This is a genomic window from Actinomadura craniellae (assembly GCF_003289645.1).
Taxonomy (GTDB): Bacteria; Actinomycetota; Actinomycetes; order Streptosporangiales; family Streptosporangiaceae; genus Actinomadura_D; species Actinomadura_D craniellae.
In genome coordinates this window covers 1-57,671 of record NZ_QLYX01000022.1, presented here as the reverse complement: position 1 = coordinate 57,671, position 57,671 = coordinate 1, and the positions used below count along the sequence as shown (strand labels likewise).

At 73.6% G+C, this 57,671-nt stretch carries 40 protein-coding genes and 1 pseudogene (1 of these 41 running past the window's edge); 18 read left to right on the top strand and 23 right to left on the bottom strand.

Annotation, left to right across the window (positions count from 1 at the left end; all coding sequences use genetic code 11):
* Positions 1-595: the 3' portion of a helix-turn-helix transcriptional regulator gene (locus DPM19_RS32480; RefSeq protein ID WP_111871919.1), read on the top strand. The gene continues 428 nt to the left of window position 1, outside the view; 595 of the gene's 1,023 nt are visible here — the last part of the coding sequence; its start codon lies beyond the left edge, outside the window; the stop codon is at positions 593-595.
* A gap of 110 nt (positions 596-705) precedes the next feature.
* Here the strand turns inward: DPM19_RS32480 and DPM19_RS32475 are convergent, their stop codons facing one another.
* Together DPM19_RS32475 and DPM19_RS32470 are read right to left on the bottom strand one after the other, a co-directional pair.
* Positions 706-1,194, bottom strand: a complete 489-nt coding sequence (locus DPM19_RS32475) for a GNAT family N-acetyltransferase (RefSeq protein WP_199485406.1) — start codon at positions 1,192-1,194, stop codon at positions 706-708.
* Positions 1,195-1,310: 116 nt separating this feature from the next.
* Entirely contained in the window at positions 1,311-2,774 is a 1,464-nt protein-coding gene (locus tag DPM19_RS32470) for an aldehyde dehydrogenase family protein (protein WP_111871917.1), read from the bottom strand.
* 278 nt (positions 2,775-3,052) lie between these two features.
* Here DPM19_RS32470 and DPM19_RS35570 point away from each other — a divergent pair, with 278 nt between their 5' ends.
* The gene (locus DPM19_RS35570) at positions 3,053-7,141 is read left to right on the top strand and encodes an nSTAND1 domain-containing NTPase (protein ID WP_111871916.1); all 4,089 of its coding nucleotides are present in this window, start codon (positions 3,053-3,055) and stop codon (positions 7,139-7,141) included.
* Positions 7,142-7,195: 54 nt separating this feature from the next.
* On the opposite strand, the gene DPM19_RS32460 is transcribed toward DPM19_RS35570, so the two are convergent.
* Both DPM19_RS32460 and DPM19_RS32455 read right to left on the bottom strand, forming a co-directional pair.
* Entirely contained in the window at positions 7,196-8,491 is a 1,296-nt protein-coding gene (locus tag DPM19_RS32460) for an extracellular solute-binding protein (protein WP_158566965.1), read from the bottom strand.
* A 108-nt stretch (positions 8,492-8,599) separates the two neighbouring features.
* Positions 8,600-9,136: a MarR family winged helix-turn-helix transcriptional regulator gene (locus DPM19_RS32455; protein ID WP_407642579.1), complete on the bottom strand. Its 537-nt coding sequence runs from the start codon at positions 9,134-9,136 to the stop codon at positions 8,600-8,602.
* Between the two features lie 107 nt (positions 9,137-9,243).
* Between DPM19_RS32455 and icmF the strand changes: the two genes are divergently transcribed.
* Both icmF and DPM19_RS32445 read left to right on the top strand, forming a co-directional pair.
* A complete protein-coding gene (gene icmF / locus DPM19_RS32450; protein WP_111871913.1) occupies positions 9,244-12,462 on the top strand; it encodes a fused isobutyryl-CoA mutase/GTPase IcmF in 3,219 nt (1,072 codons plus the stop codon).
* The gene (locus DPM19_RS32445; protein WP_199485404.1) at positions 12,455-13,234 is read left to right on the top strand and encodes a helical backbone metal receptor; all 780 of its coding nucleotides are present in this window, start codon (positions 12,455-12,457) and stop codon (positions 13,232-13,234) included. Before icmF ends, DPM19_RS32445 begins: the two co-directional genes overlap by 8 nt.
* 6 nt (positions 13,235-13,240) lie before the next feature.
* Here DPM19_RS32445 and DPM19_RS32440 read toward each other — a convergent pair whose 3' ends face one another.
* Positions 13,241-13,618 (bottom strand): VOC family protein, encoded by a 378-nt coding sequence (locus tag DPM19_RS32440; RefSeq protein ID WP_111871912.1) that lies wholly within the window; start codon positions 13,616-13,618, stop codon positions 13,241-13,243.
* Positions 13,619-13,774: 156 nt separating this feature from the next.
* On the opposite strand from DPM19_RS32440, the gene DPM19_RS32435 reads away from it, so the two are divergent.
* Positions 13,775-14,728: an NADP-dependent oxidoreductase gene (locus DPM19_RS32435; RefSeq protein ID WP_111871911.1), complete on the top strand. Its 954-nt coding sequence runs from the start codon at positions 13,775-13,777 to the stop codon at positions 14,726-14,728.
* Positions 14,729-14,747: 19 nt separating this feature from the next.
* On the opposite strand, the gene DPM19_RS32430 is transcribed toward DPM19_RS32435, so the two are convergent.
* The gene (locus DPM19_RS32430; protein ID WP_158566964.1) at positions 14,748-17,489 is read right to left on the bottom strand and encodes an ATP-binding protein; all 2,742 of its coding nucleotides are present in this window, start codon (positions 17,487-17,489) and stop codon (positions 14,748-14,750) included.
* 282 nt (positions 17,490-17,771) lie between these two features.
* Here DPM19_RS32430 and DPM19_RS32425 point away from each other — a divergent pair, with 282 nt between their 5' ends.
* On the top strand, positions 17,772-18,233 hold the full coding sequence (locus tag DPM19_RS32425; protein ID WP_111871968.1) for an Hsp20/alpha crystallin family protein: 462 nt from the start codon (positions 17,772-17,774) through the stop codon (positions 18,231-18,233).
* A 96-nt stretch (positions 18,234-18,329) separates the two neighbouring features.
* Positions 18,330-19,979 carry an FAD-dependent oxidoreductase gene (locus DPM19_RS32420; protein WP_111871909.1) on the top strand — a complete coding sequence of 550 codons (1,650 nt, stop codon included), beginning with the start codon at positions 18,330-18,332 and terminating at the stop codon, positions 19,977-19,979.
* Between the two features lie 22 nt (positions 19,980-20,001).
* Here the strand turns inward: DPM19_RS32420 and DPM19_RS32415 are convergent, their stop codons facing one another.
* Together DPM19_RS32415 and DPM19_RS32410 are read right to left on the bottom strand one after the other, a co-directional pair.
* Positions 20,002-20,475 carry a general stress protein gene (locus DPM19_RS32415; RefSeq protein ID WP_233511028.1) on the bottom strand — a complete coding sequence of 158 codons (474 nt, stop codon included), beginning with the start codon at positions 20,473-20,475 and terminating at the stop codon, positions 20,002-20,004.
* A 75-nt stretch (positions 20,476-20,550) separates the two neighbouring features.
* Entirely contained in the window at positions 20,551-23,076 is a 2,526-nt protein-coding gene (locus DPM19_RS32410; protein WP_111871907.1) for an ATP-dependent Clp protease ATP-binding subunit, read from the bottom strand.
* Between the two features lie 167 nt (positions 23,077-23,243).
* On the opposite strand from DPM19_RS32410, the gene DPM19_RS32405 reads away from it, so the two are divergent.
* Positions 23,244-24,269, top strand: a complete 1,026-nt coding sequence (locus tag DPM19_RS32405; RefSeq protein WP_111871906.1) for an aromatic ring-hydroxylating dioxygenase subunit alpha — start codon at positions 23,244-23,246, stop codon at positions 24,267-24,269.
* A 222-nt stretch (positions 24,270-24,491) separates the two neighbouring features.
* Entirely contained in the window at positions 24,492-25,109 is a 618-nt protein-coding gene (locus DPM19_RS32400) for a helix-turn-helix transcriptional regulator (RefSeq protein WP_199485403.1), read from the top strand.
* Between the two features lie 121 nt (positions 25,110-25,230).
* Here DPM19_RS32400 and DPM19_RS32395 read toward each other — a convergent pair whose 3' ends face one another.
* Both DPM19_RS32395 and DPM19_RS32390 read right to left on the bottom strand, forming a co-directional pair.
* A complete protein-coding gene (locus DPM19_RS32395; protein WP_111871905.1) occupies positions 25,231-28,161 on the bottom strand; it encodes an AfsR/SARP family transcriptional regulator in 2,931 nt (976 codons plus the stop codon).
* Positions 28,162-28,427: 266 nt separating this feature from the next.
* Positions 28,428-31,706 carry a BTAD domain-containing putative transcriptional regulator gene (locus DPM19_RS32390; RefSeq protein WP_111871966.1) on the bottom strand — a complete coding sequence of 1,093 codons (3,279 nt, stop codon included), beginning with the start codon at positions 31,704-31,706 and terminating at the stop codon, positions 28,428-28,430.
* Between the two features lie 160 nt (positions 31,707-31,866).
* On the opposite strand from DPM19_RS32390, the gene DPM19_RS32385 reads away from it, so the two are divergent.
* The 3 genes from DPM19_RS32385 to DPM19_RS32375 all read left to right on the top strand — a co-directional run bounded on the left by DPM19_RS32385 (position 31,867) and on the right by DPM19_RS32375 (position 35,435).
* Positions 31,867-32,430 (top strand): NADPH-dependent FMN reductase, encoded by a 564-nt coding sequence (locus tag DPM19_RS32385; protein ID WP_325050316.1) that lies wholly within the window; start codon positions 31,867-31,869, stop codon positions 32,428-32,430.
* Between the two features lie 82 nt (positions 32,431-32,512).
* Positions 32,513-34,036, top strand: coding sequence for an NCS2 family permease (locus DPM19_RS32380; protein WP_111871903.1), 1,524 nt, complete (start codon positions 32,513-32,515; stop codon positions 34,034-34,036).
* Positions 34,037-34,178: 142 nt separating this feature from the next.
* On the top strand, positions 34,179-35,435 hold the full coding sequence (locus DPM19_RS32375) for a PucR family transcriptional regulator (RefSeq protein WP_233511055.1): 1,257 nt from the start codon (positions 34,179-34,181) through the stop codon (positions 35,433-35,435).
* Positions 35,436-35,494: 59 nt separating this feature from the next.
* Here the strand turns inward: DPM19_RS32375 and DPM19_RS32370 are convergent, their stop codons facing one another.
* Complete coding sequence (locus tag DPM19_RS32370; RefSeq protein ID WP_111871902.1) at positions 35,495-37,219, bottom strand: S8 family serine peptidase; 1,725 nt, start codon at positions 37,217-37,219, stop codon at positions 35,495-35,497.
* A 313-nt stretch (positions 37,220-37,532) separates the two neighbouring features.
* On the opposite strand from DPM19_RS32370, the gene DPM19_RS32365 reads away from it, so the two are divergent.
* On the top strand, positions 37,533-38,936 hold the full coding sequence (locus tag DPM19_RS32365) for an SPFH domain-containing protein (protein ID WP_111871901.1): 1,404 nt from the start codon (positions 37,533-37,535) through the stop codon (positions 38,934-38,936).
* A gap of 86 nt (positions 38,937-39,022) precedes the next feature.
* Here DPM19_RS32365 and DPM19_RS32360 read toward each other — a convergent pair whose 3' ends face one another.
* Positions 39,023-39,979, bottom strand: a complete 957-nt coding sequence (locus tag DPM19_RS32360; RefSeq protein WP_111871900.1) for an acyl-CoA desaturase — start codon at positions 39,977-39,979, stop codon at positions 39,023-39,025.
* A 253-nt stretch (positions 39,980-40,232) separates the two neighbouring features.
* On the opposite strand from DPM19_RS32360, the gene DPM19_RS32355 reads away from it, so the two are divergent.
* The 4 genes from DPM19_RS32355 to DPM19_RS32340 are packed head-to-tail and all read left to right on the top strand — an operon-like array spanning position 40,233 to position 45,592.
* Entirely contained in the window at positions 40,233-41,546 is a 1,314-nt protein-coding gene (locus tag DPM19_RS32355; protein ID WP_111871899.1) for a cytochrome P450, read from the top strand.
* A gap of 2 nt (positions 41,547-41,548) precedes the next feature.
* Positions 41,549-43,135, top strand: coding sequence for a peroxidase family protein (locus DPM19_RS32350; protein WP_111871898.1), 1,587 nt, complete (start codon positions 41,549-41,551; stop codon positions 43,133-43,135).
* Between the two features lie 17 nt (positions 43,136-43,152).
* Entirely contained in the window at positions 43,153-45,306 is a 2,154-nt protein-coding gene (locus DPM19_RS32345; protein WP_111871897.1) for an alpha/beta hydrolase family protein, read from the top strand.
* Between the two features lie 46 nt (positions 45,307-45,352).
* Positions 45,353-45,592 (top strand): hypothetical protein, encoded by a 240-nt coding sequence (locus DPM19_RS32340; protein WP_111871896.1) that lies wholly within the window; start codon positions 45,353-45,355, stop codon positions 45,590-45,592.
* Positions 45,593-45,712: 120 nt separating this feature from the next.
* On the opposite strand, the gene DPM19_RS32335 is transcribed toward DPM19_RS32340, so the two are convergent.
* Both DPM19_RS32335 and DPM19_RS32330 read right to left on the bottom strand, forming a co-directional pair.
* Positions 45,713-45,916 (bottom strand): DUF397 domain-containing protein, encoded by a 204-nt coding sequence (locus DPM19_RS32335; protein ID WP_111871895.1) that lies wholly within the window; start codon positions 45,914-45,916, stop codon positions 45,713-45,715.
* A gap of 17 nt (positions 45,917-45,933) precedes the next feature.
* Positions 45,934-46,815: a helix-turn-helix domain-containing protein gene (locus tag DPM19_RS32330; protein ID WP_111871894.1), complete on the bottom strand. Its 882-nt coding sequence runs from the start codon at positions 46,813-46,815 to the stop codon at positions 45,934-45,936.
* A gap of 183 nt (positions 46,816-46,998) precedes the next feature.
* Here DPM19_RS32330 and DPM19_RS32325 point away from each other — a divergent pair, with 183 nt between their 5' ends.
* Positions 46,999-47,799, top strand: a complete 801-nt coding sequence (locus DPM19_RS32325) for an ATP-binding protein (RefSeq protein WP_111871893.1) — start codon at positions 46,999-47,001, stop codon at positions 47,797-47,799.
* A 285-nt stretch (positions 47,800-48,084) separates the two neighbouring features.
* On the opposite strand, the gene DPM19_RS32320 is transcribed toward DPM19_RS32325, so the two are convergent.
* The 9 genes and pseudogenes from DPM19_RS32320 to DPM19_RS32280 all read right to left on the bottom strand — a co-directional run.
* Positions 48,085-49,326: an RNA polymerase sigma factor gene (locus tag DPM19_RS32320; RefSeq protein ID WP_111871892.1), complete on the bottom strand. Its 1,242-nt coding sequence runs from the start codon at positions 49,324-49,326 to the stop codon at positions 48,085-48,087.
* 3 nt (positions 49,327-49,329) lie between these two features.
* On the bottom strand, positions 49,330-49,716 hold the full coding sequence (locus tag DPM19_RS32315; RefSeq protein WP_111871964.1) for a YciI family protein: 387 nt from the start codon (positions 49,714-49,716) through the stop codon (positions 49,330-49,332).
* A gap of 127 nt (positions 49,717-49,843) precedes the next feature.
* Entirely contained in the window at positions 49,844-50,317 is a 474-nt protein-coding gene (locus tag DPM19_RS32310) for a hypothetical protein (protein WP_233511024.1), read from the bottom strand.
* A gap of 48 nt (positions 50,318-50,365) precedes the next feature.
* Positions 50,366-51,589, bottom strand: a complete 1,224-nt coding sequence (locus DPM19_RS32305) for a DUF6745 domain-containing protein (protein WP_111871890.1) — start codon at positions 51,587-51,589, stop codon at positions 50,366-50,368.
* Positions 51,590-51,808: 219 nt separating this feature from the next.
* On the bottom strand, positions 51,809-53,647 hold the full coding sequence (locus DPM19_RS32300; RefSeq protein ID WP_111871889.1) for a choline/carnitine O-acyltransferase: 1,839 nt from the start codon (positions 53,645-53,647) through the stop codon (positions 51,809-51,811).
* The gene (locus DPM19_RS32295; protein WP_111871888.1) at positions 53,644-54,528 is read right to left on the bottom strand and encodes a class I SAM-dependent methyltransferase; all 885 of its coding nucleotides are present in this window, start codon (positions 54,526-54,528) and stop codon (positions 53,644-53,646) included. The genes DPM19_RS32300 and DPM19_RS32295 overlap by 4 nt, the downstream gene beginning before the upstream one ends.
* A 57-nt stretch (positions 54,529-54,585) precedes the next feature.
* Complete coding sequence (locus DPM19_RS32290) at positions 54,586-55,455, bottom strand: HalD/BesD family halogenase (RefSeq protein ID WP_111871887.1); 870 nt, start codon at positions 55,453-55,455, stop codon at positions 54,586-54,588.
* A 343-nt stretch (positions 55,456-55,798) separates the two neighbouring features.
* Entirely contained in the window at positions 55,799-56,989 is a 1,191-nt protein-coding gene (locus DPM19_RS32285) for a hypothetical protein (protein ID WP_233511022.1), read from the bottom strand.
* Positions 56,990-57,306: 317 nt separating this feature from the next.
* A pseudogene (locus DPM19_RS32280) lies at positions 57,307-57,671 on the bottom strand (cytochrome ubiquinol oxidase subunit I); the annotation flags it as partial.

The window sequence follows — 57,671 nt, the reverse complement described above, 5'->3', positions numbered from 1 at the left end:
CGACACCGTAGTGACCGAGGTCCGGCGTGCGGTGCTGGCCGGACACAGGCTGCGCATCCACTACAAGGCTGTGGACCAGCCCCCGAAGTGGCGCACGGTGGACCCGATCGGCCTGGTCACCGTACGCGGCCAGGGCTACTTGCTGGCCACCAGGTCCGGCGCGGACCGCACCTACCGGCTGTCGCGGATCCTGGCCGCCGAGGAACTCGCCGAACCCGCACAGCGACCGGACCGGGTCGACCTGGACCGGGTCTGGCAGGAACGCAGCACGCAGTTCCGGGCCGGCGGCGACCAGGTCACCGTGCTGGTACGGGTGAACCCGGCGCGGCGGGAGCACCTGGTGAGCACCGCGCTGGCCGTCCGCGCCGAAGAACCCGACACAGACGGCTGGCTCCGGCTGGAGGTGACCTTCCAAGACTCACGACACGCCGAATGGGCGCTGTGGCAGCTCGCCACGGACGCCGAAGCCCTGGCCCCCCAGTGGTTGCGGACCACCCTGCACGACCGCGCCACCGCGATCGCCACCCGCTACGAAGCCTCATCCGTAGCGCAGGTGGGCGGGCACGGCGCTGACGGTGCCCGCGCGGGGCCATGAACGTGCGACCGCGCACCGACCTGTCAGCACGGAACGCCTGACGACGGTGCGGTGCCCTCCTCGCCGTCACCGAGGCCGGACGCCGGGACCGGCTCCGTGCGCGGGACGGCTCACAGCCGCCGGTACATGATGTGCAGCCCGACGTAGCCGTGCGCCGGGTGGTGGAAGCCGGCCGGGAGGGTGGTCATCACGTCGAGGCCGAGCGACCTCCACAGTGCCACCGCCCGGGTGTTGGTCTCCACGACGGCGTTGAACTGCATCGCTCGGAAGCCGTCCTTGCGTGCTTGTTCCAGGACATGCTCGCCGAGCGCCCGGCCGACGCCCCGGCCGGAGTGGCGCGGATCGACCATGAAGCTCGCGCTGGCGATGTGCGCGGCGCCGCCACCATGGTTGCGGACGCTGTTGGCCGTGCCCAGGACGGTTCCCTCCGCGTTCACGGCGACGAAGGTGCGGCCCGGCGGCTCCGGGAACCACATCCGCCCGGCCTGGGATTCGGTGGTGTCCCGATCCCAGGAGAACGTCTCACCGGCCCGCACGATGCCCTCCATGAACGCCCACATCCCGGGCCAGTCGTGCGGCGTCGCCTCTCGGATCAGCATGGCCGCCAGCATGGGCCGACCAGGCCGGGGCGGCAACCGGGTTTCGGACCGTGCAGGCACCGGGGCCGGACCGCGTGCCGCCCGGCGAACCGATCACGTGATCCGCGGGACGGGCCCTAGAAGGGGTACGCCGGGGGTTCGCCGCGGACGGTGACCCAGCGGGTCTCGGTGAACGCTTCGACGTTGGCGGCGGCGCCGCCGAAGCGGGAGCCGGTGCCGGAGGCGCCGACCCCGCCGAAGGGGGCGTTGGCCTCGTCGCTGACGGTCTGGTCGTTGATGTGGACGATGCCGGTGGGGATGCGGTCGGCGAGGGCCAGGCCCTTCATCACGTCCCGGGTCACGATGCCCAGGGACAGGCCGTACTCGCTGTCGGCCGCCAGGCGGGCCGCCTCGTCGGCGCTCGCCACCCGGGTCACCGAGGCGACCGGGCCGAAGACCTCCTCGCGGAAGGCCGGTGCGGCGGGGGGTGTCTCGGCGAGGACGGTCGCCCGGTAGAAGAGGTCCTCGTACTCGCCACCGGCTGCGACCCGGGCGCCCGCCTCGCGGGAGCCCGTCACCAGGGCGTGGATCTTGTCGCGCTGGCCGGCGTCGATGACCGGGCCGAGCGCGACCTCCCCGGCCGCCGGGTCGCCGACCGGCAGACCCGCGGCCTTGGCGGCCAGCCGCTCGACGAAGTCGTCGTACACCTGCTCGTGGACGATGTGCCGGCCGACCGTCATGCAGATCTGGCCCTGGTGGAAGAAGGCGCCGAAGGCCGCCAGCGACACGGCCTGGTCCACGTCCACGTCGTCCAGCACGACGAGCGCGGAGTTGCCGCCGAGCTCCAGGTGCGCCCGCTTGAGGTGCCTGCCCGCCAGCTCGCCGACCCGGCGGCCGGCGGCGGTGGAGCCGGTGAAGGAGATGACCCGGACCAGCGGGTGGGTGACCAGCGCCTCGCCGACGTCCACCCCGCCGGGCAGCACCTGGAGGACGCCCGGCGGCAGGCCCGCCGCCTCGAAGATCCGGGCGATGGTCACGCCGCCGGTGACGGCGGTGCGGGGGTCGGGCTTGAGGATGACGGCGTTGCCGAGCGCGAGGGCCGGGGCGACCGACCGGATGCCGAGGATGATCGGGACGTTGAACGGCGAGATGACGCCCACCACCCCCGCCGGTACCCGGCGCGCCATGGACAGCCGGGGCTCCTCGCTGGGCAGCAGCTCGCCGTAGGGGCGGCCGGGCAGCGCGGCGGCCTCGTAGCACTCCTGCGCCGCGACGTGGGTGGCGAAGCCGGCCATCGGCGGGATCGCGCCGACCTCCCGGATGTTCCACCCGGAGATCTCCTCGGCGTGCTCGGCCCACAGGTCCCCGGCCTTGCGCAGCACCGCTGCGCGCTGCGGGTAGGGCGTCGCGGCCCACGCGCGCTGCGCCTCGGCGGCGGACTCGGCGGCCCGGGCCAGGTCCTCGGCGGTCGCCACCCCGTACCGGCCGAGTTCGGCGCCGGTCGCGGGCTCCACCACGGGCCGCTCGCCACCGGACCCCGGAGCCCACTCGCCGCCGATGAAGATCTTGCCCGGCCAGTCCGCGCCGTCCAGCAGTCCCATGCCGTTCCCCTCGCCGAAACATGCCCCGATGAGAGGTTCGTCACCGGTGACAGGCCCAGACGGTAGGTCAGCGGCGATCCCCCGTCAACGGCGCCATCCACCGGGCGGAAGGTCAGGGCCTGAAGCGGGCCCACACCCACGTGCCGCCCGCCGGATCGCGCCGGTAACCGCAGTCGGGAAAGGCTCCGGCTGCGCTGTGTCACGGAAGGCGCACTCTCGTGAGCGGGCGGGGGCATCATGGGGGCGGCGCCCCGTTTCCCACCCCCCGGGGAGATCGCATGACGGACGACGACGTTTTCGTGCCGGAGTTCCTGGGCGGGCCGGCCAGGCCGCGGGGCCACTGCCTCCTGCTGGCCATCGACATCACCGGGTACGGCGGGATCCGCACGATCGCCGCGCAGGGGGAGGTGCGGAGCCGCTACTACCGGATGCTGTGCGAGTGCCTCACCGGCGCCGGGGTCAGGCTGGCGGACTGCTACGGCGAGGACCGGGGCGACGGCACGATCATCACGATCCCGGGGCATTACGACCCGCTGCCGCTGCTGTCCACCTTCGTCGAGGATCTGCAGTACTCGCTGCGGCAGCGCAACCGGGAGGCCGGCGCCCGCAGCCGGATCCGGCTGCGCGTCGGCCTGCACGCCGGGGAGGCGCACCACGACGGGAAGGGCCTCGTCGGCGGCGACGTGAACTTCGTGTTCCGCCTGATCGAGCTCGACAACCTGAAGAAGGAGTTCGCCGAGTCAGGCAGTTCCCTGGCGTTCGTCGTCTCCGACCGGATCTACCGGTCCTCCGTGCAGCCGGCGCCCCGTCCGGTGGACCCGGACTCCTTCACGCCCATCCGGGGCCGCAAGAAGGAGACGAGCACCGTCGCGTGGTTCCAGCTCAGGGGGCGGGCCGACCCGCGGGAGCCCGAAGACCGGGAGCACGGCCTGGCGGAACTGTGCCCCTACCCGGGCCTGGCCCCGTTCGAGATGGACAACGTGCGGTGGTTCTTCGGCCGTGAGCGGGTGACGGCGGAACTGCTGCAACGGCTGGACCGCGCGGGGCCGCTGTTCGTCGTGGGGCCGTCGGGGGTGGGGAAGTCGTCGCTGCTGCGGGCGGGGCTGCTGGACGCGCTGCGCACCGGCGGGCTGGGCGTTCCGGGGTCCGGTGACTGGCCGCGGCTGGTGTTCACCCCCACCGCCGACCCCGTCCGCGAGCTCGCAGACCGGCTCGGCGCCGAGCCGGAGCACGAGGCGCTGGTCGCGGGCGCCCGGGCCCGGGCGGCGGAGGCCGGCCGGCTGGTGGTCGTGGTCGACCAGTTCGAGGAGATCTTCACGCTCTGCCCGGACGAGGACCGGCGCCGGTCGTTCATCCGGACGCTGTGCGCGCTGGCGGCCGGGGATTCGCCGCCCGCCCTGGTCGTCCTCGGGCTGCGGGCGGACCACCTCGGGGCCTGCATGGAGTACCCGGAGCTGACGGACGCCCTCCAGGCCGACTTCCTGCCGGTCAAGCCGATGACGTCCGCGGAACTGCGCGAGGTGATCGAGCGGCCCGCCCGCGACGTCGGACTGGAGATCGAACCGGGCCTGGTCGAGGTGCTGCTGCGCGACCTCGACGTCGCGGGGAGCCCGCCGGGGGCGGCCCGGGCCACCGGCGCCCTGCCGCTGCTGGCGCACGCGCTGCGCGCGACCTGGCAGCAGTGCCGGGGCGACGCCCTCACCCTCGACGGCTACCGCGTCATCGGCGGGATCCAGGGCGCGATCGCCGGCACGGCGGAGCAGACCTTCCAGCGGCTGGGCCCGGCCGGGCGGCAGGCCGTCCGCCGACTGCTGCTCCACCTGGTCAAGGTCACCGGGGACGGCCGCTCCCGCCGCCGGGTGGACCGCGCCGAACTGGTCACCGGGGCGCGGGACCCCGCGGCGGCGGCGCGGGCACTGGACGAGCTGGCCGCCGCCCGGCTGGTCACGCTGGACGAGAAGAGCGCCGAGATCGCGCACGACGCCCTGCTGACCGAGTGGCCCCGGCTGTACCGGTGGGTGGACGAGGACCGGGACGGGCTGCTCGTCCGCCAGCGGCTCATGGAGGACGCCGCCACCTGGCTCGACCAGGGCAGGGAACCCTCCGGCCTGTACCGCGGCTCGCGGCTGGCGGCGGCGCACGAGTGGGCCGAGGAGGCCGGTGCCGGGGCCGACCTGACGCAGGACGCCGGGGAGTTCCTCGCCGCGTCCGTCGCGGCCTCGCAGGCCGAGCGGCGGGCGGTCCGCCGCCGGACCCGCATGCTGCAGTGGCTCGCCGCCGGCCTGGCGGTCCTGCTCGTGGTGGCGGTCACCACGACCCTCCTCGCCGTGTCGGGCAGGCAGACGATGGCCCGGGAGCGGAACCTGGCGCTGTCGCGGCAGCTCGCCGGGGAGGCCGCCGCGCTGCGGGACCAGGCGCGGCTGTCCACGCAGCTCAGCGTGCTGGCCTACCGGGTCGAGCCGTCGGACGAGGCGCGCGACGGCCTGCTGAGCGTCCAGGCCCGGTACCAGACCGCCCGGATCGCCACCGAGGGCCCCGCCGGCGGTGTCGCCTTCAGCCCGGACGGCCGCACGGTGGCGGGGGCCGACCAGGACGGGGTCCGGCTGTGGGACGCCGCCTCCCGCCGGCCCGCCGGTACCGTCGCCGACGGCCGCCCCTTCTACGGCGTCGGCTACAGCGGGGACGGCCGCCTGCTCGCCGCCCCGGCCCGGGACGGCACGGTGGTGGTCCGGGACTCCCGCACCGGCGGGGTCGAGGTGCTGACGCAGGGGCCACACAACCGGGGGCCGATCAACGCGGTCGCCTTCGGCCCCGGCGGCCGCCTGCTCGCCGGCGCCGGGCACGACGGCGTCGTCCGGCTGTGGGACGTGCGCGCCCGCCGCGTGGTCGACGAGCTGACCGGGGACCGCGGGCCGGTGGAGTCCGTCGCCTTCGCCCCGGACGGCCGGACGGTCGCGGCGGTCGGCGCCGACCCGGTGGTGACGCTGTGGGACGCCTCCTCCGGGCGCCGGGCCGGCCGGCTGGAGAGCGCCTCCGGCCCGGGCCGCGCGGTGGTGTTCGACCCGGCGGGGAAGGTCCTGGCCTTCGCCGGAAGCGACGGGACGATCGAGGTGTGGGACGTGCGGGCCCGGACCCGGCTGGCACGGCTGAGCGGGCACGCCGGCCCGATCACGGCGCTGGCGTTCAGCCCGGACGGCGGGATCCTCGCGTCCGGCGGCGACGACGCGTCCGTCCGGCTGTGGGACATGGCGACCCACCGCCTGATCACCCCGCTGACCGGCCCGGACGGGCCGATCAGGGGAGTGGCGTTCAGCCCGGACGGCGGTACCGTCGCCGGCGCCGGCGACGACTCCGGCATCGCGTTCTGGCGGCTCGGGACGCTGGCCGCCGGGGAGGCCGAAGCCGTCAGCGCCGTCGCCTTCCGGCCCGACGGGGTCCCCGTCCAGGCCGCGGGCGGGGACCGCGCGATCCGGGTCTGGGACGTGCGCACGGGTGCGCGGGTGGCGGAACTCGGCGGCCACCGGGGCGCCGCCCGCGCGCTGGCCCTGGACCGGGACGGGCGGACGCTCGCCGCCGGCCTCGCCGACGGGCTGGCCGTGTGGAACCTGCCGTCCGGGGCCGGGCCGGTGCGGCTGGGCACCGGCCCGGTGAGCGCGGTGGCGTTCGGCCCGGACGGTCATGTGGCCGCGGCCGCCGTCGGCCGGACGCTCACGCTGTGGGACGTGCGGGCCCGCCGTCAGGTCGTCGAGTTGGTCCCCCACCCCAGCCCGATCACCACGATCGCGTTCAGCGCGGACGGCCGGACCGTGGCGACGGGGAGCGGCGACCGGACCGTGAGCCTGACCCGGCTGTCGGTCTCGCCCGACGGCGCGCGGGTCCAGGCGACCACCGACTGCGGCGGGGGGCACCTCGGGGCGATCCGCGCGCTGGCCTTCAGCTCGCGGGACGACGTGTTCGTCAGCGTCGGGACGGACCGCAAGGTCACGCTCTGGGCGCAGCGCCCGTGCCGGCCGATCCGGACCTTCACCGACCACACCCGGGCCGTCGTCGCGGTGGCGTTCAGCCCGGACGGCGGCCGGTTCGCCAGCGCCGGCCAGGACCACGTCATCAACATCTGGGAGGTTCCGCGGGGGGCGGCCGTCCGGGCCGAGCGGATCGCCTCGCTCACCGGGCAGGCGGACGCCCTGTCGCTGGCGTTCGGCCCGGCGGGCGGTGTCCTGCTCAGCGCGGACGCGCAGGGCCGGCCGGTCCTCTGGGACACCGACCCCGGCCGGGTCGCCGACCGCGTCTGCCGCACCCGGCCGGTGCCGCCGGAAGACGAATGGGCCCGCCACGTGCCGCGGGGCCTGCCGGAGCCGTGCCCGTGAGGCGTCATGGGCCCGCCACGTGCGCGGGCCTTTCGGGGCCGTGCCCGTGCGGCGTTACGGGGCGGTCGCCGGGAGGAGCCGGTCGATCCGCCGCTGCGCCTCGCGCAGGGCCCGCTCCGGCGGCACGGCGCCGGTCAGCGCGCGGTGGATCTCCGTGTAGACGATCTGGCTCACCTGCGGGTACCGCGGGGTGGACGCGGGGCGGCGGACCGGACGGCTCGCGGTGGTCGCGGCGAGCGCGGGGTTGCCCCTGACGATCGCGTCCGCGCGGACCGCGGCGTTGACGGGGATCTTCGAGTACTGGGCGACCGTGTACTGCGCCGGGAAGTCGGTGATCCAGTCGATGAAGGCGCGCACCTCGTCCAAGTGCTCGGTGCGCGGGTTGACGAAGAGGCTCCAGCCGCCCACGACCGACGCCCGGGACTCCGGCCGCCCGTCGAAGGTGGGCAGCGGCGCGACGCCGACCTTGCCGCGGACCGGAAGGTTCAGCTCGGAGATCTCGGGGTTCCAGGTGCGCAGGAAGGCCGCCTGGCCGGACTCGAAGACCTGGAGCGCCTGCGTTTCCCGGAAGGTGGTCACGGCCGCGGGTGACGTCCCGTCGGTCAGCATCCGGCGCATGAACCGCAGCGCGTCCAGCGCCTCGGGGGAGTCGACGCGCAGCCCCGTGCCGGCGGGCGAGAGCGCCATCTCGGCCCGGGCGTGCGCCGCGAACTCCGCCCAGACGCACATCAGCCCCTCGTAGGCCACCCCCTGCCAGACGAAACCGTGCTCCACCCGCCCCTCGCGGACGAGCCGGCGGGCGAGCTCGGACAGTTCCTCCCAGGTGCGCGGCGGGCCGTCCGCACCCGCCTCGGCCAGCAGGTCCTTGCGGTACATCAGGACGCTCTGGTCGGCGAAGAAGGGGACGGAATAGCTTTTCCCGCCGTACACGGTGGCCGCGACCAGCTCCTGGGGGAACCTGTTCCAAAAGGACGGGGGGAAGTGCCGGTCGAGGGGTGCCGCCAGGTGGTTCGCGGCGAACTCGGCGGGCCAGATGATGTCACCCAGATAGACGTCCGGGGGAAGGTCGTGGCCTTTCCTGGCGATGGTGTCGCGTATCCAGGAGCGCTTTTCGTCGGTGTTCATCGGCCCGGAGACCACTTCGATCCTGATCAGCGGGTGGGCCCGCTGGAACGCGTTGACCAGGGGTTCCCGGAGGTCCTGCCGGCTGTCGGTGATCGAGCTGGCGAACCACCTGATCCTGGCCGGGCGTGCGGGGCCGCCGGCGGGGGGCGCCGCTTCGGTGCAGCCGGCGAGCGCGCCCAGCGCCGCGGCGATCATTAACCGGCGTCTGCCCAATGGTTCCCGCATGACTTGAGGGTACGTTCTTCGGCGCATATACGCCGATGATTTTGTGCTGGACGCCCCGCTATTAATGCCCTATCCCCGGCAAAACGGATGGCGTATCCGGTGCCGTTCTCAGCGCGGGGCGGTCTGCTCCGGGACGGGGGCGCAGTCGCCGGTGGTGACGCGGACGTCGCGGAGCCGGGCGGTGACCTCGGCGGCCTGCTCGGCGGTGAGGTCGGGCATGCCGAAGTCGGCGGCGTTGAGGGTCTCGGTGGCCTCGGCGACCAGGCTCCGGCCCGCCGGGGTGATCTCGGCGAGGACGATGCGCCGGTCGTCGGGGGAGGGGCGGCGGAGCACGAGGCCGCGCTGTTCCAGCCGGCCGATCACGTTGGTGACCGAGGCGGGGTGCACCATCAGGCGCTGGCCCATCTTCCCCATGGGCAGCGCGCCGGTGCGGGTGAAGGCCAGCAGGCGCAGCGCCTCGTAGCCGGCGAAGGTCAGCCCGTGCGGCTTGAGCAGGCCCTCGATCCGGCCGAGCAGCAGTTGCTGGACGCGCATCACCGAGGTCACGGCCGCCATGTGGTCGGCGTGCTCGGGCCACCGGACGCTCCACTGGCGGTGCGCCTCGGCGATGGGGTCGAAGGAGTGCGGGCTGGGCACCCGCCCCACGGTACGTGAGCGCGGTCCGTACTGCACGGACGGTGGCTTGACGGCGATACCTGGCATAATTACTTTGAAGGCCAAATATTGGGCGTCCAATGATCGGGGAGGTCCCCATGAGCTCGCTGCACGTGCCGGTGCACCCGGTGCGGTTCGTGACGGCCGCGGCCCTGTTCGACGGGCACGACGCCGCGATCAACATCATGCGGCGCATCCTCCAGTCGCAGGGCGCCGAGGTCGTCCACCTCGGGCACGACCGCTCGGTGCGCGAGGTCGTCGACGCCGTGCTGGAGGAGGACGCCCAGGGCGTCGCGGTCAGCTCCTACCAGGGCGGGCACGTCGAGTACTTCGAGTACCTGACCGCGGCCCTGGCCGAGGCCGGCGCGGGGCGCGTGCAGGTCTTCGGCGGCGGTGGCGGGGTCATCGTCCCCGAGGAGATCGAACGGCTGTCGCGCGCCGGAGTGCGGATCTTCTCCCCCGAGGACGGCCGCCGGCTCGGCCTGCCCGGGATGATCAACGAGCTGATCCGGGACTGCGACGTGGACCTGGCCGCCGACCCCGCCCCGGTGGAGGCCGTGCTGGCGGGGGAGCGGACCGCGCTGGCCCGGACGATCACCTGCCTGCAAGGGGGGACGCTCGCCGCGGCCGACCGCCGGGCGCTGGCCGAGGCGGCGGGCGCCCGGCGGATCCCGGTGCTGGGCATCACCGGAACCGGCGGCTCGGGCAAGTCGTCGCTCACCGACGAACTGGTGCGCCGGCTGCGCACCGACCGGCGCGACAAGCTGCGGGTCGCGGTGCTGGCGGTGGACCCCACCCGGCGGCGCGGCGGCGGGGCCCTGCTGGGCGACCGGATCCGGATGAACTCCCTGGACGGCGACCGGGTGTTCTTCCGCTCCCTGGCCACCCGCGGGGCCCGGGAACTGCCGGAGAACATCGACGCCGTGATCGACGCGTGCAAGGCCGCCGGCTACGACCTGGTGATCCTGGAGACCCCGGGGATCGGGCAGGGCGACGCGGGGATCACGCCGCACGCGGACGTCTCGCTGTACGTGATGACGCCCGAGTTCGGGGCGGCGTCCCAGCTGGAGAAGATCGACATGCTCGACTTCGCCGACGTGGTGGCGATCAACAAGTTCGAGCGGCGCGGCGCCGCGGACGCGCTGCGCGACGTGGCCCGGCAACTGGTCCGCAACCGGGAGGCGTTCGGCGCCGCCCCCGAGGACATGCCGGTCTTCGGCACCAGTGCCGCCACCTTCGACGACGACGGGGTGACCGCGCTGTACGGTCACCTGGCGGGGCTGCTGGCCGAGCACGGCCTGCCCGCCGAGGAGGGCGCGCTGCCCGCCGTCGAGGGCAGGGCGTCCACCCGCATCGCGCAGATCATCCCGCCCAGGCGGGTCCGCTACCTCGCCGAGATCGCCGAGACCGTGCGCGGGTACCACGCCGAGACCGCCCGCCAGGTCGACGCCGTCCGCCGGGTGCAACGGCTGGCCGAGGTCGCCGCCGAGCTGTCCGGCCCCGCGGCCGAGGAGGTCGGGGCGCTGCTGGAGCGGGCCCGGCGGGACGTCCCGGCGGAGAGCGCCGAGCTGGTCGAGGAATGGCCCGCCGTCGTCGAGTCCTACTCCGGCGAGGAGCAGGTGGTGCGGATCCGCGACCGGGAGCTGCGCACCCGGCTGACCCGGGAGTCGCTGTCGGGCAACAAGATCCCGCGGGTGGCGCTGCCCCGCTACGTCGACCACGGCGAGCTGCTGCGGTTCCTGCGGGCCGAGAACCTGCCCGGCCGCTTCCCCTTCACCGCCGGGGTCTTCCCGTTCAAGCGGGACGGCGAGGACCCGGCCCGGATGTTCGCCGGCGAGGGCGACGCCTTCCGCACCAACCGCCGCTTCAAGTTGCTGTCGGAGGGCCAGCCGGCGACCCGGCTGTCCACCGCGTTCGACTCGGTCACCCTGTACGGGCGGGACCCCGACGAGCGTCCCGACGTCTACGGCAAGGTCGGCACCTCCGGGGTGTCGATCGCGACGCTGGAGGACATGAAAGCCCTCTACGCCGGGTTCGACCTGGCCGACCCCACCACCTCGGTGTCGATGACCATCAACGGGCCGGCGCCGACCATCCTGGCGTTCTTCCTCAACACCGCCATGGACCAGGCGCTGGACGCCTTCCGCGCCGAGCACGGCCGCGAGCCCGCCGAGGAGGAGGCCGCCGGGATCCGCGCCCGCATCCTCGCCACCGTGCGGGGGACCGTGCAGGCCGACATCCTCAAGGAGGACCAGGGGCAGAACACCTGCATCTTCTCCACCGAGTTCTCGCTGCGGATGATGGCCGACATCCAGGAGTGGTTCATCGCCCAGCAGGTGCGCAACTTCTACTCGGTGTCGATCTCCGGCTACCACATCGCCGAGGCCGGGGCGAACCCCATCAGCCAGCTCGCCTTCACCCTCGCCAACGGGTTCACCTACGTGGAGGCGTACCTCGCCCGGGGCATGGACGTGGACGACTTCGCCCCGAACCTGTCGTTCTTCTTCTCCAACGGCATGGACCCCGAGTACACCGTCCTGGGCCGGGTGGCCCGCCGGATCTGGGCGGTCGCCATGCGCGAGCGGTACGGGGCGGGCGAGCGCTCGCAGAAGCTGAAGTACCACGTGCAGACCTCGGGCCGCTCCCTGCACGCCCAGGAGATGGACTTCAACGACATCCGCACCACCCTGCAGGCGCTCATCGCGATCTACGACAACTGCAACAGCCTGCACACCAACGCCTACGACGAGGCGGTGACCACGCCCTCCGCCGAGTCGGTGCGCCGCGCCCTGGCCATCCAGCTCATCATCAACCGCGAGTGGGGCCTGGCGATGAACGAGAACCCGCTGCAGGGCTCCTACGTCGTCGACCACCTCACCGACCTGGTGGAGGAGGCGGTGCTGGCCGAGTTCGACCGGATCAGCGAGCGCGGCGGGGTGCTCGGCGCCATGGAGACCGGCTACCAGCGGGGCCGCATCCAGGACGAGTCCATGCTGTACGAGCGGCGCAAGCACGACGGCAGCCTGCCGATCATCGGCGTCAACACCTTCCGCGCCGAGGACGCCGAGAACGTGGTCCGGACCGTGGAGCTCGCCCGGGCCACCGAGGCGGAGAAACGCTCCCAGCTGGAGCGGGTCCGTGACTTCCGGGCCCGGCACGCCGAGGAGGCCCAGGCGGCCCTGGCCGCCCTCAAGGACGCCGCCCGCGGCGGGGACAACGTCTTCGCGGTGCTGATGGACGCCGCCCGGGTCTGCACCCTGCAGCAGATCACCGACGCGTTCTTCGAGGTCGGCGGCCAGTACCGGCGCAATGTCTGAGCCGGTGCGGGACGACACCGGGGCGGCGGTCCGGGTGCCGGAGCGGGTGCGCCGGGTGGTGTCGCTGGTGCCCTCGCTGACCGAGACGGTGGCGGTCACCGCGCCCGGCCTGCTCGCCGGGGCCACCGACTGGTGCAGCCACCCGGCCGGCCTGGACGTGCCGCGCGTCCGGGGCACCAAGAACCCCGACGTCGAGCGGATCGTGGCGCTGCGACCCGACGTCGTGCTCGCCAACGAGGAGGAGAACCGGCCCGCGGACCTGGCCGCGCTGCGGGCGGCCGGCCTCCCCGTCTGGGTGACGGTGATCCGCACGGTGGACGAGGCGCTGGTGTCGCTGCGCCGGATGCTCGCCGCGGCCTGCCGGGTGCCCGAGCCCGGCTGGCTGGCCGACGCGGAGCGGGCCTGGCCCCCGCCGCCGTCCGCCCGCCGGACGGCCGCCGTGCCGATCTGGCGCCGCCCCTGGATGGTCGTCGGCCGGGACACCTTCACCGGCGACGTCCTGTCCCGGCTCGGCGTCGACAACGTGTTCGCCGGCCACGCCGACCGCTACCCCAAGGTGCCGCTGGCGGGGATCCGGGCCGCCGGGCCCGACCTGGTCGTCCTTCCCGACGAGCCGTACCGCTTCACCCGCGACGACGGGCCGGAGTGCTTCCCCGGCACCGAGGTCGCGCTGGTGGACGGCCGGCACCTGACCTGGTACGGCCCCTCCCTGGTGGCGGCCCCGGCCGCGCTGTCGGCCCAACTCCGCGCCACCGTCGTGCACCGGGGCTGAACCCCGTCACCAGCCGCCGTAGGGGACGGTGAGGATCTCCATGGCGTGGCCGTCGGGGTCGTCGAAGTAGACGCCCCGGCCGCCGTCGCGGCGGTTGATCTCGTTCGGCCCGCTGCCGTCGGGGTGGGCGTAGTAGCGCGTGCCGGACTTCTCGATCCGGTTGAAGATGTCGTCGAACTCCTCCTCGCTCACCAGGAACGCGCAGTGGTGCGAGTGGAAGTCGGCGGAGTCCATGTAGTCGAGGGTGACGCCGTTCCCGGTGCGCACCGGGATGAACGGCCCGGTTTGCTCGCCGGCCTCGACGCCGAGGATGCCGGCCAGGAACTCCGCGGACACCCGCTTGTTCCGGGCCGGAACGATGATGTGGTCCAGCAGCACGGCCATGATGGCTCCTTTCCCGCGGAACGTATTCGTACCCACGAGCCTGCAACCTCTATCGAGGTTGAGGTCAAGGGTGCCGGGCCGGAGATTAACCCCAGAACGGACGGGGACGAACGCAACGTAACGACTTGTCGCCGTAGGTCGCATCGGGGGAGCGCCATGCAAGCCATCGTCGTATCCGGGTTCGGGGCGGTTCCGGAATACGTGGACCTGCCCGAGCCGGAGCCCGGACCGAACGAGATCCTCGTCCGGATGCACGCCGCCGGGTACAACCCCTACGACCTGAAGATCGTGGACGGTGCCCTCAAGGACCTCGTGGAGCACCGCTTCCCCCTGATCGTCGGGGTGGACGGCGCGGGCGTCGTGGAGGCGGTGGGCGAGGGCGTCACCCGCTTCATGCCGGGCGACCGGGTCTACGGCCGGTTCCAGGACCCGGCGCGGGGGCTCGGCAGCTACGCGGAGTACAGCGTGGTCGGCGTGGACGGGTCGGTCGCCCGCATGCCCGAGGGCCTGCTCTTCGAGCAGGCGGCCGCGGTGCCGACCGCGAGCGCCACGGGGTTCGACCTGGTCGAAGCCGCCCGGCTGGACGTCGGGCAACGGGTGCTGATCGTCGGCGCGAGCGGCGGGGTCGGCCAGGCGGCCGTCCAGTTCGCCGCCGCCCGCGGCGCGCACGTGATCGCCACCGCGACCTCCGACGTGGCCGGGTTCCTCCGGGAACTGGGCGCCACGGAGATCGTGGACCACACCGCCGGGCCGGTCCCCGAGCAGGTGCTGGCCCTGCACCGGGACGGCCTCGACGCCGTCCTGGACATGGTCACCCCGCCGGCCGGCATCGAGCCGCTGGTCAACCTGCTGCGCCCCGGCGGCGTGATCGTCAGCACGATCTTCTCGCTGAACCCCGACACCCTCGCCGCCCGCAAGATCCGCGGCATCAACCTGCTGAGCGAGCCCGACGCGGCCCGGCTGGCGTCCCTGGCCGACCTGTTCGACGCCGGCCGGCTGAAGATCCGGCTCGAAGCCCTGGTGCCGTTCCAGGAGGCCGTGGACATGCTGCGGAACGTCCACCGGCACAAGGCCCGCGGCAAGACCGTCATCGAGATCGCGAGTTCCTGAGCCGGGTGATCCGGCGGGCTCACGCCTCCGGGCCGGGCGCGTCCCCGGTGTGCTCCAGGACGAGGCGGGCCAGCTCGACGCGCGAGCCGATGTCGAGCTTGCGGAAGACCTGGCGCAGGTGGAACGCGACCGTGTGGGTGCTGATGAACAGCCGGTCGGCCACGCACCGGTTGGTGAGCCCCTGCGCGACCAGCTCGGAGACCCGCCGCTCGGTCTCGGTGAGGCCGTCCCACCCCGTGGCGGGCCGGCCGGTGCGCTCCCAGTGCCGGCGGCGCTCGCCGAGCCGGCGCAGCCGCCCGCGCACCCGGGCCGCGTCGCGCATCGCCCCGGTCGCCGCGTAGCCGGTGAGGGCCTCGTCGAACCACCGGACGGCCACCCGCCGCCCGGCCGCCCCCTCGGCGAGCAGGACCCCCAGGTCCTCGGCGGCGGAGGCGCGGGCCCAGGGGTCGGAGTGTTCGGCGGCGGCGCGGCGCAGCGCGTGCGGGTCGCGCCGCAGCAGCCCCCGGGCGTGCGCGGCGGCGACGCCCAGGACGGGCAGGCCCGGGTTGACCAGGGCGAGGCGGTCGGCGGTGGCGGCGACCGCCTCGGCCCGGTCGGGTGCCCCGGCCGTCAGCGCCGTCCGGACCAGCCAGGCCGGCGCGGCGGGGTCGCCGACCAGCGCCCGGCCGTCCTCGTACAGTTCGGCCGACATCGCCACGGCGGCCCGCGGCCCCAGCCGGGCCTCCGCGAGTTGCGCGCCGACCGGCCCGGCCCGGGCCAGCGCCGAGAACGTCCCGAAGGACGCCGGCTCCGACAGGAGATCGGCGGGCCCGGCGGCGGTCTCCAGGTCGCCCGCGCGCAGGGCCGCGGCGGCCAGCGAGGACAGCGCGGCGGCGGAGAGCAGGTGCCCCCCGTTCGCGGCCGCCAGGGCCGCCCGGGCCTCGGCGACGGCGTCGTCCAGCCGCCCGGCGGCGAAGTCCAGCCGGGACCGCAGGATCGCCGGTCCGGCCGCCCAGTCCGGGTGGCCGGGTGCCCCGGCCTCGCTCGCGGCGCGGGCCATGGCCCGGCGCGCCTCCCGCGGCCGCCGGACATCGGCCAGCAGCAGGGCGAGGACCATGCCCGGATGCGGCCGGCCGGCCTGGGGCGGCCCGCCGGCCGCCTGGCGGGCGGCGTCGGCCGCGAGGTCGAGCGCGGCCTCCAGCCGCCCCTCGTCCCAGGCGGTCATGGCCAGGACGGTGCGGGCCCCGGCGACCATGTCCCGGCCGTGCCGGTCGGCCGCCGCCAGGATGGCGCGGGCCCGCCGCCCGGCGCCGGTGCCGGGCAGCCCCGCCTCCGCCTGGAGCAGGGCCAGCTCGGCGTGGTCGCGCGGCCCGGCCGGCAGGTCCGGGATGGTCAGCGCGTCCGCCGCCCGCTCCGCCGCCTCCCGGCGCCGGCCCGTCAGCAGCAGCACCGACGACAGCGCGGCGAGCAGGTCGGCCGCGACCGGTCCGGGCAGGGGGTGCTTCAGCGCCTCGCCGGCCAGCTCGGCGGCCTCGGCCGGCCGGCCGGCGGCGGCGAGGGCGTTCACCGCCGACAGCGCGCGGGCGGAGCGGAGCGGGTCGGCGCCGTCCGTCAGCTCGAACGCCCGCAGGCACAGGTCGGCGGCGGCCCGCGGCACGTCCGGCAGCACCGCCGTGGCGGCCCGGTCCAGGCCTGTCAGGGCGTGCGCGTCTCCCGGGGCGGCGCCGGCCATCAGGTGCGCGGCGGCGGGGAGCACCCGGCCGCCGCGGTCCAGCAGGGTCTCGCCGATCTGGCGGTGCAGCGCCTGCCGCACCGGGGCGGGAATCGCTGCGGCCACGGCCTGCCGGACCAGGTCGTGCCGGAAGACCAGGTCGTCGTGCTCGGCGGTGAGGAGGCCCGCGTCGAGCACCGTCTCCAGGGCGGGTAGCAGCCCGGTGGGGGTCAGGCCGAACACCTCCGCGGCGTCCGAGGGGGAGAACGCGCGGCCGAACACCGCCGCGATCTCCAGCAGCCGCCGGGCGGCCGGGTCCAGGTCGTCGAGCCGGCGCTCCACGGCGTCCCGGGCCCGCCGCGGCAGCCGCGCCGCCACCAGCCGGGCCCGGCCCGGCATGACCTCCACCGCGCCCTCGTCGCACAGCCCGCGCATCAGCTCCACCAGGAACAGGGGATTGCCGGCCGCCTGCCCGGCCAGCTCCAGCAGCCCGGGGTCCGGCGGCGCGCCGAGCGTGTCCGCGATCACCTCCGCCACGGCCTCGTCGCCCAGCGGACCGAGCCGCACCCGGGTCGCGCCCGCCTCCTCCAGCAGGGCGAAGAGCCGGCCCGCCGCCGCGCCGCCCCGGCCGGGACACCGGGTCAGGATCCAGCCCACCCGGCATGCCGCGAGCCGGGCCGGGAGGACCCGCAGCGCCGTGATCGTGCCGGGGTCGGACCAGTGCAGGTCGTCCAGGCAGACCAGCAGCGGCCCCGTGCCGGCCCGGGCCGCCAGGGCGGCCCGCAGCAGCCGGACCAGCCGCATCGGCCGGTCGGCGCCCTCGGCGGGGACGTCCGGCTCCAGGCCGAGCGCGGTGAACAGGGGCTCCATGTCCATGAGCTGCCCGAGCCGTTCGGCCCGGCCCGACACCACCGCGACCCCCTCGCGGGCCGCGGCCCGGGCCGCCTCGGCGAGCAGCAGGCTCTTGCCCGCCCCCGGCTCGCCCTCGACGAGCAGCGGCGGCCGGCCGGCTCGTCCGGTGGACCGGAACAGGTCGACCACGATCTGCCATTCCCGCTTGCGATCGCGCATCGCACTACCCCCTGGCGGTGGTCGCCCCCTACCCCTGAGGCCGGTGCCGAACCGGACGCGGGGGCGCGACATCCTCAGGTCTGACGGCCCGGGCGGGTCGCCCGCGCCCGGGGCCGGATCGCCTCCCCGGGGCCCGCCCGGCCTCCGGAGGGCGTCCCGGCGCGCTCCCACCCGCCGGATCCCGGCCCGCCGACCTGCAAGATCGGAGGATGTGACCGCCCCCTGGAGGGAGCAGCCTCGAAAGAGGAGAGGCAGAACCCGTTCATGGAGGAGGTGTTGCAGATGACGCAGCAACCCGTCCGCAGGACCGGCCGGAACCTGGCGGCCCTGGACCCTGACCGGGAGTTCGCGGATATCTACGACAGGATGGACCAGTTGCTCAGCTTCGCCCTCGGTGGGCCGGTGAGCACCACCACCGCCCAGGGCCCCTGGGTGCCGATGGCCGACGTGTCCGAGACCGAGGACTCCTACGTCATCGAGATCGACCTGCCCGGCGTCCGCAAGGACGACGTCGACATCCAACTGGCCGACCAGCTCCTCACCATCACCGGCGAGGTCCACGAGCAGGAGGGGAAGCGGTGGCGGCGCAGGGCCCGCCGGGTCGGGCGCTTCGAGTTCCGCACCTACCTGCCCGGCGACGTCGACACCGAACGGGTCGACGCGCGCTTCGAGCACGGCGTGCTGACCATCGCGGTGCCCAAGGCCGAGGCGGCCAAGCCGAAGCGCATCGAGATCTCGTCCTGACCAGGACCGGCCCCGGGACGTTCCGGGGCCGCTCCGTGGCGGCGGGCGGGCCGGGGGCCGGCCACGAGGACCCGGCCCGGAAGTGAGGGGGACGTCATGGAGCAGCGGTCGCTTCCGGAGACGCCCGACATCGGCGGCGCGTTCCCCCGGCTCACCGAGGACCAGATCGAACTGCTCGCCACCTGCGGTACGCGCCGGCGCACCCGGCGGGACGAGGTCCTGTTCAGCCTGGGGGAGCCGTGCCCGGACCTCTTCGTGATCCTCGCGGGCAAGGCCGCCACCCTGGAGGATGGGAAGGTGGTCAGGGTGCACGGGGCGGGCCGGTTCCTGGGCGAGCTGAACCTGTTCACCAGCCAGCGCTCGTTCATCACCATCGTGGTGCACGAACCGGGCGAGGTGCTCGTCGTGCCGGTGGAACGGCTGCGGGAACTGCTCTCCCGGCACACCGCGCTCGGCGACCTGATCCTGCGGGCCTGCATCATCCGCCGGTCCCTGCTGCTGGGCTTCGGTTCGGGCTTCCGGATCATCGGCTCGCGCTTCTCGCCGGACTCCCGGCGGCTGCGGGAGTTCGCGGCCCGCAACCGGCTGCCGCACCGGTGGATCGAGCTGGAGGAGGACCCCGGAGCCGAGGAACTGCTGCACCGGGCCGGCGTCGAGCCCAAGCAGACCCCGGTGGTCGTGTGGGGCGAGTCGGTGCTGCGCAACCCCGACAACGCCGAGCTGGCCCGGGCGATCGGGCTGCCCGCCCCGGAGCCCGACAGGACCGACGTGGCCGACATGCTCGTCGTCGGCGCCGGCCCGGCGGGCCTGGCGGCGTCGGTGTACGGGGCGTCGGAGGGGCTGGCGACGGTCCTCCTGGACGCGGTGGCCACCGGGGGCCAGGCGGGCATCTCGCCCTGCATCGAGAACTACCTCGGCTTCCCGGCCGGGATCTCCGGTGCCGAGCTGGTCGAGCGCGCCATCGTCCAGGCGTGCAAGTTCGGCACCGAGGTGGGGGTGCCCGCCGAGGTGTCCGGGCTGGACAAGGACGACGGCTACTACCTGGTCCGGCTGCGGGACGGCGGGACGATGGTCGCCCGGAGCGTGATCATCGCCACCGGCGCCCGCTACCGCCGGCTCGACGTCCCCCACATGGCGGAGTACGAGGGGACGTGCGTCTTCTACGCCGCCACGGCCGTGGAGATGGCGGCGGCCCGGGGCGTCCCGACCGTGGTGGTGGGCGGCGGCAACTCGGCCGGCCAGGCGGCGCTGTCCCTGGCCGAACTCGCCGAGCGGGTGACGCTGCTCGTCCGGGGAGGCGACCTGTCCGCGAACATGTCCCGCTACCTGGTCGACCAGATCGAGCGGTCCGAGCGGGTGGACGTGCGGCTGTGCGCCGAGGTCCGGGAACTGGTGGCGGACGGGGGGCTGAACGCGATCGTGGTGGAGGACGGTCGCACCGGCGAGCGGGACCTGCTGCCGGCCCGGGCGTTGTTCGTCTTCATCGGGGCCGTGCCGCACACCGGGTGGCTGCCCGACCAGGTGGCGCTGGACGCCGAGGGCTTCATCCGCACCGGCCGGGAGGCCGGGCCGGGACCCGGCGGCCGCCGGCCCGGGCACCTGGAGACGAGCCTGCCGGGCGTCTTCGCCGCGGGCGACGTCCGCAGCGGGTCGATCAAGCGGGTCGCCTCGGCGGTGGGGGAGGGCGCGGCGGCGGTCCAGCTGGTGCACCGCCGGCTCGCCGCGGGCCCGGAGCCGGCCGACTGAGCGCCGTGCTGTCGGGACTCGCTCAGTGCGGGCCGGTCTCCAGCATGCGGCGAGCCTCGTCCAGGCGGTCCGGGGTGACCCGGACCTCGTAGCGGTCGGCCACCATCTCGCTGCGCGAGAGGAAGTCCCGGCGGCCGCGTTGCAACGCGTGCGCGACCAGGCCGAAGAGGGCTCCGGCGACCAGCCCCCAGAACAGGCCCCACAGGATCACGGCGATCGAGTTGCGCAGCCCGGGCGTGAAGATCGCGAAGAACAGCCCGATGAGCAGGCCGAACCACAGACCCGAAGCGGCGCCCAGGGACGCGGCGCGCAGCATGGTCAGCCGGCCGAGCACCCGCTCGACGAGCTTGAGGTCCATCCCCACGATGACCGTGTGCTCGACGGGGAACCGGCGGTCGGACAGGGAGTCCACGGCCCGCTGGGCCTCTTCGTAACTGCCGTACGAGGCGAGCGGTACATGGGTCCCCATGATCGGGGCGGGCGATGACGGGATCATCTTTCTGACCTCCCCACGAGACGTGGATCGAGCTCCACGACCGACCTGTGATGGATAACCACTTTCCGTAACGGGTCAGCCCAAACGCGGTGATCGTTTGGCCTGCTCCGGCGGCCCGCCGGTGACCTCGAAGGCGAGCCTCCCGTCGCGCACCGTGACGTCCACATGCTGGCCCGGGTGCAGCTCCCCGCCCAGGAGCAGGGCGGACAGGCGGTTGTCGACCTCCCGCTGGATCATCCGGCGCAGCGGGCGGGCGCCGAACTCCGGCTGGTGGCCGCGCCGGGCCAGCCAGTCCACCGCCGCCGGCTCGAACTCGACGGTGAGGTCCTGGGCGCGCATCCGGCGCCGGGTCTCCTCCAGCATCAGGTCGGTGATCTGGTGGAGCTGCTCGGGCTCCAGCCGGCGGAAGACGATGATCTCGTCGATCCGGTTCAGGAACTCCGGCCGGAAGGACTCCCGCAGCCGCCGCATCACCTGGTCGCGGAGCGAGTCGGCCTCCTCGCCGGTCCGGAAGCCCAGGGCGAGGCTGCCGGAGACGGCGTCCGAACCGAGGTTGCTGGTCATGATGACCACGGTGTTGCGGAAGTCGACGGTACGGCCCTGGGCGTCGGTGAGGCGGCCGTCGTCGAGCAACTGCAGCAGGACGTTGAACACGTCCGGATGGGCCTTCTCGATCTCGTCCAGCAGCAGCACCGAGTAGGGGCGCCGCCGGACGGCCTCGGTGAGCTGGCCGGCCTCCTCGTAGCCGACGTACCCGGGCGGCGCGCCCATCAGCCGGCTCACGGTGTGCCGCTCCTGGAACTCGCTCATGTCGAAGCGGATCATGCGCTCGTCGCTGCCGAACAGCGCGTCGGCGAGCGCCCGGGCCAGCTCGGTCTTGCCCACCCCGGTGGGCCCCAGGAACAGGAAGCCGCCGATGGGCCGGTCGGGATCGCCCAGCCCGGCGCGGGACCGGCGGACGGCCTCGGCGACCGCCGACACCGCCTCGTCCTGCCCCACCACCCGCTCGTGCAGGTGCTCCTCCAGCCGGAGCAGCCGGGCGCGCTCCTCCTCGGTGAGCCGGGCGGCGGGGATCCCGGTGAGCCGGGACACCACCTCGGCGATGTCCTCGGGGGTGACCTGGGGCACGACCGTGCTCCCGCCCGACCCGCCGCGGCCCTTCTCCAGCTCGACGATCTCGTCGCGGAGGTCGGCCGCCTTCTCGAAGTCCTCGGCCGCGATGGCCTGGTCCTTCTCCCGGCGGCGGCGCTCCAGCCGCTGCTGGAGCTCGCGGACGTCGCGCCCGGGGACCCCGACGCGGAGCCGGACGCGGGCGCCGGACTGGTCGATCAGGTCGATCGCCTTGTCCGGCAGGAACCGGTCGGTCAGGTAGCGGCTGGACAGCTCGACCGCCGCCACCAGCGCCTCGTCGGTGAAACGCACCTGGTGGTGCGCCTCGTAGCGGTCGCGCAGCCCGCGCAGGATCTCGATGCTGTCCTCCTCGCTCGGCTCGGAGACGAGGATGGGCTGGAACCGGCGCTCCAGGGCGGCGTCCCGCTCGACGTTCTTGCGGTACTCGTCGATGGTCGTGGCGCCGACGACGTGCAGCTCGCCGCGGGCCAGCGCGGGTTTCAGGATGTTGCCGGCGCCCATCGCGCCCTCCGCGCCGCCCGCCGTCACCATGGTGTGGATCTCGTCGACGAAGACGACGAGCTCGTCGCCGTGCGCGCTGATCTCGTCGATGATCTTCTTCATCCGCTCCTCGAAATCGCCGCGGTACCGGGTGCCGGCGACGAGCCCCGCCAGGTCGAGCTGGACGAGCCGCTTGTCCCGCAGGATCTGCGGCACCTCGCCGTCCACGATGCGCTGGGCGAGCCCCTCGGCGATCGCCGTCTTGCCCACGCCCGGGTCGCCGATGAGCACCGGGTTGTTCTTCGTCCGCCTGGAGAGCACCTCGATGGTCTGCTCGATCTCCTCGTCCCGGCCGATCACCGGGTCGACCTTGCCCTCGCGGGCCAGCTCGCTGAGGTCGCGCCCGTACTCGTCCAGCGTCGGCGTGCTCGACGGGGGACGGCCGCCCCCCGCGCCCCCGCCGCCGGCCGCCGCGTTCCGCAGCGTCTCGGGGGTGATGCGCGCCGCGGCGAGCAGCCGCCCGGCCGCCGACTCGCGGTTGACGGCCAGCGCGAACAGCAGGTGCTCGGGGCCGACGTAGGACGAGTCCAGCGCCCGGGAGATCTGGTAGGCGTCCAGCAGCGCGCGCTTGGCCGACGGGGTGAGCTCGGGCGGCGTCTCCCGGGCCGTCCCCGGCGGGGCGTCGGCCTCGACCCGGCGGGCGAGCTCGTCGGGGTCGCCCCCCGCCCGGGCGAGCAGGTGCCGGGTGCCCTTCTGCCGGGTGGCGGCCCACAGCAGGTGGTCGGTGTCCAGGTCGGGGCTGCCCCGCTCGGCGGCCCGGCCCGCCGCGTCGCGCACCAGCTCCCGGGCGGGCTCGCTCATCAGCCGGGCGATGTTGATCCGCTCCACCGGGCGGCGCGGTGTCTCGGCGCCGAAGAAGCGGGAGAGGAACTCCTCGAAGGCGTCCCGGTCGCCGGGCCTGTCGCCGGCTCCATGGTGGTCTTCGCTCATCGCGTGCCCCTCCCCCCTGGGCTCCCGCTGGGATGCCACGTCCCCCTACCCGCGCGCCTTTCCCGAAACGCGCGGGCTTTCCAGCAGACGGAATGGGGGGTTTCCGGGGTCGTGCGGCCGGGTGAGAGTCGGCGCACGCGTCCGATCGACACCAGGAGTTCGCGGCCATGGGCTTTGCGCGCAATCAGTGGTACGTCGCCGCCTACGGCGAGGAGGTGGGCGACGGCCTGCTCGCCCGGACGATCTGCGGCGAGCCGGTCGTCCTCTACCGGACCTCCGCCGGAGCCGCGGTCGCCCTGGCCGACCGCTGCGTGCACCGGCGGTTCCCGCTGTCGGCGAGCCACCGGGAGGGCGACCGGATCGTCTGCGGGTACCACGGCTTCACCTACGACCCCGACGGCTCCTGCGTGGCCGTCCCGGGCCAGACCCGCATCCCGCGGACCGCGCGGGTCCCCGCCTACCCCGTGGTGGAGCAGGACTCGCTGGTCTGGCTGTGGATCGGGGACGCCGGGTCGGCCGACCCGGCGGCGATCCCGCGCGCCCCGTGGCTGGACTCGCCCGGCTACACCACCGTGCGCGGGATGGAACCGCTCGCGGCCCGCTACGAACTGCTGGTGGACAACCTGCTCGACCTGTCCCACGAGACCTACCTGCACGCCGGGTACATCGGTACGCCGGAGGTGGCGCAGACACCCATCACCACCGAGGTCGACGAGGACGCCGCGGTGGTGCACGTGCGCCGCCGGATGAAGGACGTCGAATGCCCGCCCTTCTACGCCGAGTCCACCGGCATCACCGGGCGCATCGACCGCTGGCAGGACATCGAGTACCACCCGCCGTGCCTCTACCTGCTGCACAGCCGGATCGCCCCCACCGGGGTGGAGCCGGGCCCGGACGGGGACGACTCCGGTGCCTGCCACGCCGAGATCGTCTACGCCATCACCCCGGAGACCGAGACCACCACGCACGACTTCTGGATGGTCGCCCGTGACTTCGCGCTCGACGACGCGGACGTCTCGCGGTTCCTCGCCGAGAGCAACCGGACCGTGGTCCTGCAGGACGTGACGGCGCTGAACCTGCTGGAGCGGGTCATCGCCGCCGAGCCCCCGGGCTACCAGGAGCTCAGCATCAACATCGACACCGGCGGCCTGGCCGCCCGCCGCCTGCTGCGGCGGATGACCGAAACCGGCTGAGGCCCGAGGGTCCCGGCCGACCGATCCTCCGGCCGACCTCGGATCGCGTGCGCCGGTACGGGCGGGCCGTTGATCCCGCGTCAATCGGCTGTTGATCGCGGGCCGGCATCATCGGTTGCGGGTGGGGCGTCCGGCGGGCGCCCGAATCCAGTCGATCGGCTTTGCCCCGGACGAGGCGCCCGGGTCAGTACCGTCCACGACGAGCCGTGGGACCGGAGGACGATGAACAGAATCCCGGTGGTGGTGCACGCCCCCGACCCGATCTCGATGGCGGGAGTCGTCAGCGGCCTGCGCGGCCGCCCCGAGCTGGCCCTCGTCGACACGGCCGAGGCCGCCGCCGTGGCCGTGATCGTCGCCGAGACGGCCGACGCCCAGACCATGGCCACCGTGAAACGGTGCGCGCGGTCCGGCCGCGCCCGCGGCGTCCTGATCGTCTCGCAGATCAAGGAGGCGCAACTGCTGGACGCGGTGGAGGGCGGTGTCGCGGCCATCCTGTGGCGGCACGAGGCCGGCGCCGACGGCATCACCCGGGCGATCGTCGCCGCGGCCCGCGGTAACGGGGATCTGCCGCCCGACCTGCTGGGACGCCTCCTGAAACAGATCGGGCGGATCCAGCGTGGCGTCCTGCACGCCCAGGGCTTCACCTCCTCCGGCCTGGCCGAGCGGGAGCGGGAGGTGCTCGAACTGGTCGCCGAGGGCCTGGACACCGCCGAGATCGCCGCGAAGCTCGCCTACTCCGAGCGCACCGTGAAGAACGTGCTGCACGGCCTGACCAACCGGCTGCACCTGCGCAACCGGGCACATGCGGTCGCCTACGCCATCCGTGAGGGGTACATCTGATGCCCGCCGGCGGGGTGGGCGGCGTCCGAGCGGGGCGTCCTGGTCATCCGGCACCGGCCGGGACGTCCCTTGCGGGCCCGGCGGCCAGGTCCCCTGCCGCCGGGCCCGCCCCTCCGGGGCGTCAGCCGGTGAGCGCCGGCCGCTCGCCGAGCAGGGCGCGCACCCCCGCGGTCCCGGCGGGGGACCCGATCCGGTCGAGCGTGTCCAGCGCCATCTGCAGGCAGATGTCGTTGTCGGGGTAGGCGCGGATGCCGGCCAGGAACCGGCCGAGGACGGTCAGCAGCCGGGCCCGGCGCTGCTCCAGGTCCACCGCGCCGGAGACGTGCAGGGACTCCTCGGCCAGCTGGGTCGTGCTGCCCGCCAGTTCGGTCACCCGGTGCAGCGCGGCGATGCCGGCCATGGACTCCGGCGTGCGGTCGCGCGCCTCCAGGATGTCCAGCATGGTGCGGAACCCGTCGCGCCCCGCGGGCGGGTGCAGGGCCCGGGCGCGGACGTAGACCATGTGCGTCCAGCCGACGACGGTCCACAGCTCCCGGGAGAGCTCCTCGCCCGGCAGGTTCCCGTACCGGGCGTGCCGGATCCGTCCCGGTTCGGTATGGGACGCCATGAGCACCAGGCTGGAGAGGAACGCCACGGACGCCCGCACGCCGAGCGCGGCGACCATCGCCGTGGCCTCGTCGCACCGGCCGCTGGCCTCGCCCGCCCGGTCCCGGTGGACGGAGGTCACGGCCCGGATGATGAACGCCGGGGCCAGCGCCTTCCACTGGCCGGTGGCCGTGCTGAGCGCCGTCACCCGGTGCAGCTCGGCCCGCGCCTCCTCCTCCCGGCGCAGCTCCCAGAGGGTCCAGAAGAGTGTGTAGCGGGCCCGTGCCTCGCCGTGCGCGTGCCCGGCCCGGTGGGCGGCGAGGACCGTCGCGTCCGCCAGCTCGTGCAGCTCGGACACCCCCATGCCGAGGTCGATGAGCTGGACCATGACCAGGACCAGCTCGGTGACGGCCTCCAGCGGGCCGTCCGGGTCGTTGATCGCCTGCCGGGCCACCGCCAGCACCGAGGCGTGCTCGTGGACGGCCCACGCCACCGCGCCGTCCAGGTCGGAGAACGGCGGCGTCCGCCAGGGCGCGGCCGGCACCGCCGGGAAGAGCCGGCTGGGACGGAGGAGCTGGTAGAGCGCCGTCGCCGCCACCAGGTGGTGGTGCACCAGCCGGTCGAGGGCGGCGCGCCGGCCGGCCGGCCCGTCCTCCTCCTCGGCCAGCGTGCGGGCGAACAGCCGGAGCAGGTCGTGGTAGCGGTAGCGGTCGGGCTGCGACGATTCCAGCAACCCCAGATCGACCAGCGACTCCACCAGGATCCCGGCGTCGTCGGCGGGCAGGTCGAGCAGGGCCGCCGCGGCGGGCAGCGAGATCCCGGGGCCCTCCGGCAGGGCCAGCAGCCGGAACGCCCGCGCCAGGTCGGGGGCGAGCTGGTCGTAGCCGAGCCGGAAGGACGCGGTCACGGCCAGGTCGCCGGCCCGCAGCTCGGCGAGCCGGTTCCGCTCCCGCGCCAGCCGTTCGGCGAACCGGGCCAGCCGCCAGGCGGGCCGCGCGGCGAGCCGGGCGGCGGCGATCCGCACCGCCAGCGGGAGGAAACCGCAGGCCGCCGCCACCTGCCCGGCCGCGTCCGGCTCGGCCGCCACCCGGTCGGCGCCCGCGATCCGGGCGAGCAGCGCGACCGCCTCGCCGGGGGCCAGCGCGTCCAGGTCCACCTGCCGGGAGAGGGCCAGCCCGGTCGTCCGGGCCCGGCCGGTCACCAGGACCGCGCACGACGGCGTCCCGGGCAGCAGCGGGCGCACCTGGGCGGCGTCGCGCGCGTCGTCCAGCAGCACCAGGACCCGCCGGCCGGCCAGCCGGGAGCGGAACAGGGCCGCGCGTTCCTGACGGCCGGCGGGGATTGTGGTCTCGGCGACCCCAAGCGCGCGCAGGAACCCGGCGAGGACCTCGGCCGGGTCGGCGGGGTCGTCGCCCGCGCCGCGCAGGTCGGTGTAGAGCTGCCCGTCGGGGAAGTGGTCGCGCACCGCGTGCGCGACGTGCACGGCGAGCGCGGATTTGCCCACCCCGCCGATCCCGGAGAGCAGGACCGTCCGGGTCGCCTGGGAGCCTTCGCCCGGGCCGGCCGCCAGGTCGGCGCGCAGCCGTGCGGCGATCTCCGCCCGGCCGGTGAAGTCCGGGACGTCGGAGGGGAGCTGGGCCGGCGGCGCGGGCGGCGGCGCGGGGAGCCCGGGCGGCCCGGCGGGCCGGGCCGGCGCGGCCAGCCCCGGGTCGCCCCGCAGGATCCGCCGGTGCAGGTCGGCCAGTTCGGGGTCCGGGCCGACGCCCAGCTCCTCGCCCAGCACCCGCTCGGCGGCGGAGAACACCCCGAGCGCCTCGGCCCGCCGCCCGCCGCGGTACAGCGCCAGCATCAGCAGCCGGCGCAGCGGCTCGTGCAGCGGGTGCTCGTCGACCAGCGCGGTCAGCTCCTCGACGACCGTGGTGTGCCGGCCGAGCTCCAGCTCCGTCTCCAGGCGGGTGCGCAGGGCGGCCAGCCGCCGCTCGCCGAGCCGGATCCGCTGCGCCTCGGCGTACGGGCCGGGCAGGCCGGCCAGCGGGGTGCCCGCCCACATCCCGTCGGCCGCGCGCAGCAGATCGACCGCCGCCGCCGGGTCGCCGCCGGCGCGGGCGCGGGCGGCCGCGGCCACGTGCTCCTCGAAGACGGCGGAGTCCAGGGCGTTCGCGGGAACCCGCAGGGCGTAGCCGTCCCCCGCGGAGACCAGGATCTCCGGGCGGGAGCGGTCGGCCTCCAGGGCGCGGCGCAGCCGGGACGCGTAGGTGCGCAGTGTGCCCGTCGCCCGCGCGGGTGGCTCCTCGCCCCACAGGGCGTCCACCAGGTCGCCGGCCGAGGCGGTCCGGTTCCGCCGCAGCAGCAGGGCGGCCAGCATGGCCTGCTGCTGCGGGGCGCCCAGCTCCAGTTCGGTCGTGCCCCGCCAGGCCCGCACGGGCCCTAGTACGGCGAAACGCAGCTCCGTGTCCGGTCGCCCCACCGCGCCTTTTCCTTCCCGTTGTCCGCCGGAAACGCTATCTCGTGCTCGCACGTCGTTAGTGGGACGGGCGGTCGCACATCTTTGTTCGGGCGCCGGCGGCGGTGCCGGGCCGCTGGAATCGCACCGGCCATCGGTTGTCGACCAGTTCTGACCAGCCTTTATCACAGCATGGTCGCGAACGTGGACCGTTCCCGATCGGTGAACGTCACAGGGCTGTGTATTCACCCATTCCCGGGGGCGGAGAACTGTGCCGGAGAAGCGTTTCCTCAGCCGCGGGCGCCGGCGCTCCGGACGCCCTCGACCTCCCGCAGGCAGTCGGCCGGGGAGAGCGTACCGCCACGGGCGGACTCGGTGGCGAAGTCCTCCTCGGCCAGCACGGCGCGGATCCGGGCGGTGGCGCGGTCGATGTCCTCGCGTTCGAGCGGGCTCGGCGCCAGGCCGAGGGACCGGCGTATCCCGGTCGCGGCCCCCAGCATCCGGGCGGCGGCGTGCTGGTGACCGGCCAGGCTCAGCGCGCCGGCAAGGCCCTCCAGCGCCCCGGCCGAGTCCCGGGGCGCCTCGAACCGGATGGCGCCGGCCAGGGCGTCCCGGTGGCAGGCCAGCGCCCCGGCCGCGTCCCCGCGCAGTTCCGCCAGGTGACCGAGCGGCACCTGGATCATCGACGTGTGCGGCGCCGGGGCGTCGTCGTCCCCGTCGCCTGTCGTCTCCCACGGTGCCGCCGCCCGCAGCAGGGCGCGCAGGCACGTCTCGGCGGTGTCGAGGTCGCCCTCCCGCAGGGTGACGGACGCGAGGGTGAACTCGGCGAGCCAGCCGATCGACCGGTGGCCCTGCTCGGTGGCCATCCGCAGCGCCCGCTCGGAGTACTCCCGGGCCCGCGGGTAGGCGCGCAGCATCATCGAGGTCCAGCCGAGCCAGGCCAGCCGCATCGCGACGTCCGGCCACAGCCGCAGGTCCTCGGCCATGCGCAGCCCCTCGCGCTGCAACCGGGCGGCCCGCTCGTGGTCGCCGGTCAGCTCCGCGTGGGCGGCGAGCCACTCCGCGGCCTGGAGCTGCCCCCAGCGGTCGCCGAGGCCGCCGAACAGCCGGGCGGCCCGCTCGCTCTCGCGTTCGAGCGCCGCGGTGTCGCTCCGGAAGTGCGCGTGCTGGGCCCGGACGATGCGGGTGGCGGCCTCCCCCCAGCGGTCGCCGGCCGCCTGGAACCCGGCCATCACCCGGTCCAGCAGGTCGTCGGTCGGCGCGAAGCCGTCGACCTCGACTCCGGTGTAGGCCAGGAACCACTGGGCCCGGGTCCGGACGGCGGGGTCGGCGACGCCGTCGAGCGCCCGCAGCGCGGCCGCCCGCCGGGCGGGCCAGCCGGCGGTGTCGCCCTGCAGGACGCCGAGACCGGTCCGCCAGGCCAGCGCCCGGGCGCGATGCTCGGCGGGGCCGCCGTCCAGGGCCAGCGCCGCGTCCAGGGAGCGCAGGCCCTCCGCCAGCCGGCCGCGCAGGAACCAGTACCAGGTCAGGGCGTTTCCCAGGCGCAGCGCCAGGCCGGCGTCCCGGCCGGCCACCGCGCCGTCCAGCGCGGTGCGCAGGTTGGCGGACTCGGCGTCGAGCAGCCGCAGCGAGCGCGCCTGGTCGTGGCCGTGCAGGTGCGGTTCGGCCCGTTCGGCCAGCCCGGTGTGGTACTCCTGGTGGGCGCGGCGGACCCGGTCGTGCTCGCCGAGCTCGTCCATCCGGTCGGCGCAGTAGGCGGCCACCGATTCCAGCAGCCGGTAGCGGGGGCCGCGGGGGCCGTCGTCGCCGTGCTCGGCCATGACCACCAGGGAGCGGTCGACCAGGCGGACCAGCAGGTCGAGCACTTCGCCCGCCGGCAGGTCGTCGCCGGCGCAGACGGCTTCGGCCGCCTCCAGGGTGCACCCGTCGGCGTGCACGGCCAGCCGGCGCAGCACCGCCCGCTCCGGTTCCGGCAGCAGCTCCCAGCTCCAGTCGATCATCGCCGTCAGGGTCCGCTGCCGGGGCGGGGCGCCCCGGTGCCCGGTGGCCAGCAGCCGGAACCGGTCGTCGAGCCGGGCCACCAGGCCGTGCACGCCGAGCGACCGCACCCGGGTGGCCGCCAGCTCCAGCGCCAGCGGGATGCCGTCCAGCCGCCGGCAGAGCACGGCGACCGCCGCCGCGGACTCGGCGTCGAGCCGGAACCCGCGCGCCGCGGCGGCGGCACGGTCGGCGAACAGCCGCACCGCGGCGGTGCGCTCCAGTTCCGGGAGGGCGGCGTCGCGGCCGGGCACCTCCAGCGGCGGGACGTTCCAGACCACCTCGCCGGACGGCCCGAGCGGTTCCCGGCTGGTGGCCAGCACGCGCAGCCCTGGCGCGGCGCGCAGCAGCGCCGCCACCAGCTCCGCGACGGGCTCGACGATGTGCTCGCAGTTGTCCAGCACCAGCAGCGTCCGCCGGGCGGCCAGCGCCGTGGCGAGCCGGTCGACGGGGGAGCCGGAGCCGCCGGGGGCGTCCCGGACGTCCAGCACCCGCATCACCAGGTCGGTCAGCGCCCCCGCGGGCTGCCGGACGGCCGCGCGGTCGAGCGCGGCGAGCTCGACCAGCCACACCCCGTCGGGGAAGCCGTCGGCCAGCCGGCCGGCCGCCTCCACCGCGAGGCGGGTCTTGCCCACCCCGCCCGGCCCGGTGAGCGTGACCAGCCGGCCGGTCGCCTCCGCCGCCAGCCGGGCGCAGATCTCGGTGACGGCGTCGTCCCGGCCGATCAGCGGGGACGCCGGCGCGTGCAGGTTGGTGCGGGGGCGGGCCCCCGCGGCCGGGGCGTCCAGCGCGGGGTCCTGCGTCAGGATCGCCTGGTGCAGGGCGGCCAGCTCGGGCCCCGGGTCCAGGCCCAGCTCGTCGGCCAGTTCGGTGCGCAGCCGCTCGTAGCTCTCCAGCGCCTCGCTCGGCCGGCCGGCCCGGTAGAGGGCGCGCAGGTGCGCGGCGCGCAGCCGTTCCCGGAACGGGTGCGCGGCCAGCAGGTCGCCGAGCTCTCCGGCCAGGACGCCGTGCTCGCCGAGGGCGAGCCGGACCTCGGCGTGGTCCTCCAGGGTGGTGAGCCGCAGCTCCTCCAGCCGGGCGATCACGGCCTGGGCGAACGGCTCGTCGGCGAAGTCGGGGAGCGCCGGGCCGCGCCACAGCGCCAGCGCCTCGGCCAGCACCGCCGCCCGGTCCGCGGGGCCCGCGGTCTCCCGCGCCCGGGCGACCAGGGAGCGGAACCGGTGCGCGTCCACCCGGTCGCCCTCGACCTGCAGGAGGTAGCCCGCCGGGCGGGTCGCCACCAGCGCCCGGGCGCCGGGTTCGGCGTCCTCCAGGACCCGGCGCAGCTGCGAGACCTTGGCCGACAGGGCGCCGGGCGGGTTGCCGGGCAGCGCCTCGCCCCACAGGTCGTCGATGAGCCGGTCGGCCGGCACCGGGCGGCCCTCGTGCGCCAGCAGGTCGGCGAGCAGGGCGCGGACCTTCACTCCTGGGACGGGGACAGGCCGGTCGTCGTCGGTCCACACGGCCAGCGGCCCAAGCACCCCGAAACGCATGAGCCGCACCATAACCCCATTTGGGTTCACCCGATGGTGAACGGTGCGAACCGGGTGATCGGCCGTAAAGAAACGGTAAGCGGCTCCCGGCAGGGTGGATCCGTCGCGAAGGACGACGGAACACCGGAGGTGGAAGATGTCGGAGGGGAATCCGCTTCGGGTGGCGGTCATCATCGGCAGCACCCGCAGGGGCCGCTTCGGCCCGACCGTGGCGGGCTGGTTCGCCGCGCAGGCGGGCAGGCGCGCCGACATGGACGTCGACCTGGTCGACCTGGCCGAGGCCCGCCTGCCCGAGACGCTGCCCGACCATGATGAGGACGTCCCGGAGCCGGTGCGGGCGCTGGCCCCCCGGCTGGCCGCCGCCGACGCCTTCGCGGTGGTGGCGCCCGAGTACAACCACGGGTTCCCGGCGCCGCTCAAGACCGCGATCGACTGGTACTACGACGAGTGGAAGGCCAAGCCGGTCGCCCTGATCACCTATGGCCGGGAGTCCGGCGGCCGGTACGCCGCCGCCCAGCTCCGCCAGGTGTTCGGCGAGCTGCACGCGGTGACCATTCGTGATGGCATCAGCCTGCCGTGCTACTGGGAGCAGTTCGCGGCCGACGGCTCCTGGCCCAAGGTCACGGCCGACTGCAACGCAGCCGTCAAGACCACGCTGGACCAGCTTTCCTGGTGGGCGCGTGCCCTCCGGGAGGCGCGGACCCGCGTGCCGTATGTCGGCTGAGTACCGCGATAACAGAGTTGTTGTTATTTCGTGCTTAATAGCCTGCTTTTTAATGGTGTGTAGCTCTGTCAAGGTGCGGCCCATGAGCAGCGAAAAGACGGCGGAGACGGTGGAGAGCCGTCCTCCCTCCGGCGGCCTGGACAGGTACTTCAAGATTTCCGAACGCGGCTCCACCGTGTCCCGCGAGGTGCGGGGCGGGCTGGCCACGTTCTTCACGATGGCCTACATCGTGGTCCTCAACCCATTGATCATCGGCACGGTCGCGGACCGGGACGGCCAGTTCCTCGGCGACCTGACCCAGCCCGGGGCGAGCATCCCCCTGGTGGCCGCGGCCACCGCCCTGGTCGCGGGGTTGCTGACGATCGCGATGGGGGTGATCGGCCGGTATCCCTTCGCGATGGCGGCCGGGCTCGGCCTCAACGCGGTCGTCGCATTCGGCATCGCCAGCGGCATGTCCTGGGAAGACGCCATGGGCATCGTCGTGCTGGAGGGCCTGGTCATCGCGGTGCTCGTGCTGACCGGGTTCCGGGTGGCGGTCTTCCACGCCATCCCGATGGGGCTCAAGGCCGCCATCGCCGTGGGCATCGGCCTGTTCATCGCGCTGATCGGCTTCGTCGACGCCGGGTTCGTCCGGCGCATCCCGGGTGCCGTGGGGGAGGCGGCGGTGCCGCTCCAACTGGGCGCGACCGGCAGCCTCTCCGGCTGGCCGACGCTGGTCTTCGTCGTCGGGCTGCTGCTGACCGTCCTGCTGGTGGCGCTGCGGGTCAAGGGCGCGATTCTGATCGGCATCGTGGCCACCACCGTCTTCGCGATCCTGGTGGAGTGGATCGCGAAGGTCGGCCCCTACAACGCCGGTCCCGGTCCCGACGGCAAGCCCGTCATCAACCCCGACGGGTGGCAGCTCAACGTGCCCGAGCTGCCCGGCGACGTGATCGGCAGCCCCGACCTGCGGCTGATCGGTGACTTCAGCCTGTTCGGCAGCTTCGAGCGGGCCGGCGTGGTGGCGGCGCTGCTGTTCGTGTTCACGGTCATGCTGGCGGACTTCTTCGACACCATGGGCACCGTCGTCGGGGTCGGCACCGAGGGCAAGATGCTCGACGAGAAGGGCAACCTGCCGGGCGTGCGGAACGTGCTGCTCGTCGACTCCGTGGGCGCGGCGGCCGGCGGTGCCGGGTCGGTATCGTCCAACACCACCTACATCGAGTCGGCCGCGGGCGTCGCCGAGGGGGCGCGCACCGGCCTGGCCAGCGTGGTGACCGGGGTCCTGTTCCTGGTCGCGATGTTCTTCGCGCCGCTGGTGACGATCGTGCCGTTCGAGGCGGCGAGCCCGGCGCTCGTCGTGGTCGGTTTCCTGATGATGGCCCAGATCCGGCACATCGACTTCGGTGACCACGACATCGCGATCCCGGCGTTCCTCACGATCGTGCTGATGCCCTTCACCTACTCGATCACCGCGGGGATCGGGGCGGGCTTCATCGGCTATGTGGTGATCAAGGCGGCTCGCCGCAGGTTCGCCGAGATCCACCCGCTGATGTGGCTGATCGCCGCCCTGTTCGTGGTGTACTTCGCCCTCGAACCGGTGAAGGAACTGCTCGGCGTCGGGTAAGCGCCGGCCCGGGTTCCCGGGTTGTACGACCGTGACAAAACGACCTTGGAGTGATAGTCACAGATTTAGTGTGCTGAGTCACACTAGAGTCTCAGGTGGAGAATCTGGTGTTTTGTTCGTGGGAGGCGTCGTCTTGACAGCAGTGGACCACCACGGCACCGGTCGCGACAACTCCGCGCACGAAACCCTGTCCGAGCAGCCCTGGCGCGAGGTACCGCCAGAGGAGGCACGGTGGATGCGGCCGCATCTGCCGCACCTGAACGAGGTCATGGTGGCGGGCGTACTCCGGCACGTGCCGGAGTACGCCCGGGCCGACGAGATCTACGTCCAGGTGGCCCGGGCGGCGACCGCCCGCGCGATGGAGCACTTCGTGCAGATGATCGCCGACCCCGAAACCTCCTGGGACGAAGTGCACCAGATGTTCTTCGACGTCGGCTACGGCGAGGCCATCGAGGGACGCGGCCTGGAACACCTGCAGAACGCCATGCGGATCTCCTCCCGGATCGGCTGGCGGTACCTGTCGGTGGAGGGCGAGCGGCTGGGCAAGCCCCGGGCGCTGATCAGCCTGCTGGCCGAGGTGAACTTCGCCTACCTCGACCAGCTCGCCTCGGCCGCCGCGCAGGGCTACGCCCGGGCGCGGGAGAAGACCGCCGGTGAGCGCGAGCAGCGGCGCGCCCGGCTGCTGAGCCTGCTGCTGGCCGAGCCGGCCGTCCTCCCGGAAGTGATCGCCGAACAGGTCTCCCTGGCCGGCTGGCCGATGCCCAAACGGCTGGCGGTGATCCTGCTCCAGCCCCGCCCGGGCGGCGGCGGGGTCGGCCCCACCGGGCTGCCGCCCTCCTGGCTGGTCGGCGTCGACCGCGGCCAGCACTGCGTGATCATGCCCGACCCGGACGGGCCCGGCCAGGCCGAACGGCTCTCCGTCACCCTCGCCGGATGGACCGGGGCGGTGGGGCCGACGGCCCCGCCGGAGGAGGCAAGGGTCTCGCTGCGCTGGGCGCGGCGAGCCCTCGACCTGGTCGCCGAGGGCACCATCCCCGCGCGCGACCCCTCGCGCCTGGCGTTCCTGGTGCGCGCCGAGGAGTACCTGCCCGGCCTGCTGTTGCAGGAGGGGCGTGACCTGGCCCGCATGGTCGCGAGCCGGCGGCTGGCGCCGCTCACCGACGCGGGCCCCCGGCAGGGGCCGCGGCTGGCCGCGACCCTGCTGGAATGTCTCAAGAACGGGTTCAACGCCACCGACGCGGCCACCGCGCTGTGCGTGCACCCGCAGACCGTCCGCTACCGCCTGGGCCAGCTGCACAAGCTCTTCGACTTCGATCTGGAGGATCCCGAGATCCGGCTGGAGATGATGCTGCTCGTGCACACCTGGATGCAGGACCACGCGGAGCCGTCCGCCGGTTAGACCGCGACGGCCCCCGCACCGAGAGGAGGGTGCGGGGGCCGTTGTGCTCCTGCGGCCGGTCAGTGCCGGGCGGCGTGCACCGCGGCGAGGGCGTTGATGATGCCGTTGCCGTAGAAGCCGTTGCCGACCCGCGGACCCTCGCAGGTGTGGGTCGTGGTGACCGTCTGGTAGGAACCGTCGGCCTGCTTCACCTGCCGGGTGTAGGTGTAGTTGCCGCCGGGCGGGCAGGGCCGGCTCGCGGCGGTGCCGCGGAGGATCGCCTCGGTCAGCCGCGGGTCGAGGGACAGCCCGTCCTTGCTGGGCCGCCCGTACCTGCTGACGATCAGGGCGGCGACGCCGGCCGCGTGCGGCGCGGCCATCGAGGTGCCCTGGAGCGACTGGTAGTAGGCGCAGGTGGTGCCCTTGCAGCTGCGGACCACGTAGGAGACCTTCGGCGTGCCGTCAGCGTTCAGCTCGCCGCGCGCCCGGGCCAGCCGCTCGGGGTAGGCGGCCCAGATGCCCCGGGCGTCGTCGGCCCGGTTGTCGGGGGTGTCGTACTTGTCGCCGCCGGGCGCGGCCACGGACACGTAGCCCTTGCCGAAGCTGGAGTAGTACGCCTTGCGCCCGCTGATACCGGTGGCGGAGACGGGAATGACGCCCTTGCCCTCGGACGGCATGGAGAAGCAACTCGGCGTGACCTGCCGGGAGCGCGGCGCCTCACCGGGCTCGGAGGCGAAGTCCGGGCTGGAGGTGTCGGTGTACGGCTTGGTGTAGTCCGTCGCCTCGTTGCCCGCCGCGGCGATCAGCGTCACCCCGCGGCCGCGGGCGTAGTCGAGGGCCCGCTGCGCGGCCTGGATGATGACGCGCTGCTCGGCCTGGTCAGCCGGCGAGTCGGCCGGGTTGGCCGTGCAGTTGAACAGCCACGGGTCGATGTAGTAGCTCATGTTGACCACGTCGATGCCGTGGTCGCCGGCGTAGGTCAGCGCGTCGATCGACGGCTGGAGGAAGAAGTAGCCGGAGTCCTGGCCGGCGCGCAGGTTGACCAGCGAGACGTTCGGCGCGACGCCGGCGATGCCGAGGCCGTTGCGCGGCGCGGCGATCGTGGCGGCGACGTGCGTGCCGTGGTCGCTCTCGTCCACGTCCGGCGGGTCGACGCAGTTCGGGGTCTCGCACGGCCCGTCGACCGTGGCGCCGTTGGCGTCCACCGGGATGTCGGTGGTGAAGTTGCGGCTGAGCGCGCGGTTGAAGTTGGGCGCGATGTCGGGGTGCGAGGCGTCGATGCCGGTGTCGAGGACGCCGACGAGGACGCGCCGGTCACCCGGCTCCACCCGGTAGGAACCGGTGGTGGTGGCGCCGATCTGCCGCATGTTCCACTGCAGCGGGGCGAGGGGTTCCTCGCCCTTGCCCGGCAGGCCGGGGAGCCGGCCGTGCGTGCCGCGGCCCTCCTTCTCGACCGTCTGGCGCTTGCGCGTGACCTGGGCGGCCCTGGGGGCGTGGCCGATGGTCCGGTTGGCCGCCGCGCCGGCGAGCGCGGCCCGCCGTCCGGCGTCGGTGACGAACCGCACGTTGGCCGTGCGGACCGTGGCGACGCCGACCGCGGTGTTCTCGGTGACGATCGTGCCACCGGCGGCCTTGATGTCGGCCCGGGCCTGCTTGAGCGGGGCGCCCTCCTTGTAGAGGACGACGTATTCCCGGGTTTCCCCGGTTTCCGCCGGAGCCCGGGACTGGGCCTGGGCCGTGTACGCGGGGATCGCCAGCGCGATCGCGGTGACGCCGCCGGTGAGCGCGAGGAGGACTCGCCGCACTGTTACCTCCTGGAGAGGGGAATGTCGGGTTTATGGCCTGACCCGGCGACGCTACTGATCCTTCCTTTTTGATGGCGACCCATCTGCACATCACAAAACAGGACATTTTCGATGAAGAGCGCCCTATTCGGTCACTCTCCGCGACGCATGGTCATGATCGGCTACGTTACGTCACCCGGCACCGATCTTGCATCCACCGGAAAAAGCGACATCGGCCGAGCCGGACGGGGTGATCCAAGACCATCTGCTTTTACCGGTTGCGGGGGTAAGGCGCGGTGGGCGAGACTCGGCGGCGATCACCCAGGAGGAGCCGATGAGCGCCGCCGACAAGGGCAGTAACACCTACCTCGAACAGGTCGTCGCGCAGCAGGCCGTCCTCGAGGACGACCTGCGGGCCCGCCGGAGCGCCGCCCCCGCCGCCGCCACCCCCCCGGGGATGCCCCCGCCGCCGGGGCCGCTGGCCAAGCGCGACCGGGCCCTCGGCGGGACGGCCCCCGACCGGTCCGCGCCGGGCCCGGTGGACGTGCGGATCAGCGGGTTCTGGCGGTGGAAGAACGTGCTCGTCCCGCCGAACGCCTTCGTGGTGCACACCCGGCGGGGCCGGGAGGCTCCGCTGCACGTCGGGTTGGGCGTCTCGTTCCGGTACAACCCGGCGACGGACTCCTTCCTGGTGGTGCCGGGCGCGACCCAGACCATCCTGATCAACGCGTACTGCATCTGCCAGGAACTGCAGGGCGTGCTGGTGCAGGGCTACGTGCAGTGGATCATCCAGGACTTCGGTACCGCCTACCGCAAGCTGGACTTCAGCGACGCCCACGATCCGATGCGGCTGGTGAACCTCCAGCTCAAGGAGCAGGCCGAGGCCGCCATCAAGGACAAGGTCTCGACCATGGGCGTGCGCGACGTGCTCAGCGACAAGCAGCCCATCATCGAGGAGCTCACCGCCCGGCTGCGCGCGGTGGCCGAGGGCGAGGACACCGGCGACCAAGGGTTGGGGCTGCGGATCGTCACGGTGCAGATCAAGGAGGCCGTGGTCAGCTCGTCCCGGCTCTGGGAGAACCTGCAGAAGCCCTACCGGTCCGAGCAGGCCCAGATCGCCCGGCTGGCCGAACTGGCGGCCGAGGAGACCATCGGGCAGCGCGAGATGGCGGCCGGGCGGCTCAAGGAGACCCAGCGCCTGGAGTACGAGCGGGAACTCGCCGACCTGCGGGCCCGCAACGAGGCGCAGCGGTTCGACACCGAGACGGCCGAGCGGCTGCGGCGCACCAAGCGCGAGCACGACGACACCCGCGAGGTCGCCGAGCTGCAGACCGAGACCACCCGGCACGCGCTGCGGATGGAACGCGAGCGGCACGCCGAGGAGGCCGAGACGGGCCGGCTGCGGATCGAGCGCGAGCAGGAGCTCAAGCGGCTGGAACTCGACGGCGAGCTGGCCCTGGTCCAGGCCCGCGCCCAGTCCCGGCACGAGCAGGCCCTGCTGGAACTGGAGCGGGAGGGGGCGCGGGCCGCGATGGAGAACGAGCGGACCCCCGCCAGCATCCAGGCCCAGCTCATCGCGGCGCTGCCCGAGGTCATGGCGAAGCTGCCCAAGCCCGACGAGCTGCGGACGGTGACGATCGGCGGCGCCGACCAGACCACGGTGTCCGGCCTGCTCGCTCAGCTGACCGCCGTGGTCGGCGCGCTGCGCGCGGCCACCGACGACGGGACGTCCCGCTGAACCCACGCTGACCCCAAGCCGACGGTCTGCTGGGCCGCACTGACCGTACACGGGTGGTCTGCTGGGCTCGTGCCGACCACACGCACTCAGCCGGCGGGGCCGGCGCGGGCGTCCTCCAGGCGGGCGGCCAGGCGGGCCGGGTCGGGCCAGCGCACGTCGTGGGCCCAGCCCACCTGCTCGAAGCAGCGGATCAGCCGGGCGCTCGCGTCGAACTGTCCCTTGAGCACCCCGTGCCGGGCGCAGGCGGGTTCGGCGTGGTGCCAGTTGTGCCAGCCTTCGCCGAAGGTCAGCAGCGCCACCCACCGGACGTTGGCCGAGCGGTCGCGGGTGGCGAAGTCACGCCTGCCGAAGGTGTGCGCGATGGAGTTGACCGACCAGGTCACGTGATGCACCACGGCATAGCGGACCAGCCCGCCCCAGAAGAGGGCCGTCAGCGCCCCGGACCACGACATGGACCACAGCCCGCCGGCCGCGGCGGGCAGCAGGAACGACAGCGCCGCGACGGCCGGGTAGGCGGCGTCGAGCCGCCGGATGTCGGGGTCGGCCAGCAGGTCCGGGACCCAGTGCCGCCGGCTCGACCGGTGCCGTGCCGTGTAGAACCAGCCGACCTGGGCGTGTAACAGCCCGCGCAGCAGGGCCAGGCCGCCGTCGCCGTAGGCCCACGGGGAGTGCGGGTCGCCGGGGCGGTCGGCGTACTTGTGGTGGCGGCGGTGCTCGGCGGCCCACAGCGTGGCGGGCCCTTCCAGGGCCAGGCCGCCGGCCACCGCGAGCCCGACGCGCAGCGGCCGGCGGCACTTGAAGGAGCGATGGGTGAGCAGCCGGTGGTACCCGACGCTGATCCCGAAGATGCTGATCACGTACATGACGCCGGCGATCACCACATCGCGAGCCCCGATGCCCCGCCCCCAGACGACGACGACCGCCGCCGCCAGCGCCAGCACGGGCAGCACCACCAGGACGACCAGATAGGCGTTCCGGCGTCCGGTGGAGATCGCCACCATCCCGGCGGCCACGGGCTCCGGCCGGTTCGGGCGTGCGGGCATGCGGCCTCCTTCGTGTCGGGGCGGGGCGCCCGCGGCCATTCAACGGCCGGTCTTCGGCGTGCCAGTAGTCACCCGGAGGCCAAGAAATCATTACTCTCGGAACTTATTCTTCTACTTTTCGTAGTCAAATCTTGTGGTGGCGGCAACGGTCGGCTAGCTTCTGGCCACGGAAAGTGATCACCGGGTGGCGGGCCGGCGCGGCAGCGGGGTCCGGCCGCCCTCCGCACGGCTCACTGAGCGGAGGTCAGCCTGCATGAACCCGATCGGCCAGCCGCCCCCGGACGGCTACCTGGCGAGGTACGAAGCGGCCGCGGCGCGTGACCCCATGGCGGGGCTCGGCCTGCTGGCCGGGTGGCTGCGCGCCGAGTGGCGCCCCCTCTTCGCGGAGCTCCGCGCGCACCGGCCCGTCCTGGTCACGCCCGCCTTCACCGTCGTGACGCGCTTCGCGGACGTCACCGAGATGCTCTCCCGGGAGCAGATCTTCACCGTCGGCGCCTACACCCCGCGGTTGGAGGCCGCGCTGGGCGGGCCCGTCATGCTGAGCCGCGACGCCACCGCGATCAACTGGCGGGAGAAGGGCCTGATGCAGGTCATGCTCGCTCCCGAGGACGTGCCGCGGGTGCGCGACCTGGCCGGGAAGATCGCCGACGAGGCGCTGGACGCCGCCGCGCCCCGGGGCCGGATCGAGGCGGTCGGCGAGCTGTTCCGGCACGTCCCCCTGCGGGTGTGCGCCGAGTACTTCGGCTTCCCCGGGCCCGACGCGCGGACCATGTCCCGCTGGTCCAGGGCGGTGATCACCGACGTCACGGCCAACCTGGCGGGCGACCCCGCGCTCCGTGCCGCGTCGGTGCGCGCGGGCGAGGAGATGATGGCCTACCTGCGCGCCCTGCTCGCCGACCGCCGGGCCGCGCTCGCGTCGGGGCAGGACCCGCCGCCGCAGGACGTGTTCGGCCGCCTGCTGCGCACGGCGCTCCCTGCGGAACTCGGCTTCGACGACGAGCGCCTGGTCATCAACGCCGCCACCCTGCTCCTGGGGTTCCTGGAGAACGCCGCGGGGTCGATGGTGCACCTGGTGGGGCAGATCCTGGGCAGCCCGCGGGTGCGCGCCGAGGCCGCCGCGGCGGCCGGTGACCCCGACCCCGACCGCTTCGACGCCCACGTGTGGGAGGCGCTGCGGTTCGACCCGTTCCTCAAGCTGATCGCCCGGGTGTGCGAGCGCGAGCACGTCCTCGCGGCGGGCACCCCGCACGAGACGACCGTCCCGGCCGGCTCCCTCGTGCTGGCCGCGGTGGCGTCCGCCATGTTCGACGAGGGCGCCGTGACCGAGCCGGCCACCTTCCGCCTCGACCGGCCCGACCACGTCCGGCTGCACTTCGGCCACGGCCCGCACGCCTGTGTCGGCGCGCACCCCGGCGCCGCGGTGGTCTGCGAGGTGACGCGCCGCCTGCTGCGGCGCCCCGGCCTGCGCCTGCTCCCGCCGCCCGAGGGAGCCGTCGTCCGTGACCGGGACGTCTTCCCCGACCGGTTCGTGCTGGGGCTCGGCGCGCCCGGCGAGAAGGGAATGTGAGCATGGCCGACAAGCAGACCAAGGCCCGCAGCATCGCCACCGACGGTGCGGTCAACCGGCTCAGGTTCCTGGCCCTGACGCACGGGCGGCCGCTGTGGAACGCCGCCCAGCGCGTCCAGCCCGTGCGGCGGCGCCTCAACGCCACCCTGATCGACCAGGCGATCCGCGAGATGCCCGGGCGCCCCGAACCGCTCAGCACCATGGCCCCCTACACCTCGTGGGCCTCGCTGACCGACCGGACCTACAGCGGCCGGCATCTGCCGCCCGTCCCGGACCAGGAGAGCGGCCGGCCGCCGGTGGAGCGCGCCGCGGACCTCTTCACCCGGGGCGACAGCATGATCCCGTGCCCGAAGTCGACGGTGCTGTTCGCCTACTTCGCCCAGTGGTTCACCGACGGGTTCCTGCGCAGCGACGTCAGCGAGCCCCGCGACCCGCGCCGGAGCACCTCCAACCACCACATCGACCTGAACCCGCTGTACGGGCTCGACGCCACGGCGACGGCCGCCGTCCGGACCTTCGAGGGCGGCCTGCTCAAGAGCCAGATCGTCAACGGCGGCGAGTTCCCCCCGTACCTGTGCGAGCAGGGGAAGATCAAGCCCGAGTTCGCGGACCTGAGCGTGGTCCGCTTCGAGATGCTGCCCGAGGCCCGGCGCGACACCCTGTTCGCGCTCGGCGGCGACCGGGGGAACGTCCAGGTCGGCTTCACCATGCTCACCGTGCTCTTCCTGCGCGAGCACAACCGGGTGGCGCGCCTGCTGGCCGAGCACTACCGCGACTGGGACGACGAGCGCCTCTTCCAGACGGCGCGCAACATTATCATCACCCTGGTGATCAAACTGGTGGTCGAGGAGTACATCAACCACATCACGCCGTACCACTTCCGGTTCGTCCTGGACCCCAGGCTCAGCACCCATCTGGAGCGGGTGCCCTGGCACCGGGAGAACTGGGCCTCGGTCGAGTTCAACCTGGTGTACCGCTGGCACAGCCTGATCCCCTCCACGCTCGACGTCGGCGGCAGGGAGACGCCGGTCGCCGAGACCCTGTTCGGCTCGGCGCTCATCCCCGAGGTGGGGCTGGGCCGGCTCTTCGAGGACGCCTCCGAGCAGCGGGCCGGGCGCATCTGCCTGTTCAACACCGATCCGGGCCTGCGCGATGTGGACGTCGCGAGCATCGCCGACTCGCGCGCCCTCCAACTCGCCCCCTACAACGACTACCGGGCGCACTGCCGCTTCCCCCGGGTGCGCCGCTTCGAGCAGGTCTCCGGCGATCCCCGGGTCAGCGAAGCGCTGCGCGACCTCTACCGGAGCGTGGACGACCTCGACCTGTACGTGGGCCTGTTCGCCGAGGAGCCGGGGTCGCCGCAGGCCGTGCTGCCACCCCTGCTCACCAAGATCATCGCGATCGACGCGTTCTCCCAGGCGCTGACCAACCCGCTGCTGGCCCCCCGGGTGCTGAACGCGGAGACCTTCTCCCCGCTCGGCATGAAGATCATCGCCACCACGCGCACGCTGTCGGACGTGCTCCACCGCAATGTCCCCGAGGACCCGCAGCCCCGTTTCGTGAGCATGACCTGGCGCGGCGCGCGCTGAGCACCTCTGGAGTCCCCGTGACCGCTTCCCCTCCGTCCCCCGACGAGGCGGCCCGCCCGCTGCGCGCCGCCGCCCGCGAACTGGCCGACGTCGCGGTGGTGCTCCGCGAGGCGTCGGTGCACGCCACGGCGGCCCTGGCCGACGGCAGCGTCCTCGGCGCCCTGCCCCGCGCCCCGGCCGTCGGCGGGCGGGCCCACCGTGCGCTGCTGCGCGCGGTGACCGACCGCGGCGGGCTGGGGCACGCCGTGGCCGGCGGCCGGCTCGGCACCCTCGGCGCCCGGCTCGGCGGCATGGCCGGTGCCGAGAGCCTGGCCGTCCGGGTCATGACGACCTCGCTCCGGCTGCGCATCACCGCCGTGACCCTGGAGAACCCGGAACTGGCCGAGGACCCGATGGTGCGCCGGCTCAACGAGGCCGTCGCGGCCGACCGTGACATCGAGTCGGCCCGGGCACTGTGCGCCCTGGTGCGCGACCGGGGCGCGGCGCGCGCGCTCACCGCCATCGCCCCGATCTTCGGTGAGATCCTCGCGCTGCGGGCCCTGCTCGACCAGAACCCGCTGAACGACAACACGGCCTGGCTGATCGCGTCCGGGGTGCGCACGGCCAGCGCCGACCCGATCACCGGGCTGAGCAACCGGGCGATAGCGGTCCTCGACGTCGGGGAGGGCGCCGCCCGCCGGGCCGACCCGTCCCCCGCAGAGGCCGCGCTGCTGAGCGGCGGCGGGTCGCTGCTGGACTTCCTGGCCAACCTCGCCGCCATCGGCCCCACCGGCCGGGCTCTGGTGCAGGCCGTGCGGGGGCCGGACGGGGTGGAACGCTACGTCGTCCAGGCCCCCGGAATGAAGATCGGCAAGCCCGACGACGAATCGCCCGGCGACCTGCTCGGCGCCTTCAGCAGCACCCTGCTGGACAGCGCCCCCTACAGCCGCTCCCTGGTCCGGGCGATCGACGACTTCGGTGTCCCCGCCGGTGCCGAGATCGCGCTGATCGGGCACAGCGCGGGCGGGGCGGCGATCATGAGCTTGGCGCAGGACCCCGCGTTCTGCGCCCGCTACACCGTCACCCACGCCGTGGCCGTCGGGTCGCCGGTCGACTTCAAACGCCCCGCGTCCCCGCACACCTGGGTCGCCAGCGTCACCAACCAGCACGACATCATCCCCAGCCTCGACGGGCAGGGCGCGGGCACCTGCTTCGACCTGCACCCCGGCTGGTACGTGGTGGACTACACCGACCCCACCCACCTGTTCCCGGCCTGCCACAGCGTCGAGCACTACGCGGCCAACCTCGCCCACGACCTCCCCGAGGCCCGCGCCGAGATCGACCGCAACCTGGAGCCGTACCGCGGCCGGGTCACCCGATCCCAGGTCTACCGGCTCTACGACCGCCCCCCGTACCCCGACGGCTTCCCCTTCCTGACCGTGCCGACCCACCAGGTGGAGACCGCGGGCGGGCCGGTCGAGTTGCCGGTCAGATGCCACGAGGGCGGCGTCCTCACCGCCTACTTCGCCGCCGACGCCGAAGCCGCGGCGGAGTTGCTGGGCGCGGCGGCGCCCGGCCGCCCCGTCCAGGTGGGCGGCCGGGCCCTGGTGGCGATCCACGCCTTCGAGAACCGGCGGACCAGCCTGGGCGGCTACCGCGAGGTCGACCTCGGGGTCGTCGTGCACGACCCGTGGCGGCCCCGGCCGCTGCAGATCTGGCGCGACATCTTCCGGCCCGCCGAGCACCGCCGCTCCGGCACCCGGTTCGTCGACACGGTGCTCAGCACCGACGCGGCGTGCGCCGCCGCCCGGGAGATCTGGGGGCACGCGGCCGGCACCGCCCCGCTGTACGTCAGGGTCGGCGGCCGTTCCGCCCGCGTCGCGGCCGGCACCCCCGACGACGTGATCATGACGTTGCACGGGCCGCTCGGCCCGTGGTTCCCGACCATGGACCGGGACCTCGTCGTCTACTCCCACCGGGACGGCACCGCGCTGCGCTCCTGCGTGGAGTCCTGGGGCCGGGGCCGCGCCCACCCGCTGCCCCGGGCCCGGCTCACGGCCGGAACCTCCGACCACCCCCTGGCACGGCACCTGCGCGACCTTGGCTTGGACGGCGCCCGCCCGCTGCTGTGCCTGACCGCCCCCGCCCACCAGACTCGCCGGGGCGCGGGCGTTCCCGTGCTGACCGGTTGAGCGCCGACCGGTTGAGCGCTGGCCGGCTGATCCGAAGGAGGTTCCGATGCCTGCGGACTCCACCGCCCTGCTGGCCCACGCGCACACCCTGGGCGCCGACGCCGACGCGCTCGCCGAGTGTGCCGTCCGGCTGCGCGACCTCGCGGCCCGGCTGCGCGCGCACGACGCCGCCCCGCCCTGGCTGTACGAGACGATGAACGCCCACATCACGGCCTGCGTGGTGGCCTCCACCGACCTGGCCGAGGCCGCGGCCCGGATGCGCAACTACGCGGACCTCGTCCGCTGACGGCCCGCCGCCTCGCGAGGAACCGGACGATCGTTCAACCACGGTGTCGTTCGACTGCCCGCGTCCCGTCCCGAAGCGAGGTCAGGGGCCTCTGCGGTGTCCCGGGTCGAGTGCCAGCGGTCACAGGTCGAGTTCGCCGGCCTTGATACGGGTGGTGAGGAAGGTCCAGGCGGACGGGGTCAAAGTGAGGTGGCCGGTCTCGGGGGTTGTGGAGTCACGGACGCCGATACGGTCGGCCAACCGGGCGGTCTCGACGCAGTTGTGTTCGGCGGTGCTTCGGCTGCTCTTGCGCCAGGCGGCCACCGACGGATCGAGCTCGGTCATGCCGCTGCACTCTCCCGTCATTGAAGTTTCTGGGCGACCTGCCTGATCAGCTTTTTGGAGGCTGCCTCAGGCAGCGCAGACATGCGCAAGTGGTCGAATACCAGATTATACCGGCGTATCTCATCCTCGGTTTCCAGATACAGGCCGCTGGTCAAGGACTCGACCAATACGACATCCAGATCTGCCAGCTCGGGAAACTCCAGGATGGTGAAGGGACCTGCGGTACCGGCGTGTGCGCCGCCTTCGTAAGGCATGACCTGTACAACGACATGGTCGAGTTCTGCGATTTCGATGACATGCAGGAGCTGTGAGCGCATGACGCCTGCTCCGCCGATGTGGCGATGGAGCGCCGCTTCATCGAGGATCATCCAGATGCGTGGCGGGTTCTCTCGTTCCAGGATCGAGCGCCGCGCCATCCGGACGGCCACGAGCTGGTCGATGTTCAGCGGGCCGGACAACCCTGGCACCGCGGTCATGACAGCGCGGGCGTAGTCCTCGGTTTGCAGCAGGCCTGGGATCAGGATGGTCTCGAAGCCGCGGATCGCGGCGGCGTCGGCTTCCAGGCTGATGAAGTCGGCGTACGACGGGGTGACCACGTCGCCGTACTGCTGCCACCAGCCGCGCTTGTGGGAGTCGCGGGCGAGCGTCAGCAGGGCCGTGCAGGTGGCCTGGTCGTCGACCTCGTAGAAGGCGAGCATGGCCTTCACGTCGCGGGCCGGGAGCTTGATGCGGCCGTTCTCGAACTTGCTCAGCGAGGAGATGCTGCGTTCCATCCCGGCGCCGGCCTCCTCCAAGGTGAGGTGCCGTGTCTCCCGGATCCGTCGCATCGCCCTGCCCAGGCGGCGCAACCGCACGGTGGGAGCCGATGTTCCGCCCCGCCCGCTTCCCGTGGTCGTCATACGGCCAGTCTGTCGCAGAAACCGAGCGTCTGCGTGGCGTTTGATTTAAGAGAAAATTTTCTGCCGAATCCATTGTCGAAGGGTGTGGCTGTGCGTCACGATGCCACCACAGACGGGAAGCCACGTCCCGCCGGTCATATCCCTTCGAGGCAGGTGCGGCCTCATTCCCCCTGGTGGTGGAGCATGACCAACCCTCCGGCGCCGACGCCCCGACAGGCGGTCGGCGACCCCCGGCACCTGCGGTACGGCGGCGCGTGCGCCTGGCGGCTGCCCGACGACGAGACCTGTGCGGCCTATGCCCGGTCCCGCCTGTGCGCCGCGATGGCGGCTCTCGGCCTGCCCGCCGACCTGATCGACGACGCCACCCTGGCCGTCTCCGAACTGGCCACCAACACCCTGCTGCACGCCACCCGGCGCGGCACCTCCGCGGCGCAGACCGAGTTGTGGACCTGGGCGCGCGTCCACCCCGGCCCGCAACTGGTCGTCACCGCCTTCGACACCGACCGCACCGGTCTCCCCCTGCCGGCCGCACCTTCTCCACGGGCCGACGCCGTTCCCCTGGCCGAACACGGTCGCGGGCTCGGCATCGTCGCGGCCGTCGCCGCCGGCTGGGGCGCCCACCCCTCCCGCTCCCGCCTCGGCGAGCGCCTGATCCCCGGCAAGGCGGTCTGGTGCGCCTTCCCGCTCCCCGACCCGTGGCCCCGCGACTGCCTGCTCGCCCCCGCCCACGCCGCCGGACGGCTCCGCACACTGCTCACCTACCGAGGCGTGAACAGAGTCCTCATCAACAACGCCCCCGGCGTCTCCCTGGTCTCGCTCCCCTGCGGCCTGAACATCCGCGTCGAACCCACGGCCTTCACCTTCAACGACACCGACGGCCGACCGGTCCGCCGCCCCCTGCTCGACCTCCAGGACCTGGCCGAACACCTCGTCCGCCGCACCGAAGAGACCACCCGGCCGACCGGCTCATGGACGCGCCCATGAGGGCATCACCCGGTGACGGCACCCCAGCTCACGTAGACCTTGGAACTGCCACCGGCGTGAAGATCCTTCAGCGTCCGGTGCGCTATACCGCCCTGAAAGCTGAAGGATCACCAGGTCAGGGCTCTTGCCCGCTGATCCTTCAGCATCCGGGGCACTCCAGCGCACCGGATCCTGAAGGATCATGCATGCAGGCGCAGGCCCGGGGACGCGCAGGCGCAGACTCAGGGACGCAACCGGCCGGCGCAGCCGTCACCGGCGCGCAAGGAGGCTGCTGGCCGCACTTCGTCAGGGGCCGTCGGCGAGGCGGGCGGCGCGGGTGGTGAGGTAGTCGCGTTCGGGGATGTTCGTCGCCCGGGCCGCCGCCGTCCGGTAGGCGTCGCGGGCGGCCCGCCGGTCGCCGGCCATCTCCAGCAGGTGGGCCCGGGCCGCGTGCAGGCGGTGGCCGTCGGCGAGGCGGTGCTCCAGCGCGCCGAGCAGTTCCAGGCCGGCGGCCGGGCCGTGCACCATGGCGGCGGCGACGGCGCGGTTGAGGGAGACCACCGGGTTGTCGGACATCCGCTCCAGCAGGCCGTACAGCGCCAGGATCTGCGGCCAGTCGGTCTCCTCGGCCGTCTTCGCCTCGTCGTGGACGGCGGCGATCGCCGCCTGGAGCTGGTAGGGGCCGACCGCACCGCCGGCCAGGGCCGCGGTGACGAGCGCGACCCCCTCGGCGATCGCCGTCCCGTCCCACCGGTCGCGGTCCTGCTCGGCCAGCGGGATCGGGACGCCGCCCGGGCCGGTCCGGGCCGGGCGGCGGGCGTCGGTGAGCAGCATCAACGCCAGCAGCCCGGCCGCCTCGCCGTCACCGGGGAGCAGGCCGTGGAGCATCCGGGCCAGCCGGATCGCCTCGCGGGACAGCTCCACCCGGTGCAGGTCGGCGCCGGCGCTGCTCGCGTAGCCCTCGTTGAAGATGAGGTACAGCACGTGCAGCACCGAGCCGAGCCGCCGCGCCCGCTCCTCGGGGGCCGGCATGCCGAACGGGACACCGGACGCCTTGATGCGCTGCTTGGCCCGGCTGATCCGCTGCGCCATGGTCGCCTCGGGCACCATGAAGGCCCGGGCGATCTCGGCGGTGGTCAGGCCGCCCACGGACCGCAGGGTCAGCGCGATCGCCGAGGCCGGGGTCAGCGCCGGGTGGCAGCACAGGAACAGCATGCTCAGCGTGTCGTCCCGGTCGGCCTCCAGCGCGTCGTCGGCCGGCGGCGCCGCCCACCCCTCCGGGGACGCCTGCGCCGCCGCCAGCTCCTCCCGGCGGCGGCGCGCCTGCTCGCCGCGCACCTGCTCGACCATCCGGCGGTAGGCGACCTGGACGAGCCAGCCCCGCGGGTTGCCGGGCAGGCCATCCCGGGGCCACTGCGCCGCGGCGTCCAGCAGCGCCTCCTGGACGGCGTCCTCGGCCGTGGCGAAGTCGCCGAAGCGCCGGGTGAGCACGCCGACGACCTGCGGCGCCAGCTCGCGCAGCAGGTCGTCGACGGGTGGATCGTCCAGCGCTCACAGCTCCTCGGGCGGTCCCGACAGCACCTGGCGCACCTCGATCGGCATGTTCAGCGGCGCGCCGCCGGGGCCGGGCGCGGCCGAGATGTACGCGGCCCGCTCGGTCGCCCGCTCCAGGCTCTCGCACTCGATGACCCAGAAGCCGACCAGGAACTCCTTCGTCTCAGGGTAGGGGCCGTCGGTGACGACGGGGGCACCGCCTCCGGCGCGCACGATCCTGGCCTGGTCCGGAGCGGCCAGGCCCTCCCCGCCCACGAGCTCCCCGGTCTCGGTGAGCCGCTGGTTCACCTCGTGCATGAACTCGATGTGCGCCTTGACCTCGTCGGGCGTCCAGGTGTCCATGGGGGGAACGTCGGACTGCGCGCTGAACTGCATCATCAGCATGTACTTCACGGTCGGGCTCCTCGTGTCCGGCGCCGCCCCGTGCGGCGCTGTCACCCGGGGTCGAAGCAGGCCCGGCCGTCCTCGACATCCCCGCGACACGAGTTCGGATTTTTTTTCCGGGCCCGGCTCAGTCGGCGATGAGCCAGACGGAGGCGCCCGCGCTCGGGCCGAACCTGCGGCGGGGGACGTCGCGCGTGCCCTCCCGCTGGCGGCGGATCACGTAGGAGCCCGGCGCGAGGCCGGTGCCGCCGTGCTCCGGGTGGATCAGGTAGGCGGGCCCGGTGGCCTCGATCATGCCGAGGGCGAGTTGCTCGGCGTCGCCCACGTTGGTGGTCCACCGGCAGGCCCCGGGGTCGGCGACGAGGGTATGCGGGTTGCCGCCGGACGCGCTGCGCAGCAACTCCACCCCCTCCGGAGGCACCGCGCGCCAGTGCGCCCACCCATAGGCGGCGACCTGGCCCGCGACGAGCGCGAGCGGTACGACGATCAGGTCGCCCTGGGCCTGGAGCCCGTCGATGACGGGGACGGTCGCCTCCCGCTCCAGATGGTCGAGGACGTCGAGGCCGGTGCGGGCGGTGAGATCGGCAAGGGTCACGGTCATGTTCATCACCTCGGGTTCGTCGGTTCGGTTCCGGCGTTCGGCCGGTGTTCAGGTGCGGCGGATCAGCCGGGCGTACTGCTCGCCGGACAGGCCGTACGTCCAGCCGGCGGCCGCGATCGGGTCCTCGAGGTTCGCCGGGACGGTCAGCCCGTACCGGCGGCGCCGGCCGTCCCGCTCGACCGAGCCGTTGACGGCGAGCAGCACCCGCGCCGGCGGGCCCCACGCCATGGGCGGCACGTCGTACAGGCGCAGTTCGCAGCCCGGGTTGCCGGGGTCGGGAGCCGTCCCCACCAGGTGCAGCCCGGCCCGGTCGAGGTAGGTCTGCCAGCCGATCCGCTCGATGGCGGAGCGGCGCACCTCCACGTTCCGCTCGCGGAGGATCCGCTCCACGGTCGGGTCGTCGACGACCCAGTCCGGTACGTGGGTGCCGTGCAGCGCGTGCACGCCCCACCCGTCGCGATAGCGCACGGCCGGGCCGTCGTCGTGGTGCAGCCGGACCTCGCCGTGCAGGGCGCCGGGGAGCGGTTCGACGTGGACGGCCGCCGGCCGCTCGGACACGACGCAGATCCCGTCGGCGGGCCACCACCAGCCGCACGAGCGCGCCACCGCGGCCCACAGGTCGAGTTCGCGGCCGACCTTCGGCCGGACGGTGAACCTGCCGAGCCGGCGCCGGACGTCGTAGCGGGCGATCCAGTGGGCGTCGTGCTGCCCGTACCAGGTGAGGCTGGGCGGGACGTGGCCCTGCTCGGTGAAGGCGGTGCGCAGTGGCGCGCCGACGGCGTCGTGCAGGGAACCGCGCAGCGAGTCCCGCACCGTGACGTCCAGGAGGGATTCCAGGTCGGCGCCCCGGTCTAGGGCCTCCTGCGGGGACTGGAACAGGATGGACGTCGCCGGGTCGCCGGCCGGTGGCGGGCGCCTGGACGCCGTCCTGTGGTCGATGTGCCGGTCGAGTTCGTCGCGCAGGGTGGACAGCAGTGAAGCCAGCCGGGAGGCGAGCGGCCAGCCGGCCAGGGTGTTCGGTGCGGAGATCGCGCGTAGCCGTCTCGGGGAGGGGCCGGAGCCGATGTCCGGCCCGACGGCGAGTGCGGCGCCGGGGGAGTCGACCCACACGAAACGGGGCGGCGCCGCCCCGATCAGCCGGTACAGGCCGGTGATGGCCGCTTCGGCGGTGGATCGGTCGGCGGAGGAGGTGGACAGTCCGTGGTTCAGCCACTCATCGCGAATCCCGATCGCCAGGTGCAGGTGCCGGGAGTCGGTGGCCGGGCCGCTCATCGGGCGACTTCGAGGCCGCCTTTACTTTCGATCATGCCCCGATGGTGGCAGCCCCCGGTTCCGGGCCGCAAGGAGTTTTCCGCCCGCCCCGGCCGTACCGGTACCGGCCGCGCCCGTCCCCAGGGCTCCTGCCAGCGTGATCACGCTGGCAGGAACTCCTCTGGGGGCGGGTGCGGCCGGTACCGGAGGGAGGCTTCTGGCCTTACTTCGGGACGGGCTTCAGCCGGCTCGGCCTGCCATTTCGCCGTGCGCGTCCGGCTCCGGAGGCGTGGCGGCGAGCAGTTGGCGCAGCTCGCCGATCGCCTCGCGGAGCCGGTCGGCGAACGTGAACATCGCGTCGGCGACCGGGCGGGGCGTGCTCAGGTAGATGTTGAACCGCTGGGGGAGCAGCACGTAGGCGATGCCGATGCACTTCTCGCTGGTCGCGCCGAAACCGAAGTACCGGATGTTGGTGGACGGCGCGGAGCTGGTGCTCAGGTAGTCGTCCCGCATGACGGTCCAGCCGGGCGTCTCGTACAGCGCGAGCGGTTCGGTCACGCCCAGTTCGGCGCCGCGCCGCTGCGCGATGAGCTGCAGTTCCCACAGGTGCTGCTCGGGCGCCTGCCCGGCCTGGCACTCCTTGGCCCGCGCCACGTGCTTGGCGGCGGCGGCCAGGAACGCGGCCCGGCGGGTCGCCGGGTCGGCGGCGGGGTCGTCCATCGCGGTGACGAACCGCACCACCTCGGGGGTGACGACGCGCATCGCCTCGGTGCGCCCGCGGCGGTACTGCCGGGTGGCGATCGACTCGTAGGTGGCGCCGACCAGCCCCTTGGCCCGCCGGTGCGCGAGCTGGTAGGCCAGCTGCACGAACGCGTCCGGTGACACGCCCAGCTCCTTGGCGTGGTTCGCGCCGAAGTCCTCGAACGACACGGTGGTGGCGGCGGTGGCCGCCCCGTAGGCGGCGAACGCGTCGGCGGCGGCCTGGACGTCGGCCCGCAGCGCGTCGTCGAGCGCGAACTCCACCGGCCGGAAGTCGGGCTCGCCCTGGGCGGGGGCTTCCGGGTGCTCCCCGGCCGGGGAGCCCAGGATGGTGTCGACGAAGCTGAGGATCGTGGTGCCGTCCAGGCCGCAGTGCTCCACGTTGATGCCCGCCTGGCCGTCCGCGAAGACGATCAGGGACACGGCCTTGTCGAACCACCGGTTGCCGCCGTCGCCGTGCAGCAGGTGGTCGCACGCCGCGAGGTCGTCCGCCGGGACGAGGTCCTCCAGGCACAGGCAGAACAGTGCGGTCTCCACCGTCTCCAGCGCGTCCGCGTTGCCCGGGTGGGTGAGCAGCGCCTCCCGGCTGGCCGCCCACTCGGCCCGGGCCTTGGTGGTGAGGTGCCCGACGGACGTGCCCGGCGCGGCCGGAGCCGCCCCGGCCTTCATGATCGCGTGCAGCCCGGCGGCGAGGTCGCCCGGGGAGTACGGCCGGCCGTCCGGCCCCAGCACGTCCAGGCGGAACATGTTGCCCCGGTGGAAGACCAGGATGTGCCGTGCCCGGGACGGCCCCGGCCACTCCTCGCTGTAGGGCGCGCGGACGGTGTCCTGCACGGGACCGGGGATCCGGGTGGTGGAGAACAGGAACTTGTTCTGCTCCATCGACAGCGGCCGGCCCCGCTGGACGACCGGCGGGATGCGCTCGTCGTCGAGCAGCAGCTTGTAGCCGACGGCCGAGGCGACGAGCCCGGCCGCCCGCTCGACCTGGCTCTGCCCGGTGTCCTGGAACAGGAAGATGAAGTTCGCGTTGAGCGCGATGCGGTCACGGCGGCCCAGGTACCGGTACGGCCAGAAGGTGTCGAGCCAGCTGTGCACGCCCTCCTGCGCGTCGTACTCCTGGAGCGCCGCGTGCAGCCGGCGGGCGGGGCCGTCCGGCCGGAGGAACGCGGCGACCTCGGCCTCGGTGGCCGCCAGCTGATCGGGGGTCAGCAACGGCGCGCACCATTCGAGGAACCGCGCGCAGCTCTCCTCCAGGGTGGGCAGGGGAATGCGCGGCAGGCTGTCCTCGTAGGCGAAGGTGGTGTTCTGGCCACTGGTCATGTCGATCCTCGATCTGGACGGTTCGGGGGCTGCTTCCTGGGCGGCGCGAGGTCCATCGTCGTGCAGTCTTTCGTGCCCCGCGGGCGAGAGATGTAGAGCTGTGCGTACAGCCGGCCGTCGCTTTCCAGGCCGCGCGGATCGACGCCGACGTCCGCGAGCCGGTCCAGGACGAGCGCCTGCTCCTGTGCGGTGGCGAACTGCCGCTGTGCGAAGACCCGGTCGACGCGTGCGGTTTCGTACCCGGCCTCGGCCAGGCATTCCGCCACGGGGTCGAAGGGGAACATCCGCAACACGAAGTGCGCCATCCACGGCAGCCGCTCGCCATGCGCGGCGATCACCCGGGAGAGGGTTTTTTCGGTGACGTAGCCGAGGCAGCCCGTGGAGACGACGAGGTCCGCCGTGGCGAGCCGGCCGCGTTCCTGCTCCGTGGGATCCCGGCCCTCCAGGTCGGCGTGTACCGCGGCGTCGAGGAAGCCGGCCGCGAGCGCGTACGACAGGGCGTGGTGGGAGGTGTCGAGGCCGATGAACCGGGCCTGCTCCAGGTGGCCGCGGGCGCGGACCAGCCGCCGGTCGCGGGCCAGTAGGGAGTCGCGGGTGTACCCGGCGGCGTCGGGGCCGGCATAGCGCTCGTACAGCTCGTCCATCGTGGCGTCGCATCGCAGCAGGGCCGCGTTGATGCCGTAGGAGCAGCCGATGTCCAGGACGTTCGCCACCGGGACGCGCCGCGCCTGCCGGTACTCCCGGATGAGCCGGGCGAAGTAGGGCTTGGCGAGCTGCGGGATCTGGTAGTCGAGCCCGCGCAGGGTGCCGAAGTAGTCGCGCGGGTCGGGGCTCGTGTAGATGTGGTCGAGGGAGACTTTTCCGGTTGTGTCAACGCGCACGGGGTGTGTCCTCGTTGGATCGCGGATCGACGGCGGTTCGGAACCCCTAGGCCGTGCTCAATCCAGGAGCTGGTCGACGCGTACGGCGCGCCGTTCGGCCGCCAGGTGCTCGGGCAGGACACGGCCGAAGAGCTGCTTCGTGCGGGTCACGCTGCCGACGACTCCGGGGCGCTCGCTGTAGGCGAAGATCGCCGTGTGCCGGGCCGTGTCGCCCGCCACCGGGCTCACCCGGTGCAGCGAGTAACGGCCCTTGAAGAGCTGGAGGTCGCCCGGGCGCAGGGTGAGCCGGTGGGTCAGGTGCTCGCCGTGGCCGGTCAGCACGGACCGGACGTCGGCGAAGTTCTCCGCCTGCGCGGACCTGATGTTCGGGCAGTACTCGAAGACGCCGCCGGCCTGCGCCCGCTGGGTGAGCAGGCTGACCGTGAACTCGTTGGTGTCGAAGTGCCAGGGGTGCTCCATGCCCGGGTTGACGACGTTGAGGCACAGCCCGGACAGGGGGTCGGCCAGTTCGTGCACGCGTGGCAGCCCGAAGCAGTCGGCGACGAAGCGCTGGAACAACCCGCTGGTGTAGAGCCGGTGGACGATGAAGTCGGCGGGGATGTGGTCGCGTGCCACGAAGGCGTTACCACGCTGAATGGCGATACGGCCCGGGTGGTCGGCCGGCAGCGACGAGTCGGTGGCGATGTTGTAGGCATTGACCGTCTCCACCTCGTAATGTGCCTGCGAGGCGATCTTCGCGCATTCCCACTGCAATGCCTCCTGGAGCGCGGGCCGGATGAAGTCGGGCAGCACGCTGCATCCGGAATTCTGCAGCTCCTGCCGGGTGCGGGAAACCACGGCCTGCCAATCGGCACTCGTGGGGTCCGACAGGGGATAGCGGGTCGTGTCGACCACCTGTCCGACCAGTCGAGCATCCGATGTGCCCATGGGAATCCTCTCCACGTGCGGGCGCGCCGCTCCCGCGACGCCTTCCCGCGCTTTCTCGTGAATCTCCGATGGGTCTAGCACATCCATTTCTATAAATTCATTACCAGGATGGGCCGTGCGCCTTCGATGAAATCTTTAACCCGTCGCCGTGACCTGTGGTTTCGGCAGGGGGTGGAACTCGCAGCGCGTTGGGGTGATGTGACCCATCTCACCAAGATCGGGTTGTATGTCCGCGATGTCCGCCTCTGCTGGTGGAACGGTCCACCCACGGCGATCCGTGGACGCCACCCCGTGCGCCGCGCCGGTCCCGCCCCCGGTGCGGCGCACGGGCGTCCGGTGGGGGTCAGCACCAGTGGAGGGCCGAGTTCTGCCGGGTGACGTTGCGCAGGACGATGTTGCTCCCGGTGCAGGGGCTCCACCGGATAGTGGTGTTCCGCACCGTCAGGTTGCTCAGGGTGATGTCCCGGGACGGCGGGAACTCGGTGCGGCCGGCGATGCGGATCTCGCCGCCCCCGCTCACCGTTCCCGACCGGCCGGCAATCGTCATGTTGTAGCAGTTCTCCAGCAGGATGGCGTTGCTTCCCGTGTCGGCGATGTCCACCTCGTCGATCACGGCGCCGCCGCTCTCGGAGACGCAGAAGACGCCCCGGCCGCCGCCCCGGGCCTTGACGCTGCCGACCCGGATGTTGGTGGGATAGCCGCCGCCGATCCGGCCGTTGCGGTTGGCGAAGCGCAGCGCGGCGTACCCGGTGCCGGTGCCGGCGCCGTCGGCGTCGACCCGGCCCACCGTGGCGTTGACGGTGTCGTTCAGCAGCAGCCCGGACTCGCCGGTGTCGCGGGCGGTCACCCGGTCGATGCTCAGGCCGTCGACCCCGTAGGTCTCCACCCCGTGCGAGCTCGTTCCCGACGCGTACACCTGGCCGATCCGGATGTTGCGGGACCGCACGCCGCGGTTGCCGTGGTTGTCGATCCGGACGCCCAGCCCGCCGGAGACGCGCAACTGGATATCGCCGAGGACCACGTCCTGGACGTTGCGCATGAAGATCCCGTACAGCGGCCGGCCGGTGAGGCTGAGGTACCCGACCTCGACGTCGCGCACGTCGCGGGCGTAGATCGGCGCGTTGTCGCCGGATCCGGAGCCGGTGACGTTGACGGTGCCGCAGAGGTCGATCCCGGTGTGGTCGCGCAGCGAGATCCGGCTCCCTGCGCTCATCGAGCCGTTGCCGTTCACCAGCACCCATTCCTTGGCGGTGCGCCCCGGCCGGAGGCTGTCGATCGCCGCCTGCACGGCCGCCCGGAAGTCGGAGCCGCGGTAGACGGTGGAGCCGCCGTTACTGGCGGTCCACGAGGTGAGGCTCCGCTGCACCACGGCGTTGTAGGCGCGGTCGCCGCAGGCGGCGGAGGCGGGCGACGCCAGCGGGCCGGCGACCGCACCGGAGGCGAGCAGCGCGCCGGCCGCGCACCGGGCGATGCCGGAGCGTCGCGGGAACGGCGGGCGGGACGTTCTGCTGGAAATCTCGGCGGGGGCCGGCATGAGCCTTCTCCTCGGTCGGGGCCGCGGGAGAGGAGCCGCCATTGATGTCGCACGGCTCCACGGGGGTGGGAAATCGGGGCCTTTGCGTTTTCGGCATGCCTGGGAAACGATTCCGCTTCCCGGCTACGGGAAACGGTCTCACCGGCCTGACCGTAACATCGGATAAATGCAAGGCCACCGGGCCGTGGAATTTCTGTCACCCGCCACAGCGGAAGGGCGGGTTCCGGTGTCGCCGCCACATCGGCGCGGGTCCGGCTACGTGGTGCCGTTCGTGCCGGAAGCCGTTCCCGGGCCCCGATCCGGAACGGTGGGCGGGGTCAGCCTTCCTCCTCCGGTCCGGCTCTTCCGGCGAGGGCGGGCCGCACCCCGGTGTGCGGGTGGTGCAGGTCGAAGGCGGGCCGTTCCGATCTGATCCGTGGGATCGCGGTGAAGTTGTGCCGGGGTGGTGGGCAGGAGGTCGCCCATTCCAGCGAGTTGCTGTACACCCAGGGGTCGTCGACGCGGACGCGTGGCGCTTTCCGGGCGGTGTGCCAGATGTTCCACAGGAACGGCAGGGTCGATACGCCTAGGAGGAAGGCGCCGGCGCTGGAGATGGCGTTGAGTGCGGTGAATTCGTTGGCGTAGTCGGCGTAGCGGCGTGGCATGCCTTCGGCGCCCAGCCAGTGCTGGACGAGGAAGGTGG

Bases quoted from the DNA above. Each gene is read 5' to 3' on its own strand.
- DPM19_RS32310 (WP_233511024.1), bottom strand. From the start codon at position 50,317: ATGACCGTGACCCTTGCCGATCTCACCGCCCGCACCGGCCTCGACGTC.
- DPM19_RS32300 (WP_111871889.1), bottom strand. From the start codon at position 53,647: ATGACCAGTGGCCAGAACACCACCTTCGCCTACGAGGACAGCCTGCCG.
- DPM19_RS32350 (WP_111871898.1), top strand. From the start codon at position 41,549: ATGGCCGACAAGCAGACCAAGGCCCGCAGCATCGCCACCGACGGTGCG.
- DPM19_RS32330 (WP_111871894.1), bottom strand. From the start codon at position 46,815: ATGACGACCACGGGAAGCGGGCGGGGCGGAACATCGGCTCCCACCGTG.
- DPM19_RS32335 (WP_111871895.1), bottom strand. From the start codon at position 45,916: ATGACCGAGCTCGATCCGTCGGTGGCCGCCTGGCGCAAGAGCAGCCGA.
- DPM19_RS32470 (WP_111871917.1), bottom strand. From the start codon at position 2,774: ATGGGACTGCTGGACGGCGCGGACTGGCCGGGCAAGATCTTCATCGGC.
- DPM19_RS32360 (WP_111871900.1), bottom strand. From the start codon at position 39,979: ATGCCCGCACGCCCGAACCGGCCGGAGCCCGTGGCCGCCGGGATGGTG.
- DPM19_RS32290 (WP_111871887.1), bottom strand. From the start codon at position 55,455: ATGGGCACATCGGATGCTCGACTGGTCGGACAGGTGGTCGACACGACC.
- DPM19_RS32435 (WP_111871911.1), top strand. From the start codon at position 13,775: ATGCAAGCCATCGTCGTATCCGGGTTCGGGGCGGTTCCGGAATACGTG.
- DPM19_RS32325 (WP_111871893.1), top strand. From the start codon at position 46,999: ATGACCAACCCTCCGGCGCCGACGCCCCGACAGGCGGTCGGCGACCCC.
- DPM19_RS32365 (WP_111871901.1), top strand. From the start codon at position 37,533: ATGAGCGCCGCCGACAAGGGCAGTAACACCTACCTCGAACAGGTCGTC.
- DPM19_RS32380 (WP_111871903.1), top strand. From the start codon at position 32,513: ATGAGCAGCGAAAAGACGGCGGAGACGGTGGAGAGCCGTCCTCCCTCC.
- DPM19_RS32355 (WP_111871899.1), top strand. From the start codon at position 40,233: ATGAACCCGATCGGCCAGCCGCCCCCGGACGGCTACCTGGCGAGGTAC.
- DPM19_RS32410 (WP_111871907.1), bottom strand. From the start codon at position 23,076: ATGAGCGAAGACCACCATGGAGCCGGCGACAGGCCCGGCGACCGGGAC.
- DPM19_RS32315 (WP_111871964.1), bottom strand. From the start codon at position 49,716: ATGCTGATGATGCAGTTCAGCGCGCAGTCCGACGTTCCCCCCATGGAC.
- DPM19_RS32400 (WP_199485403.1), top strand. From the start codon at position 24,492: ATGAACAGAATCCCGGTGGTGGTGCACGCCCCCGACCCGATCTCGATG.
- DPM19_RS35570 (WP_111871916.1), top strand. From the start codon at position 3,053: ATGACGGACGACGACGTTTTCGTGCCGGAGTTCCTGGGCGGGCCGGCC.
- DPM19_RS32445 (WP_199485404.1), top strand. From the start codon at position 12,455: ATGTCTGAGCCGGTGCGGGACGACACCGGGGCGGCGGTCCGGGTGCCG.
- DPM19_RS32460 (WP_158566965.1), bottom strand. From the start codon at position 8,491: ATGCGGGAACCATTGGGCAGACGCCGGTTAATGATCGCCGCGGCGCTG.
- DPM19_RS32285 (WP_233511022.1), bottom strand. From the start codon at position 56,989: ATGCCGGCCCCCGCCGAGATTTCCAGCAGAACGTCCCGCCCGCCGTTC.
- DPM19_RS32420 (WP_111871909.1), top strand. From the start codon at position 18,330: ATGGAGCAGCGGTCGCTTCCGGAGACGCCCGACATCGGCGGCGCGTTC.
- DPM19_RS32425 (WP_111871968.1), top strand. From the start codon at position 17,772: ATGACGCAGCAACCCGTCCGCAGGACCGGCCGGAACCTGGCGGCCCTG.
- DPM19_RS32415 (WP_233511028.1), bottom strand. From the start codon at position 20,475: ATGATCCCGTCATCGCCCGCCCCGATCATGGGGACCCATGTACCGCTC.
- DPM19_RS32430 (WP_158566964.1), bottom strand. From the start codon at position 17,489: ATGCGCGATCGCAAGCGGGAATGGCAGATCGTGGTCGACCTGTTCCGG.
- DPM19_RS32440 (WP_111871912.1), bottom strand. From the start codon at position 13,618: ATGGCCGTGCTGCTGGACCACATCATCGTTCCGGCCCGGAACAAGCGG.
- icmF (WP_111871913.1), top strand. From the start codon at position 9,244: ATGAGCTCGCTGCACGTGCCGGTGCACCCGGTGCGGTTCGTGACGGCC.
- DPM19_RS32405 (WP_111871906.1), top strand. From the start codon at position 23,244: ATGGGCTTTGCGCGCAATCAGTGGTACGTCGCCGCCTACGGCGAGGAG.
- DPM19_RS32305 (WP_111871890.1), bottom strand. From the start codon at position 51,589: ATGAGCGGCCCGGCCACCGACTCCCGGCACCTGCACCTGGCGATCGGG.
- DPM19_RS32340 (WP_111871896.1), top strand. From the start codon at position 45,353: ATGCCTGCGGACTCCACCGCCCTGCTGGCCCACGCGCACACCCTGGGC.
- DPM19_RS32390 (WP_111871966.1), bottom strand. From the start codon at position 31,706: ATGCGTTTCGGGGTGCTTGGGCCGCTGGCCGTGTGGACCGACGACGAC.
- DPM19_RS32475 (WP_199485406.1), bottom strand. From the start codon at position 1,194: ATGCTGATCCGAGAGGCGACGCCGCACGACTGGCCCGGGATGTGGGCG.